The organism is Streptomyces durhamensis (assembly GCF_000725475.1).
Lineage (GTDB): Bacteria > Actinomycetota > Actinomycetes > Streptomycetales > Streptomycetaceae > Streptomyces > Streptomyces filipinensis.
The window spans coordinates 1-57671 of record NZ_JNXR01000020.1 but is presented as its reverse complement, the minus strand read 5'-3'; the positions used below and the strand labels follow the sequence as shown (position 1 = coordinate 57671).

The 57671-nt window shown below is 73.2% G+C and carries 49 protein-coding genes and 1 pseudogene (1 of these 50 running past the window's edge); 33 read left to right on the top strand and 17 right to left on the bottom strand.

The features are described from left to right. Window positions 1-51 carry the final stretch of a transglycosylase family protein gene (locus IO33_RS0128595; RefSeq protein ID WP_031170180.1) on the top strand. Its footprint begins 1113 nt before the window's first position, so the window shows 51 of its 1164 coding nt (coding positions 1114-1164); the start codon falls outside the window, past its left edge; its stop codon occupies window positions 49-51. Here IO33_RS0128595 and IO33_RS0128590 read toward each other — a convergent pair. Next, on the bottom strand, window positions 41-1222 hold the full coding sequence (locus tag IO33_RS0128590; protein WP_107069394.1) for a DMT family transporter: 1182 nt from the start codon (window positions 1220-1222) through the stop codon (window positions 41-43). The two genes, IO33_RS0128595 and IO33_RS0128590, sit on opposite strands and share 11 nt — an antisense overlap. 227 nt (window positions 1223-1449) lie before the next feature. Here IO33_RS0128590 and IO33_RS0128585 point away from each other — a divergent pair, with 227 nt between their 5' ends. The 6 genes from IO33_RS0128585 to IO33_RS0128560 all read left to right on the top strand — a co-directional run bounded on the left by IO33_RS0128585 (window position 1450) and on the right by IO33_RS0128560 (window position 10409). Further along, window positions 1450-2211: a (2Fe-2S)-binding protein gene (locus IO33_RS0128585; RefSeq protein ID WP_031170176.1), complete on the top strand. Its 762-nt coding sequence runs from the start codon at window positions 1450-1452 to the stop codon at window positions 2209-2211. A 41-nt stretch (window positions 2212-2252) separates the two neighbouring features. Further along, window positions 2253-3404 carry a glycogen synthase gene (glgA, locus tag IO33_RS0128580; protein ID WP_051927012.1) on the top strand — a complete coding sequence of 384 codons (1152 nt, stop codon included), beginning with the start codon at window positions 2253-2255 and terminating at the stop codon, window positions 3402-3404. A gap of 50 nt (window positions 3405-3454) precedes the next feature. Next, entirely contained in the window at window positions 3455-4711 is a 1257-nt protein-coding gene (glgC, locus tag IO33_RS0128575; RefSeq protein WP_078963933.1) for a glucose-1-phosphate adenylyltransferase, read from the top strand. Window positions 4712-4835: 124 nt separating this feature from the next. Beyond that, window positions 4836-7157, top strand: a complete 2322-nt coding sequence (locus IO33_RS0128570; RefSeq protein WP_031170169.1) for a GH92 family glycosyl hydrolase — start codon at window positions 4836-4838, stop codon at window positions 7155-7157. A gap of 155 nt (window positions 7158-7312) precedes the next feature. Then, the gene (locus IO33_RS0128565) at window positions 7313-8644 is read left to right on the top strand and encodes a wax ester/triacylglycerol synthase family O-acyltransferase (protein ID WP_031170167.1); all 1332 of its coding nucleotides are present in this window, start codon (window positions 7313-7315) and stop codon (window positions 8642-8644) included. Window positions 8645-8906: 262 nt separating this feature from the next. After that, window positions 8907-10409 carry an SDR family NAD(P)-dependent oxidoreductase gene (locus IO33_RS0128560; protein ID WP_031170164.1) on the top strand — a complete coding sequence of 501 codons (1503 nt, stop codon included), beginning with the start codon at window positions 8907-8909 and terminating at the stop codon, window positions 10407-10409. A gap of 224 nt (window positions 10410-10633) precedes the next feature. On the opposite strand, the gene IO33_RS0128555 is transcribed toward IO33_RS0128560, so the two are convergent. Continuing rightward, entirely contained in the window at window positions 10634-10987 is a 354-nt protein-coding gene (locus IO33_RS0128555) for a hypothetical protein (RefSeq protein WP_031170162.1), read from the bottom strand. A 493-nt stretch (window positions 10988-11480) separates the two neighbouring features. Here IO33_RS0128555 and IO33_RS49560 point away from each other — a divergent pair, with 493 nt between their 5' ends. Together IO33_RS49560 and IO33_RS0128545 are read left to right on the top strand one after the other, a co-directional pair. After that, entirely contained in the window at window positions 11481-11654 is a 174-nt protein-coding gene (locus IO33_RS49560) for a hypothetical protein (protein ID WP_107069393.1), read from the top strand. 61 nt (window positions 11655-11715) lie between these two features. Beyond that, the gene (locus IO33_RS0128545; RefSeq protein WP_031170159.1) at window positions 11716-12201 is read left to right on the top strand and encodes a GNAT family N-acetyltransferase; all 486 of its coding nucleotides are present in this window, start codon (window positions 11716-11718) and stop codon (window positions 12199-12201) included. A gap of 33 nt (window positions 12202-12234) precedes the next feature. On the opposite strand, the gene IO33_RS0128540 is transcribed toward IO33_RS0128545, so the two are convergent. Together IO33_RS0128540 and IO33_RS0128535 are read right to left on the bottom strand one after the other, a co-directional pair. Beyond that, window positions 12235-13587: an amidase gene (locus IO33_RS0128540; protein WP_031170157.1), complete on the bottom strand. Its 1353-nt coding sequence runs from the start codon at window positions 13585-13587 to the stop codon at window positions 12235-12237. 280 nt (window positions 13588-13867) lie between these two features. Continuing rightward, complete coding sequence (locus IO33_RS0128535; protein ID WP_031170154.1) at window positions 13868-14914, bottom strand: LacI family DNA-binding transcriptional regulator; 1047 nt, start codon at window positions 14912-14914, stop codon at window positions 13868-13870. Window positions 14915-15162: 248 nt separating this feature from the next. Here IO33_RS0128535 and IO33_RS0128530 point away from each other — a divergent pair, with 248 nt between their 5' ends. The 7 genes from IO33_RS0128530 to IO33_RS0128500 all read left to right on the top strand — a co-directional run bounded on the left by IO33_RS0128530 (window position 15163) and on the right by IO33_RS0128500 (window position 25224). After that, window positions 15163-16452, top strand: a complete 1290-nt coding sequence (locus IO33_RS0128530; RefSeq protein ID WP_031170151.1) for an ABC transporter substrate-binding protein — start codon at window positions 15163-15165, stop codon at window positions 16450-16452. A 6-nt stretch (window positions 16453-16458) separates the two neighbouring features. Next, window positions 16459-17379 (top strand): carbohydrate ABC transporter permease, encoded by a 921-nt coding sequence (locus tag IO33_RS0128525; protein WP_031170149.1) that lies wholly within the window; start codon window positions 16459-16461, stop codon window positions 17377-17379. After that, a complete protein-coding gene (locus tag IO33_RS0128520) occupies window positions 17376-18281 on the top strand; it encodes a carbohydrate ABC transporter permease (RefSeq protein WP_031170147.1) in 906 nt (301 codons plus the stop codon). The genes IO33_RS0128525 and IO33_RS0128520 overlap by 4 nt, the downstream gene beginning before the upstream one ends. A gap of 26 nt (window positions 18282-18307) precedes the next feature. Continuing rightward, window positions 18308-19588 (top strand): glycoside hydrolase 5 family protein, encoded by a 1281-nt coding sequence (locus tag IO33_RS0128515; protein WP_031170144.1) that lies wholly within the window; start codon window positions 18308-18310, stop codon window positions 19586-19588. Further along, window positions 19561-21606 (top strand): endo-beta-N-acetylglucosaminidase, encoded by a 2046-nt coding sequence (locus tag IO33_RS0128510; RefSeq protein WP_031170141.1) that lies wholly within the window; start codon window positions 19561-19563, stop codon window positions 21604-21606. The genes IO33_RS0128515 and IO33_RS0128510 overlap by 28 nt, the downstream gene beginning before the upstream one ends. A 45-nt stretch (window positions 21607-21651) precedes the next feature. Next, window positions 21652-24672, top strand: a complete 3021-nt coding sequence (locus IO33_RS0128505; protein WP_031170138.1) for an alpha-mannosidase — start codon at window positions 21652-21654, stop codon at window positions 24670-24672. A gap of 87 nt (window positions 24673-24759) precedes the next feature. After that, complete coding sequence (locus IO33_RS0128500; RefSeq protein WP_031170136.1) at window positions 24760-25224, top strand: DUF4231 domain-containing protein; 465 nt, start codon at window positions 24760-24762, stop codon at window positions 25222-25224. A gap of 13 nt (window positions 25225-25237) precedes the next feature. On the opposite strand, the gene IO33_RS0128495 is transcribed toward IO33_RS0128500, so the two are convergent. Continuing rightward, window positions 25238-25939 (bottom strand): FadR/GntR family transcriptional regulator, encoded by a 702-nt coding sequence (locus IO33_RS0128495; RefSeq protein ID WP_031170135.1) that lies wholly within the window; start codon window positions 25937-25939, stop codon window positions 25238-25240. Between the two features lie 163 nt (window positions 25940-26102). Here IO33_RS0128495 and IO33_RS0128490 point away from each other — a divergent pair, with 163 nt between their 5' ends. From IO33_RS0128490 to IO33_RS0128455, 8 genes are read left to right on the top strand one after another with little or no spacing between them, the layout of a single operon-like run. Beyond that, window positions 26103-27167: a sugar ABC transporter substrate-binding protein gene (locus IO33_RS0128490; RefSeq protein ID WP_031170134.1), complete on the top strand. Its 1065-nt coding sequence runs from the start codon at window positions 26103-26105 to the stop codon at window positions 27165-27167. Beyond that, entirely contained in the window at window positions 27164-28708 is a 1545-nt protein-coding gene (locus IO33_RS0128485) for a sugar ABC transporter ATP-binding protein (protein WP_031170133.1), read from the top strand. Before IO33_RS0128490 ends, IO33_RS0128485 begins: the two co-directional genes overlap by 4 nt. Next, window positions 28701-29738: an ABC transporter permease gene (locus tag IO33_RS0128480; protein ID WP_031170131.1), complete on the top strand. Its 1038-nt coding sequence runs from the start codon at window positions 28701-28703 to the stop codon at window positions 29736-29738. Before IO33_RS0128485 ends, IO33_RS0128480 begins: the two co-directional genes overlap by 8 nt. A 35-nt stretch (window positions 29739-29773) precedes the next feature. Further along, window positions 29774-31114, top strand: coding sequence for an L-fuconate dehydratase (locus IO33_RS0128475; RefSeq protein ID WP_031170129.1), 1341 nt, complete (start codon window positions 29774-29776; stop codon window positions 31112-31114). Next, window positions 31111-31866: an SDR family NAD(P)-dependent oxidoreductase gene (locus IO33_RS0128470; protein WP_031170127.1), complete on the top strand. Its 756-nt coding sequence runs from the start codon at window positions 31111-31113 to the stop codon at window positions 31864-31866. Before IO33_RS0128475 ends, IO33_RS0128470 begins: the two co-directional genes overlap by 4 nt. Continuing rightward, window positions 31863-32834 (top strand): aldo/keto reductase, encoded by a 972-nt coding sequence (locus IO33_RS0128465; RefSeq protein WP_031170125.1) that lies wholly within the window; start codon window positions 31863-31865, stop codon window positions 32832-32834. Before IO33_RS0128470 ends, IO33_RS0128465 begins: the two co-directional genes overlap by 4 nt. Next, the gene (locus IO33_RS0128460) at window positions 32831-33670 is read left to right on the top strand and encodes an amidohydrolase family protein (protein ID WP_031170123.1); all 840 of its coding nucleotides are present in this window, start codon (window positions 32831-32833) and stop codon (window positions 33668-33670) included. Before IO33_RS0128465 ends, IO33_RS0128460 begins: the two co-directional genes overlap by 4 nt. A gap of 34 nt (window positions 33671-33704) precedes the next feature. Further along, window positions 33705-34205, top strand: a complete 501-nt coding sequence (locus tag IO33_RS0128455; protein WP_051927011.1) for a cupin domain-containing protein — start codon at window positions 33705-33707, stop codon at window positions 34203-34205. A gap of 24 nt (window positions 34206-34229) precedes the next feature. Here IO33_RS0128455 and IO33_RS0128450 read toward each other — a convergent pair whose 3' ends face one another. Next, complete coding sequence (locus IO33_RS0128450) at window positions 34230-35651, bottom strand: lipase maturation factor family protein (RefSeq protein ID WP_031170119.1); 1422 nt, start codon at window positions 35649-35651, stop codon at window positions 34230-34232. A gap of 130 nt (window positions 35652-35781) precedes the next feature. Here IO33_RS0128450 and IO33_RS0128445 point away from each other — a divergent pair, with 130 nt between their 5' ends. The 3 genes from IO33_RS0128445 (at window position 35782) to IO33_RS0128435 (ending at window position 40207) form a co-directional block, all read left to right on the top strand. Further along, window positions 35782-37131 (top strand): DUF6777 domain-containing protein, encoded by a 1350-nt coding sequence (locus tag IO33_RS0128445; protein ID WP_031170117.1) that lies wholly within the window; start codon window positions 35782-35784, stop codon window positions 37129-37131. An 85-nt stretch (window positions 37132-37216) separates the two neighbouring features. Then, window positions 37217-39298: a SpoIIE family protein phosphatase gene (locus IO33_RS0128440; RefSeq protein ID WP_031170115.1), complete on the top strand. Its 2082-nt coding sequence runs from the start codon at window positions 37217-37219 to the stop codon at window positions 39296-39298. 45 nt (window positions 39299-39343) lie between these two features. After that, window positions 39344-40207 (top strand): Fpg/Nei family DNA glycosylase, encoded by an 864-nt coding sequence (locus tag IO33_RS0128435; RefSeq protein ID WP_031170113.1) that lies wholly within the window; start codon window positions 39344-39346, stop codon window positions 40205-40207. Between the two features lie 52 nt (window positions 40208-40259). Here the strand turns inward: IO33_RS0128435 and IO33_RS0128430 are convergent, their stop codons facing one another. The 3 genes from IO33_RS0128430 to IO33_RS0128420 form a co-directional block, all read right to left on the bottom strand. Next, the gene (locus IO33_RS0128430; RefSeq protein ID WP_031170111.1) at window positions 40260-40913 is read right to left on the bottom strand and encodes a zf-HC2 domain-containing protein; all 654 of its coding nucleotides are present in this window, start codon (window positions 40911-40913) and stop codon (window positions 40260-40262) included. Between the two features lie 175 nt (window positions 40914-41088). Then, window positions 41089-41604 carry a hypothetical protein gene (locus tag IO33_RS0128425; RefSeq protein WP_031170109.1) on the bottom strand — a complete coding sequence of 172 codons (516 nt, stop codon included), beginning with the start codon at window positions 41602-41604 and terminating at the stop codon, window positions 41089-41091. Window positions 41605-41754: 150 nt separating this feature from the next. After that, window positions 41755-42324 (bottom strand): sigma-70 family RNA polymerase sigma factor, encoded by a 570-nt coding sequence (locus IO33_RS0128420; RefSeq protein WP_031170107.1) that lies wholly within the window; start codon window positions 42322-42324, stop codon window positions 41755-41757. Between the two features lie 216 nt (window positions 42325-42540). On the opposite strand from IO33_RS0128420, the gene IO33_RS0128415 reads away from it, so the two are divergent. Next, entirely contained in the window at window positions 42541-43680 is a 1140-nt protein-coding gene (locus IO33_RS0128415; protein WP_031170106.1) for a CapA family protein, read from the top strand. A gap of 11 nt (window positions 43681-43691) precedes the next feature. Here IO33_RS0128415 and IO33_RS0128410 read toward each other — a convergent pair whose 3' ends face one another. Both IO33_RS0128410 and IO33_RS0128405 read right to left on the bottom strand, forming a co-directional pair. Then, window positions 43692-45113, bottom strand: coding sequence for an amino acid permease (locus IO33_RS0128410; protein ID WP_031170104.1), 1422 nt, complete (start codon window positions 45111-45113; stop codon window positions 43692-43694). A 50-nt stretch (window positions 45114-45163) separates the two neighbouring features. Beyond that, window positions 45164-46111 carry a LysR family transcriptional regulator gene (locus tag IO33_RS0128405; RefSeq protein WP_031170101.1) on the bottom strand — a complete coding sequence of 316 codons (948 nt, stop codon included), beginning with the start codon at window positions 46109-46111 and terminating at the stop codon, window positions 45164-45166. Between the two features lie 123 nt (window positions 46112-46234). On the opposite strand from IO33_RS0128405, the gene IO33_RS0128400 reads away from it, so the two are divergent. Then, the gene (locus IO33_RS0128400) at window positions 46235-47479 is read left to right on the top strand and encodes an MFS transporter (protein ID WP_031170099.1); all 1245 of its coding nucleotides are present in this window, start codon (window positions 46235-46237) and stop codon (window positions 47477-47479) included. Here IO33_RS0128400 and IO33_RS0128395 read toward each other — a convergent pair. Next, window positions 47415-47891, bottom strand: a complete 477-nt coding sequence (locus IO33_RS0128395; RefSeq protein WP_031170097.1) for a universal stress protein — start codon at window positions 47889-47891, stop codon at window positions 47415-47417. The two genes, IO33_RS0128400 and IO33_RS0128395, sit on opposite strands and share 65 nt — an antisense overlap. A 916-nt stretch (window positions 47892-48807) precedes the next feature. On the opposite strand from IO33_RS0128395, the gene lysX reads away from it, so the two are divergent. Next, window positions 48808-52089, top strand: coding sequence for a bifunctional lysylphosphatidylglycerol synthetase/lysine--tRNA ligase LysX (gene lysX, locus IO33_RS0128390; RefSeq protein WP_031170095.1), 3282 nt, complete (start codon window positions 48808-48810; stop codon window positions 52087-52089). On the opposite strand, the gene IO33_RS50565 is transcribed toward lysX, so the two are convergent. Both IO33_RS50565 and IO33_RS54150 read right to left on the bottom strand, forming a co-directional pair. Continuing rightward, window positions 52043-52834, bottom strand: a complete 792-nt coding sequence (locus tag IO33_RS50565) for an MFS transporter (RefSeq protein ID WP_031170093.1) — start codon at window positions 52832-52834, stop codon at window positions 52043-52045. The genes lysX and IO33_RS50565 overlap by 47 nt on opposite strands. A 127-nt stretch (window positions 52835-52961) precedes the next feature. After that, a pseudogene (locus tag IO33_RS54150) lies at window positions 52962-53603 on the bottom strand (MFS transporter); the annotation flags it as partial. A gap of 100 nt (window positions 53604-53703) precedes the next feature. On the opposite strand from IO33_RS54150, the gene IO33_RS0128375 reads away from it, so the two are divergent. Further along, entirely contained in the window at window positions 53704-54540 is an 837-nt protein-coding gene (locus IO33_RS0128375; RefSeq protein WP_031170090.1) for a polysaccharide deacetylase family protein, read from the top strand. Between the two features lie 33 nt (window positions 54541-54573). Here the strand turns inward: IO33_RS0128375 and IO33_RS0128370 are convergent, their stop codons facing one another. Further along, window positions 54574-55245: a class F sortase gene (locus IO33_RS0128370; RefSeq protein WP_031170088.1), complete on the bottom strand. Its 672-nt coding sequence runs from the start codon at window positions 55243-55245 to the stop codon at window positions 54574-54576. Window positions 55246-55578: 333 nt separating this feature from the next. Here IO33_RS0128370 and IO33_RS0128365 point away from each other — a divergent pair, with 333 nt between their 5' ends. Further along, a complete protein-coding gene (locus tag IO33_RS0128365) occupies window positions 55579-56364 on the top strand; it encodes a hypothetical protein (protein ID WP_031170086.1) in 786 nt (261 codons plus the stop codon). A 153-nt stretch (window positions 56365-56517) separates the two neighbouring features. On the opposite strand, the gene IO33_RS0128360 is transcribed toward IO33_RS0128365, so the two are convergent. Beyond that, complete coding sequence (locus IO33_RS0128360; RefSeq protein WP_078963932.1) at window positions 56518-57282, bottom strand: bestrophin-like domain; 765 nt, start codon at window positions 57280-57282, stop codon at window positions 56518-56520. A 31-nt stretch (window positions 57283-57313) separates the two neighbouring features. Then, complete coding sequence (locus tag IO33_RS50555) at window positions 57314-57451, bottom strand: hypothetical protein (RefSeq protein WP_157857917.1); 138 nt, start codon at window positions 57449-57451, stop codon at window positions 57314-57316. Window positions 57452-57464: 13 nt separating this feature from the next. Here IO33_RS50555 and IO33_RS51770 point away from each other — a divergent pair. Continuing rightward, window positions 57465-57671: hypothetical protein (locus IO33_RS51770; protein WP_037686213.1), on the top strand; the 207-nt coding region annotated here is incomplete at its 3' end.

Sequence of the window (57671 nt, the reverse complement as noted above, 5' to 3'; positions counted from 1 at the left end):
ACGGACATCGACCCGCTCGCCTATCTGCGGGCCGGCGGCGTCAGGATCTGACGCGCGGACGGGGCGGGCCCGGGACGGGCAGCGGCACCTGGACGCCCGCGGGCAGGGCGGTGTACGACGCGGGGAGCACACGGCCGGCCGGCGATGCGCCGCCGTCGGCACACTCCGCGCCGCCCGGTCCCGGCACGAGCAGGTCCCGCAGCGCCGGCTCGCCGAACGCCCCGCCGGCCTCCGCGAGCCCGGCCGGCTCCGGCCCGTCCGGTGGTGCCGTCCGCTGCTGCGGCACGCCGGCGCGGCCCTCCGCCACGGCGGCCGGCGCGGCGGCGTCCGCGAGGGCATCGGCGAGGGACTCCGCCAGGGCGGGAAGGGGGTCCGCGGGGGCCGGGGTCCCGGTGCGCCCGATCCGCTCGGTGGTCAGCATGATCAGACCGCCCGCGGCCACCACCCCGCAGCTCACGGCGAGCGCGGCACCCGTGACGCCGTGGCGGAACGTCTCGCCGAGCATCAGGATGCCGACGGCCGCCGCCAGCACCGGGTTGACCACGGTCAGCGTGGCCAGCGGGGCGGCGAGACCACCGCCGCGGTAGGAGGCCTGGGACAGCAGCACGCCGGCGACGGCGAACAGGCCGATCACCGTCAGGGACGGCAGGGCGGCCAGGCCCGCGCCGCGGGTCCAGTCCACGGCGACGGCCTTGGTGAACACCGACGACATGCCGAACGCGACGCCGGCGGCGGTGGCGAGCAGCACGCTGCGCACCGCAGGGTGCCGGTGCGCGGCCAGACCCGCGCACATCAGCGCCGCGACGGCGCCGCCGGTGACCAGCGCGACCGCCACCCGCTGGGCCGCGCCGAGGGAGTGGGCGTCGGAGGAACCGACCAGGGACAGCAGACCGGCGAGGCCCACCGTGGCCATGACGGCGCCGCGCCAGGCGGTCGCCCCGGCCCTGCGGCCGACGAACAGCGCCGCCATGGGCAGCGCGAAGACGATGGTCAGCGCGCCCAGCGGCTGGACGAGGCTGAGCGGGCCGCAGGCCAGTGCCACCACGTGCAGCACCCCGCCGAGTCCGTTGAGCGCCAGCGCTCCCCACCAGCCCGGCCGGCGCAGCGGCAGGTACGCGCCGGCGGGCGAGGACACCGCCACCCGCTCCTGCACGATCGCGCCGGCCGCGTAGGCGAGGGCGGACACGAACGACAGCAGCACGGACAACGCGAGGGCGCTCACGGGCGTCTCCTGTGCGGGGGGCGGGGGCCCTGAGCCCGGCGCGGCGGCCGTTCGTGTTCCATGGCCGACACTCTGCCCGCCCGCGCCCCTCCCGTCGTCGTACCTGAGCACGCAATGCGTCCTACTGCCGATGGAGTACACCCGCCACGCGATCATCCTCGGGACGGGTGTGCGAGCGGTGGACCTCTCGCTCCGGCCCGGGAACCCACCTGGTACTAGTGCTTGTCGTGGACCTCGACCCCGCTCTCGCCGCCCTCCGCCCGCTCGGCGCCTTCTTCGTCCTGCACACGGCCCCGGGCCCGGCCGAAGCCACCGGCGGACCCGGGCCCGGCCGGCTGCCGACCCTCGCGGAGGCCTACGAACGGGTGACCCGCAAGGTGCGGGGTGATGCCCTGACGGCGCGTGTGAACACGGTCGCGGACCGGCTCGCCACGCCCGAGCCGCGCGTCGCCGCCTCCCTCGCACAACAGGCGCTGGCCGCCCGGCTGTGGTCGGCGGCCCTCGGCTGCGCCGTCCTGTACGGCAGGCTGCCCGATCTCGACCCCCGCCTGCTGCGCTGGGACCCCCTGGCCGGCGCCCCCGACGACCTGTACCTGACCGAGCTGCGCGAGCGGCCCGGCGACGCCGCCTCGCTCGCCGCCGCCGTGCTGCACGGACACCTGGAACCGCTGGGGGAGGCCCTGCGGGCCCGGTACGGCCCGGCGCCCGGACTGCTGTGGGGCAACGCGGGCTCCGCGCTCGCCGGGGCGGCCCGGGAACTGGACCGCTGGGCCCGCGCGCACGGCCGTACCGACGCGGCCGCCCGGGCCCGCGCCCTGACGGACGAACTCTTCGCCCACCCCCTGCTGCGGGCCACCGGCACCCGCACCGGCACGGCCTTCCGCCGCCGCAGCTGCTGCCTGTACTACCGGGTGCCCGGCGGCGGGGTCTGCGGGGACTGCTGCTTCCCCCGGCCCCCGCGCTCTTCCCCACGGGCCGCGTCTGGGTGACCATGAAAAGGAACCTGCCGCCGAGTCCAGGGGGTTGTCGGGTGCGAGTGGGACTGCTGACCCGGGAGTACCCCCCGGACGTGTACGGCGGCGCCGGTGTCCATGTGGAGTTCCTGGCCCGGGAGTTGACAGCGCTGGTCGACCTGGAGGTGCACTGCTGGGGCGAGGGCCGCGGGGTGGGGGTCGTACGCCACCGGCCCTGGTCCGCGCTCGACGGCGCCAACGACGCGCTGCGCACCTTCTCCGTGGACCTGTCCGTCGCCGCCGCCCTCCAGGGCCGCGAACTCGTCCACTCCCACACCTGGTACGCGAACCTGGCCGGCCACTTCGCCAAGCTCCTGTACGGCGTCCCGCACGTGGTCACCGCCCACTCGCTGGAGCCGCTGCGCCCCTGGAAGGCGGAGCAACTGGGCGGCGGATACGCGCTGTCGGGCTGGGCCGAACGCACCGCGATCGAGGCCGCCGACGCGGTGATCGCCGTGTCCGGAGCCATGCGCGAGGACATCCTCGCCTGCTACCCCGCGCTCGACCCGGCCGCCGTGCACGTGGTGCACAACGGCATCGACACCCGCCTGTACCGCCCCGACCACGGCACCGACGCCCTCACCCGGCACGGCATCGACCCCGGCCGCCCCTACGTCCTGTTCGTCGGCCGGATCACCCGCCAGAAGGGGGTGCCCCAGCTGCTGCGCGCGGTACGGGACATCGACCCGGGCGCCCAGGTCGTGCTCTGCGCGGGCGCCCCCGACACCCAGGAGACCGACCGCGAGTTCCGGGAGCTGTTCGAGGAGCTGAGCCGGGTCCGCACGGGCGTGTTCTGGATCCCGCGCATGCTGCCGCGCCCGGAGGTGATCCAACTCCTCACGCGCGCCGCCGCGTTCGTCTGTCCCTCGGTGTACGAACCCCTCGGCATCGTCAACCTGGAGGCGATGGCCTGCGGCACCCCGGTCGTGGCCTCCCGGGTCGGCGGCATCCCGGAGGTCGTGGACGACGGACGGACGGGCATCCTGGTGGACGCCGGCGACGGCTTCGAGGCGGGCCTGGCCCGGGCGCTGGACACCGTCCTCGGCGACCCGGACACGGGCCGGCGGATGGGCGAGGCCGGACGGCTGCGCGCGGTGGGGGAGTTCGGCTGGGACGCGGTGGCCCGCCGCACGGCCGCGCTGTACGAGGAGATCCTCAAGCAGGCTTAGCCCCGTCCGCTCGGGGCAGCCATGGTTCTACCAGGGTGAGGGGAGCGGCCATGCGTCGATGGGGGTATCCCCGGTCGGGCGATGTCGAGACCGGGGGAGGGCCTTCGGTTCTCGGGATCGTCCTGGCGGGCGGCGAGGGGAAGCGACTGATGCCGCTGACCGCCGACCGCGCCAAACCAGCCGTCACCTTCGGCGGCACCTACCGGCTCGTCGACTTCGTCCTGTCCAACCTCGTCAACGCCGACATCCTGCGCATCTGCGTGCTGACCCAGTACAAGTCGCACTCGCTGGACCGGCACATCACGACCACCTGGCGGATGTCCAGCCTGCTCGGCAACTACGTCACCCCGGTCCCGGCCCAGCAGCGCCTCGGCCCGCGCTGGTACCTGGGCAGCGCCGACGCGATCCTGCAGTCGCTGAACCTGATCCACGACGAACAGCCCGAGTACGTGGCGGTGTTCGGCGCCGACCACGTCTACCGGATGGATCCGCGGCAGATGCTGCGGCAGCACATGGAGTCCGGCGCGGGCGTGACGGTGGCCGGTATCCGGGTGCCGCGCGCGGAGTCCTCGTCCTTCGGCGTGATCACGCCCGGTCCCGACGGCCTGGCCGTCGAGCGCTTCCTGGAGAAGCCCGCCGACCCTCCGGGCCTGCCGGACGACCCGGACACGGTCTTCGCCTCGATGGGCAACTACCTCTTCACCACCAAGACCCTCATCGAGGCGCTGCAACAGGACGCCGAGGACGGGCAGTCGGTGCACGACATGGGCGGTTCGATCCTGCCCCGGCTCACCGCCCGCGGCGAGGCCGGGCTGTACGACTTCAGCGAGAACCACGTGCCCGGCGAGACCACCGGCGACCAGGGCTACTGGCGGGACGTGGGCACCCTCGACGCCTACTACGAGGCGCACATGGACCTCATCGCCGAGCGGCCCGCGTTCAACCTGTACAACCGCCAGTGGCCCGTCTACACCCATCTCAACCAGCTCTCCCCGGCGCGTTTCAACGCGGGGGGCATCGCGAGCGAGTCCATCATCAGCGCGGGCTGCCTGATCCGCGGTCAGGTCACCCGGTCGGTCCTGTCCCCGGGGGTACGGGTCGACCCGGGCGCGGTGGTCCAGGGCTCGGTGCTGCACGACAACGTGCGCATCGGCCGGGGCGCGGTGGTGCGCGGCGCGGTGCTGGACAAGAACGTCGAGGTCCCGCCCGGCGCGACCATCGGCGTCAACCCGGAGCGGGACGCGGAGCTGTACACCGTGTCCAAGGGCGGGGTGATCGCCCTGGGGAAGGGGCAGCGGGTGCCCTGACGGACACCGCGTCACGGGCGCCGCGCCCGCGACGCGTTCGTGTGATTCCCGCCGCTTGCCCGGGTTTGAGTCGTTCGCCCTTCAGGATGCAGGCAACGACTCGAACTTCCGGAGGTCAACCGACATGAGAGGGACCCGGCGCACGCGGCTGTGCCTGGCCGGGGTGATGGCAGCGTCCGCGCTGATCGCCACCCCCGACGCACGGGCTGCCGAGCGGACCGACGGCCACCTCACCGACCTGGTCAACCCGTTCATCGGGAGCCAGGACGAGGGCAACACCTTCCCCGGCGCGGCCGTGCCCTTCGGCATGGTGCAGCTCTCCCCGGACACCGGGCACAACACCGGTTACGACTACACCCAGAACCGTATCCGCGGCTTCTCCCTGGTCCATCTCTCGGGCGTCGGCTGCCGCATCGGCGGCGACCTGCCCGTCCTGCCCACCACCGGCGACGTCACGCAGACGGACTACGCCACCTACGCGGCCGGCTTCTCGCACCAGGACGAGACCGCGAGCCCCGGCTACTACCGGGTCGGCCTGTCCTCCGGCATCCGCGCCGAGCTGACCGCGACCGAGCGCACCGGCGTGCAGCGCTACACCTTCCCCGCCACCGGCAAGGCCAACGTCCTGCTGAACGCGGCCCAGTCGCTGCACAAGGCGGTCTCCAGCAACGTCGAGATCCTCGACGACCACACCGTGCGCACCGAGATCACCGGCCACGGCTTCTGCCGGGACACCGGTCCCTACACGGTCTACACGATCACCCGCTTCAGCCGGCCCTTCACCGCCTACGGAACCTGGGACGGCAAGACCGTCACCCCGGGCTCGCGCAACGGTCACGGCGGCGCCTACGTCCGCTTCGACACCACCGAGGACCGTACCGTCGAGGCGACCACCGCCCTGTCCTACGTCGACGCGCGCGGCGCGGCCGGCAACCTGGACGCGGAGAGCGGCCGGTCCTTCGACACGGTACGCGCGCGGGCCCGGGAGGCGTGGGAGAAGCGGCTCGCCGCCGTCCGGGTGCGCGGCGGCACGGACACGCTGCGCCGGACCTTCTACTCCTCGCTGTACCGGTCCTTCCTCGCGCCGAACATCGGCAGCGACGCGGACGGCCGGTACCTCGGCTGGGACCGCCGTACCCACCGTACCGACGGGTTCACGTACTACCAGAACTGGTCGCTGTGGGACACCTATCGCACCCAGGCGCAGCTCCTCGCGCTGCTCGCGCCGCACGAGGCACGGGACATGGCCCGCTCGGTCGTCGCGGTCGCCGAGGACGGCGGCTGGCTGCCGAAGTGGGGCTACGGACCGGTCGAGACCAACGTCATGAGCGGCGACCCGGTCACCCCGTTCCTGACCACGGCCTACCAGACGGGACTGCTCAAGGGCTTCGAGGAGCGGGCCTACCGCGCGCTCAGGAAGAACGCCGACGGCGTGCCGCCCGCCGACTATCCGGGCATCGGCCGGGAGGCCAACGCCGAGTACCTCGCGCACGGCTTCGCCCCGTTCATCAAGGACCGGCCGCTGGCCAAGCTGGGCGACTCGGACTTCCACCACGGCGCCTCCGTCACCCTGGAGTACGCGCTCGCCGACGCCATGCTGGCCCAGATGGCCCGCGGGCTCGGCCACGAGGCCGACGCCGACCGGTACGCGGCCCGCGCCCAGAACTACCGGACCATCTTCGACCCGTCGACCGGCTTCTTCCGCGCCCGTGACGCCGCCGGCGCCTTCACCGGCTCGGCCGACCCGGCGCTCGGCACCGGCTTCCACGAGGGCACCGCCTGGCAGTACCAGTGGCTCGTGCCGCAGGACGTGCCCGGCATGGTGCGGCTCATCGGCGGCGAGCGCGCCGCCAACGAGCGCCTGGACACCTTCTTCGCCTACGACCGCCTGCTGGCCGACCCCGCGAAGACCGCCCGCGAGGTGTGGGTGCACGGCAACGCCTACGCGTACTACAACGCCGACAAGTACAACCCGATGAACGAGCCCGACCTCATCGCGCCCTACACCTACCTGGCCACCGGTCAGCCGTGGAAGACCACCGACGTGGTGCACGCCGCCCTGACCCTCTTCACCGACGGGCCCACCGGCATGACCGGCAACGACGACCTGGGCACGATGTCGGCCTGGAACGTGCTGTCGTCCATCGGCCTGTTCCCGATCCAGCCCGGATACGGCACCTGGGGCCTGTCGACCCCGGTCTTCGACCGCGTCGACCTCACCCTGGACCGCCGGTACTGGCCGAGCGGCGGGCTGACCGTCACCGCGCCCGGCACCACCGCCACCGACCGCTACATCCAGGCCGTCCGCGCCGACGGAACACCGCACGAGCGGACGTATCTGACGACGGGTGCGCTGCGCTCCCTGCGTTCGCTCGCGTTCACGGTCGGCCCGCGCCCGTCTGAGTGGGGTACGTCACCCGAGGCGGCGCAGCCCGTCCTGAAGTGACCTCACGTATCCCGTGGTCCCGCCCCTGTGGAAGGGGCGGGACTTAATCTGGTGTTAACTGAGCGTAGCCTGATCGTACTTGACCGTAATCGGCTGACAGGGATTGACTGCGAAGGACTGCAGATCCACCCGTCGTCGACGCGTGAGGCAAGCCCTTGACTTCCGACCTGCTCGCTCCCCTCGACCTGGCGTTCTGGAACATCGAGTCCGACCGGCACCCGATGCACCTCGGCGCGCTCGGCGTCTTCGGCGCCCACTCGCCCACCGCCGGTGCCCATGCCGCCGACCTGCTCGCCGCCCGCGCCGCCGCCGTACCCGGGCTGCGTCTGCGCATCCGCGACGTGTGGCAGCCGCTCGCCTTCGGCGGCGCCGCCCGGGAACCCGACCCGGACTTCGACCCGCTGAACCACGTACGGCTGCACGCCCCGACCGCCGACTTCCACGCCGTCGCCGGCCGGCTCATGGAGCGCCCGCTGGAGCGCGGCCGACCGCCGTGGGAGGCGCACGTCCTGCCCGGCGAGGACGGGGTGTCCTTCGCCGTCCTCTTCAAGTTCCACCACGCCCTCGCCGACGGGCTGCGCGCGCTGAAGCTCGCCGCCGGCGTCCTCGACCCGGTGGACATGCCGGAGCGGGCACCCCGCGCCATCGAGCCACCGCGCGGCCTGCTGCCCGACGTCCGCAAGCTTCCCGGGCTCGTCCCCGGGCTGGTCCGGGGCGCGCTGTCCGACGTGGGCCGGGCCCTGGACATCGGTGCCTCGCTCGCCCGGTCGACCCTCGGCATGCGGCCCGTCTCCGCGCTGACCTCGCCCCCGAGCGGCACCCGCCGCACCGCCGGAGTCGTCGTGGACATCGACGACGTGCACCGGGTGCGCAAGGCCGCCGGCGGCACCGTCAACGACGTGCTCATCGCCGTGGTCGCCGGGGCGCTGCGCCGCTGGCTGGACGAGCGCGGCGACGGCAGCAAGGGGGTGGCGCCCCGCGCGCTCATCCCCGTCTCGCGGCGCCGGCCGCGCGCCGCCCACCCACAGGGCAACCGGCTCTCCGGCTATCTGATACGGCTCCCCGTGTACGAGTCCGACCCGCTCGGCCGGCTCGACACCGTGCGCACCGCCATGCTCCGCAACAAGGACGCGGGGTCCGACCGGGGCGCCGGTGCCGTGGCGCTGCTCGCCGACCACGTCCCGGCCCTCGGCCACCGGCTCGGCGGACCGCTGGTCGGGCAGGCGGCCCGGCTGTGGTTCGACATCCTCGTCACCAGCGTGCCGCTGCCGGGGGTGGGGCTGCGGCTCGGCGGGCACGAGCTGGCCGAGGTCTACCCGCTGGCCCCGCTCGCCCCGGGCCAGGCGCTGGCGGTGGCCATCTCGACGTACCGCGGACACGTGCACTACGGGCTCGTGGCCGATGCGAAGGCCGTGCCGGACCTGGACCGGTTCGCCCACGCGGTGTCGGCCGAGGTGGAGACGCTGCTGTCGGTGTGCGAGGTCTGACCGGGCCTTCGGCCGGACGGGGGGTGCCCCGCGGGGCCGCGGGCGGGTGGCCGGGGGGCCGCCTGCCCGGCAGCCGGCGACGGACACGGGCCGGCCGCCCCCGGGCCCGACCGGGACCGTGCGGGTCCGGTGGCGGTTCGTAGTCGATCAGGGCCGGGGCGCAACGGGTTTGGCGGTGGACCCCCGCGCTCCGTAAAATTCCCCGTTCGAGGGCGGGCGCGAGTCGGAGCGCTGCGCGGGTGATCAGGGAAGCGGCAGCGCGATGACGGTGACAGAGGACGGCTCCATGGCCTCCATGGCCACGGACGAGGTGGTCTACGGGCCGGGTATCGACCCCGAGCGGCTGGCCGTCTGCCTGAGCGTGCTCACGGAACTGGACGACATCGAGGTCGACCATCCGGACGCGATCAAGGTGCGTCAGGCCACGTCGCACATCTACCGGACGGTCAAGCAGCGCCGCCGCCAGGAGCGCCGCGCCGCCAAGACCGCGCACGACCGCGCGGTCACCGAGGCCACGGCGACCGGCTCCGCCGAGCGCATCGACGACGAGACCGAGGGCATCCTGCCCTCCTCCAAGGTCGAGGAGGGCAGGATCGCGGGCATACTCCAGCGCCCCCGCTCCTGCTACACCTGCAAGCAGCGCTACGTCGAGGTCGACTACTTCTACCACCAGCTCTGCCCGCGGTGCGCCGCCGAGAACCGCGCCAAGCGGGACGCCCGCGCGGACCTCACCGGCAAGCGCGCCCTGCTCACCGGCGGCCGGGCCAAGATCGGGATGTACATCGCGCTGCGGCTGCTGCGCGACGGCGCCCACACGACGATCACCACACGCTTCCCGAAGGACGCCATCCGCCGGTTCAAGGCGATGGACGACTCGGCGGACTGGCTGCACCGGCTGGAGGTCGTCGGCATCGACCTGCGCGACCCGGCACAGGCCGTGGCCCTCGCCGAGCAGCTCACGGAGGCGGGCCCGCTCGACATCCTGATCAACAACGCGACGCAGACCGTGCGCCGCCTGCCCTCCGCGTACGCCGCCCTGGTCGAGGGCGAGAGCGCTCCGCTGCCCGCCGGTGAGCTCCCCGCCCATCACGTCATCGGCGCCTTCAACTCCGGCGCGGTCGACGGCATCGCCGCGCTGCCCGTCGGCACCAGCGGTCTGGACGCCCAGAAGGTGGCCGACCTCGCCCTCGTCGCGGGCAACGCCAGCATCGCCCGGCACATCGAAGGCACCGCCATCGACGCCGGCGGGCTCGTCCCGGACGTCGTCGACACCAACACCTGGGTGCAGACCATCGACCAGATCTCGCCGGTCGAGCTGCTGGAGACCCAGCTGTGCAACTACACGTCCCCGTTCATCCTGATCAGCGCCCTGCGCCCGGCGATGGCGGACGCCGCGAAGAAGGCCTCCAGCGGCCGTGCGTACGTCGTCAACGTCTCCGCGATGGAGGGCGTCTTCAGCCGCGGCTACAAGGGCGCCGGCCACCCGAACACCAACGCCGCGAAGGCCGCCATGAACATGGTCACGCGGACCAGCGCCCAGGAGATGTTCGACACGGACGGCATCCTCATGACCTCCGTCGACACCGGCTGGATCACCGACGAGCGCCCGCACTACGACAAGCTGCGCCTTGCCGAGGCCGGCTTCCACGCCCCGCTCGACCTGGTCGACGGCGCCGCCCGCGTCTACGACCCGATCGTGCGCGGCGAGGCGGGCGAGGACCTGTACGGCGTCTTCCTGAAGGACTACGCGCCCGGCAAGTGGTGAGCCGGTGAATCCGGTGGCCGGCGCGGACGCCCGCGTCCTAGGCTGAGGCGGTCGTGCCGGGTGCCCGGTGCGCAGGTGACGCGTTCTTCATGGTTGTGATCCATCGCAGACCCCAGCGGGACTGCCGGCCCTTCGGGGCCGACGCGCCACCGCCTTGACCTCGGGCACCCGCACGCAGGACCCGGCCGCCTGACGGGGCGTCACCGAGGTGGGCTCCCCGGTGGTCAGTCGACGGCGCCGAGCCTGGAGTTCCGGGCCGCCACCAGCTCCAGCACCGTGCGCCAGTCCTCCAGCACGCCCGCGTCGAAGCCCGCGGTGCGGCTCTCCTCGCCGGCCTGGCGCAGCCGCAGCACATCGTCCTCGGCGGCGCCGGAATCCCCGCGGAGCAGCCGGAACACCCGCTCCCCGAGCAGGGAGCGCACCGCCTCGGCCGCGCCCACGTCCTGGACCAGCCCCGCCACCTGGAGTTCCTTGTCGGCGGGGCGGCTGCGGCGCAGCAGCGCGGCGGTCCTCAGCGCCTGCTGGTGCCCGCCTGTGTACAGCAGATCCATCAGCTCCTCGACGCTGCGCAGCTCCATGCGTCAGTCCTTCCGCGAGACAGCCGTTGCCGCTCATCAGCAGATCATGGCGAGCTTGCGGCCCGGCCAACGGCACTTGAACTGCACCGCGTCCCGGCCGGGCGGCGAGTCGGCTCGAAGGAGTGTTCGCATGCGTGAGCCGAGTGGGTGATTCATCCTGCCGGCCGCGTGATGCGCTTAGTGCCAAATAGCGGCATATTGGGCGTCATTGAGGGGGCAATCGGCGCCCGATAGTTACACCTTGTTTGCACTCCCTATCGAGCGGCAGGCCGCTCATTTGGTTAATCTGATGGGGACGGACAGCAGTACGGGGTCCCACCCACACCCATCGTCCGTCCCGGGGTGAGCCGCTCGACAACGGCCTGCTCTGCACGACGTACCGGCGCCACCGCGTCCGAACTGGCCTTCCATCCAGACCCGAGCGGGCGTCGAGTGCCGAAGCACAGGTTGTCCGGCAGGCCCTCGAGGGTGACCGACACATAAGGAGTGCGCGGTGACACCGGAGAAGACGAATCGCGAGCAGCGCCCCAAGGAACGCACGGAGCGCGCGGCCCGGCGGCCCGGCGAGCTCGGCAGCCTCGACGTGTGGGCCCGTTCGGCCCCCATCCGCCTCGCGGGCTACGAGGACGACCTCGCCGAACCCCACATCCTGCCCAGCGTGGACTGACCCCCGGACCGGACCCTCGCGATCGCCGCACGCATGGGCGTGACCTGACAGACTCACGCCCATGCTGATCAGAGAAGCCGCGGCCGAGGACTGGCCGCGGATCTGGCCCTTCTGGCACCGGATCGTCGCCGCCGCCGAAACCTACGCCTGGGACCCGGAGACCTCCGAGGAGGACGCGCGCGCCCTCTGGATGCACCCGGCCAAACGCGTCTACGTCGCCGAGGACGCGACCGGCACCGCGGTCGGCTCGGCCTACCTCACCCCGAACTACGGCGGCCCCGCCGCCCACGTGGCCAACGCCGGCTTCATGGTCGACCCCGACCGCACGGGCGAGGGCGTCGGGCGTGCCCTCGCCGAGTACGTCCTGGCGGAGGCCAGGGCCCACGGCTACCGTGCGATGGTCTTCAACGCCGTCGTCGAGACGAACCCCGCGGTCGCCCTGTGGACCTCCCTCGGTTTCACCGTCCTCGGCACGGTCCCGGAGGCCTTCGACCATCCCCGGCACGGCAGGGTGGGGCTGCACATCATGTACCGGGCGCTCGCATAGGAACCGGGGCGGGCGGGACGGCCGGGCGGTGCGCTACCGCTGGTCCGGCGCCGGTGCCGTCCGTCGCCAGGGGAGCCGCCGCTCCAGTTCCTCCGCCAGCTCCAGCAGGACGGCCTCCGCACCCGGGCGGGCCACGAGCTGGACGGCGCAGGGGGCGCCCGAGGGCAGCGTGCCGGACGGGACCGACATCGCGGGCCAGCCGGTCAGGTTCCAGGGCGGGGTGAACGGGGAGTACGCCGTGTTGGCCAGGACGTTGTGCAGCCAGCCGCGTTCGTGCCACGGGCCGGCCTGCGGGGAGCGCCGGGCCAGGGACGGGGTGAGCAGGACGTCGTACTCGGTGAAGAAGGGCGTCAGCCGGGCGCGCAGCCGCTCCCGGCCGTCCCCCGTGCGCACCGAGCGGACGAACCGCCGGCCCAGCGCCGCGTGCACCCGGGTCCGCCGGGCCAGCCGGGTCCGGTCCAGGCCCTCGGCGTCCATCGCGGTGCCGGCCGTCCAGTGCCGCAGCGCGGTCACGCCCAGCGAGAGCGGATAGGGCGGCTCGGCCCGCCGCACGTAGTGCCCGGCCCGTGCCAGCACCCCGGCCGCCTCCCGGACCGCTCCGGTGTACGGCCTGCTCACGGTGACGCCGGCGAGCGGGCTGCGCAGGGCCACGGCGATCCGCCGGGTCCCGGGCTCCCGCGTGCGGGCGATCCCCGTGTCCGCCAGGACGTCCAGCATCAGCCGCAGGTCCTCGACCGTGGTGGCGAGCGGACCGTTCTCCGCCATGCCGAACCAGTCGCCGTTGCCGATCCCCGCCGGCACCACACCGTGCCCGGGTTTCAGCGTGACCAGTCCGCAGTTCGCGGCCGGGATGCGCAGGGAGCCCATCCCGTCGTTGCCGAGCGCGAGGGGGACGAGGCCCGCGGCCACCGCGGCCGCGCTGCCGCCGGAGGAGCCGCCCGCCGTACGGGAGGGGTCCCACGGGTTGCGGGCGGTGCCGTACGGCCCCTCCGTCGTCCCGAAGACACACAGCTCGGGCACGTTCGTCAGGCCCACCACCACCGCGCCGGCCGCCCGCAGCCGGGCCACCGTGACATGGTCGTCGGCGGCCGGGGCGTCGCAGGTGGCGGCGGAACCGTCGCGGTGGGACTCGCCGCGCACCGCGAGGTTGTCCTTCACGGCCACCGGTACGCCCGCGAGCGGCAGTTCGGCCAGATCGGCCCGGGAGGCCACCTCGTCGGCCTCGGCGAGCGCCGCCTCGGCCCGCACCTTGCGGAACGCCTCGATCCGCCCGTCGAGCCGGTCGATCCGAGCGAGGTGCTCGGCCACCACCTCGCGGGGCGTCACCCGCTTCTCGCGTACGGCGGCGGCTATCGCGGCGGCGGTCCGCCCGGCCCAGTCACCCACGGGCACTCCTTCGTCGGTCGTCGACTACTCGCTGGTACGAATCAAGGCGCAGGGAGAACTGTGCACGGCCGGGCCGCCCACGTCGAGAGGCTGTTCCCGTCCACCCGGGCCGTCCGATCGATACGCGACGACTTCAGCACCCCTCTACTGGCCGCGGACGGCCCGGCTCGACGACGACCTGCGGTTCACCGTCCGCCCCCACGACGCCGTCTGCGTCCACTCCCTCGCCGCCCCGCGCGGAATCCGGGCTGTACCGGTCGGTGCCGCCGGCGGTGGGCCGTCACGCCTTCCGGGCCGGCGCCGTGCTGCCCCGCACCGTCAGGCGCGGTACCGGTACGCGCACGGCCCGCGCCGCACCCCCGTCCAGCAGGGCCGTCAGCTCGCGCGCCGCCGTGCGCCCGAACTCCGCGCTGTCACGGGAGAGGGCGGAGAGCCAGGGTTTGACCATGCGGCACAGGGCCGAGTCCTCCCAGGAGACGACGGAGACGTCCTCCGGTACCGCGTACCCGAGTTCGGTCGTCGCCGACACCCCGGCCACCGCCATCACATCGTTGTCGTAGATCAACGCCGTCGGGGGAGCTGACGCCTTCAGGACCCGGCGGGTCACCGCGGCGCCCTCCGCGTCGGAGTAGTCGGTGGTGACCGAGCGGACCTCGGTCAGTCCGCGCCGCTCGGCCTCCGCCTTCAGCGTCCGGATCCGGCGCTGGGTGTGCGCGAGGCCGGGCAGTCCGGCGATGTGGACGATCCGGCGGTGGCCGAGCGCCGTCAGCTCGTCGACCACGGAGGCCATCGCGCCCGCGTCGTCCGCCCAGACGGTGGACAGCCCGGGGTGGCGCTCGTCGCATGCGCCGCCGATCACCACGGCGGGCAGGCCGAGTTCGTCGAGCAGGTCGGGACGCGGGTCGTCGGCGCGGGGGTCGACGACGAGGACGCCGTCCACCCGGTGCTCGGCCCACCAGCGGCGGTACACCGCGCACTCGTCGGCCACGTCCTCCGCCACCTGGAACAGCAGACCCAGGTGGCGCTCGGCGAGCACCTCCTGGATGCCGGAGACGAGCTGCAGGAAGAAGGAGTCGACGCCCAGCGTGTCCGCGGGGCGGGCCAGTACGAAGCCGACCGTGGCCGCGCCCTCGCCGGACAGGGCGCGGGCCGCCGCACTGGGCCGCCAGCCCAGCTGCTCGGCGACCCGGCGGACCCGGGCCCGGGTGACCTCGGAGACGCCGGGGCGGCCGTTGAGCGCGAAGGACACCGCGCTCTCGGAGACCCCGGCCCGCCGGGCGATGTCCTTCATCGTGGGCCGGCGTGCGGGGGACCGCTTGGTCGGCACGTCTCTCCCCCTCCCTGCAGGCGCTCATTCCTGACGGTGCTCGCTAATGCGCTTGAGTGTCAAGACCCTAAAGCGCATTAGCGAATGGCGGAAAGTGCCCTGCCGTTCGTCGTCGAACTTCTCCGACCTGCACTAATGAACTCCCTTTTTCTTTAGTTCGGATGGCTGCATTGACTTTCTCCGAACGGCGCGGGCAAGGTCTCTGGCGCCACCCCGACTGCCCGACACCGCAAGGGAGCCGTGTCACCGTGCCCCTCTCCCGCAGAGCCCTCGCCGCCGCTTCCCTCGCCCTCGTCCTGCCGCTGAGCGCCTGCGGCTCCGGCGACGGCAGCGGCAGCGGCTCGACCGACGCCTCCGGCAAGGTCGAGGGCGACATCACCTTCCAGACCTGGAACCTGCGCGCCAACTTCACGCCGTACTTCGAGGGCCTCATAGCCGACTTCGAGAAGAAGTACCCCGGCACCCATGTGAAGTGGGTCGACCAGCCCGCCGAGGGCTACCCCGACAAGCTCAGCGCCGACGCCGGCGGCGGCACCCTGGCCGACGTCGTCAACGTCTCCCCGGACCTGGTCGCCCCGCTCGCGAAGGCCGGGCTCGCCCTGGACCTCGACAAGGCGGCCGGCACGTACAGGTCCGAGTACCTGGCCGGGGCCTGGGCCAGCCACCAGGTGCCGGGCATGAGCGGCACGTACGCCTTCCCCTGGTATCTGAACACCGGCCCGCTCTTCTACAACAAGGCACTGTTCACCCAGGCCGGACTCGACCCCGACCAGCCGCCGAAGACGTACGACGAACTCTTCGCCGACGCCCTGCGGATGGCGCAGAAGAGCGGCGGCAAGGTCGCGACCCTCGCCAACGTGCCCACCATCGAGGACTTCGGGCGCTACGGCGTGACACTGATGAACAAGCAGGGCACCGCGTTCGCCTTCAACGACGCCAAGGGCGTCGAACTCCTCACCCGGTACAAGAAGTTGTATGACGCCAAGGCCCTCGACCCGCAGGCGCTCACCGCGACCCCGGAGTCCTCCGGCAAGAAGTTCCTGACCGGGGCCGTCGCCATGAACCCCGGCAGCGCCCTCGACCTCGGCAACTTCAAGAAGAACGCGCCCGGCCTCTACCGGAACATCGGCATCACCGACCAGATCACCAGCACCGGGCACGTCAACATGTACGTGATGGGCGTGATGGTCAACTCCCGCACCCGGCACACCCCGGCCGCCGTCGCCTTCGCGCACTTCGTCACCGACGCGCGGAACCAGATGTCCTTCGCCAGGAAGGTCGCCATCTTCCCGAGCACCGCAGGCTCCCTGAACGACCCGTACTTCACCAAGGAGGACGGCACCGACGAGACCCGGGTGCGCATCGCCGCCGCCAAGTCCCTCAAGAGCGCGGTCAACTACACACCCGTCCTGTTCAGCGACCAGATGAAGACCGCGCTGCGCAACGAGGTGGCCAAGGCGCTGCAGGGCAGGGAGACCCCACGGCAGGCCCTCGACAACGCTGTCAGCGCCGCCGACCGGCTGCTGCGGCAGAGCTGACCGGTCATGGCCGCACCCACCGCACCCACCGGTGGACAGCACCCGGTGCCGACCAGGATCCGGCGCCAGCTGCCGACGAGCCCCTGGCTGTTCGCCGCACCCGGGCTGCTCGTCACCGGTGCCTTCGTGCTCTACCCCTTCGTCTCCACGCTGGTGAACTCCCTCACCGACCGCCGCACCCTGCTCCCGGGGCACTTCGTGGGCCTCGCCAACTTCCGCGAGCTGCTCCACGACGACATGTTCTGGACCGGCCTGCGCAACAGCACCCTGTACGTCGTCGGGGTCGTACCGGCCCTCGTGGTCCTGCCGCTGCTGCTCGCGCTGCTGGTGCAGAAGAACATCCCCGGCATCACGTTCTTCCGCTCCGCCTTCTACACCCCGGTCGTCGCGTCGGTCGTGGTGGTCGGACTGATCTGGGTGTGGCTGCTGGACGAACGCGGCCTGGTCAACTCGCTGCTGGAGACCATCGGGATCGGCAGGGTCGGCTTCCTCAGCGACCAGTGGCTGCTCCTGCTGAGCGCGATGGCCGTCACGGTGTGGAAGGGCCTCGGCTACTACATGGTCATCTACCTGGCGGCGCTGGCGAACGTGCCGCGCGAACTGCACGAGGCCGCCGCCGTCGACGGCGCGGGACCGGTGCGCCGCTTCCTCTCGGTCACCGTGCCCGCCGTGCGCTCCACCATGGTGCTGGTCGCCGCGCTCTCCTCGGTCGCCGCCTTCAAGGTGTTCTCCGAGGTGTACCTGATGGCCGGTCCGAGCGGCGGCCCGGCCGGCGAGGACACCACCCTCGTCATGCTCGTCCAGCGCACCGGCACCGGCCTGACCGGCCGCGTCGGCTACGCCTCCGCGCTCTCGGTCGTCGTGTTCGCCGTCACCGTCGCGCTGATGCTGCTCGTGCTGCGCGCCGACCGCGGGGAGGAGCCGTGAGTGTCCTGGAGAAGGTGCGGCCCGAGCGCGGTGTCGCGCCGGAGCGGGAGCCGCGCGTCACCGACCAGCTCGGGCGCCGTGTCCGCGCCGGCGAACTGCTCTGGCGCTACCTGCTGCTGCTCGCCGTCCTCGCGCTGACCGTCGGCCCGTTCCTGTGGCAGCTGTCCACGTCCCTCAAGGGCCCGACGGAGGACATCTACAGCTCACCGCCGAGCTTCCTGCCCGGCCGTCCCACCCTGCACAACTACACCCGCGTCGCCGGCACCATCCCCGTCTGGGACTACGCCCTGAACTCCCTGAAGGTCGCCACCGCCAGCGTCGTCACCAACTGCGTCGGCTCGGCGCTCGCCGGATACGCCCTGGCCCGGTTGCGCTTTCGGGGCCGGCGCGTGACCACGCTGGTGTTCGTGCTCGCGATGCTCGTGCCCGTCGAGGGCATCCTCATCGCCCAGTTCACGACCATGCGCGAACTCGGCCTGAACAACACACTGATCGGTGTCGTGCTGCCCGGCGCGGTCGGCGCGATGAACGTGCTGCTGATGCGCAACGCCTTCCGCGCGCTGCCGTACGAGATCGAGGAGGCGGCCTACGTCGACGGCGCAGACGTCTGGCAGCGGTTCCTGCGCGTGGCCCTGCCCTCGGTGCGGGGGACCGTGGCCGTCGTCGCGATCTTCGCCTTCATGGGTGCCTGGGACGACTTCCTGTGGCCGTTGATCGTGCTCAGCGACCCGTCCAGGTTCACCCTGACCATCGGCCTCAACTATCTGCACGGCACCTTCGCCAACGACGAGCGCCTCGTCGCCGCCGGCACCGTCATCGCCGTCGCCCCCCTCATCGCCCTGTTCGCCTGTCTCCAGCGGTACTTCTTCCGAGGCGTGGGCGAGGGCGCCGTCAAGGGCTGACCATCCGTACGCCACAAGGACCCCCCATGTCTCCTGCCGTCCGCTTCGGCGTCAACTACACCCCCAGCGAAGGGTGGTTCCACCACTGGCTCGACTTCGACCTCGACTCCGTACGCGCCGACCTCGACGCGGTCGCCGCGCTCGGCCTGGACCACATCCGCGTCTTCCCGCTGTGGCCCTACTTCCAGCCCAACCGCACGCTGATCCGCCCGCGCGCCGTCGAGCAGCTCGTGGCCCTCGCCGACGCGGCGGCCGAACGCGGCCTGGACGTCAACGTCGACGGCCTGCAGGGCCACTTGAGCAGCTTCGACTTCCTGCCCGCCTGGACCCGCACCTGGCACCGGCGCAACCTCTTCACCGACCCGGATGTGGTCGAGGGCCAGGCCGCCTATCTGCGCACACTCGCCGCCGCGCTCGCCGACAGGCCCAACTTCATCGGTATGACCGTCGGCAACGAGGTCAACCAGTTCGCCGCCGGCCCCCACCCCGACCCGGACCGCGTCACCCCCGGCGAGGCCGAGCGGTGGCTGGTCCGGCTGCTGGCCGCCTGCACCGAGGGCGCCCCGGGCCGGCTCCACCTGCACGCCTCCTACGACGCCGCCTGGTACCAGGACGACCAGCCCTTCACCCCCGGCCACTCCGCCCGGCTCGGCGACCTCACGGCCGTGCACTCCTGGGTGTTCAACGGCACCGCCCAGCGGCACGGCCGCGCCTCCGTGCCGGCCGAGCACCACGCCGCCTACCTCGTCGAGCTGAGCAAGGCCTGGGCGCCGGCCCCCGACCGGCCGGTGTGGCTGCAGGAGGTCGGCGCGCCGGCACCGCTCGTACCCGCCGAGCACGCCGCCGCCTTCGCCGAGGCCACCGTCGCCCATGCCCTCGACTGCCCCGGCCTGTGGGGCGTCACCTGGTGGTGCTCCTCCGACGTCGCGCGCGGCCTCGCCGACTTCCCCGAACTCGAGTACGGGCTCGGCCTGTTCACCAGCGACCGCCGGCCCAAGGACCTCGCGCGGGTGCTGGCCGGGGCGGCGCGCCGGCCGCACCCCGCCCCCGCCGCGCGCACGACGGCCCTCGTCGTCCCCGACGATCCGGGCCACCGCTCCCGCTGCGCCCCGGGCGGAGTCGTCTTCGACGCTTTCTTCCGGCTCGTCGCCGACGGCGCCCGTCCCACCACCGTCCTCGACACCCGCGCGGAGGACAAGGACCACCTCGCCGCGCGCGGCATCACCGAAGTCGTCACCCCCGACCAGGTACTCCCCACCCCACCCGGAGGCACCCGCTCGTGCACCCCACCAGACGCACGGTCCTGATCGCCGCCACCGCGGCGGCCCTGCTCCCCGCCGCCCCGGCCCTGGCGGCCGACCGCCCGAAAGCCGCCGCCACCCCGCCGTACGCCTCCTACTGGTACCCGGACTCCCTGCCCTCCGGCAGCCCCGGCCCCGGCATCACCTGGCGCAGCCTGAAGAGCTGGCGCGCGGCCGACGACCCCGACCTCGCCTTCAACGCCGCGTCCGTGCCGCTCGCCGCCCGCTTCACCCCGACCCCGGCGAACCCCACCGCCCGCTCCGGCCAGGCCCGCGTCCAGGCCCTGGTCTCCTTCGGACCCACATCGGGCAACCCCTCCCAGGGCTCGGCCACCGCCGACGCGTACGCCCTCACCCACTGGGCCTACCTGGACGAGCTGGTCTTCTGGGGCGGCTCGGCCGGCGAGGGCCTGATCCTCGCCCCCAACGCGCCGATCGTGGACGCGGCCCACCGGCACGGCGTCCCGGTGCTGGGCAACATCTTCCTGCCGCCGGTGGCGTACGGCGGACAGCTGCCGTGGACCCGGGACCTCGTGCAGAACGACGCCTCGGGGCACTACCCGCTCGCCGCGCAACTCGTGGCGGTCGCGGCGGCCCACGGCTTCGACGGCTGGTTCGTGAACGCCGAGACGGGCGGCGGGAACAGCGCGCTCGGCCAGGCCATGCTCGGCTTCGTCCAGGAGCTGAAGACGCTCGCGCGGGCCAAGGGGCAGCGGGTGACCTGGTACGACGCGATGACCGTGAACGGCACGGTCAGCTGGCAGGGCGCGCTGAACAGCCAGAACCAGGCCTTCTTCCAGGCCGCCGACGACATGTTCGTGGACTTCCGCTGGAGCGCCGCCACGCTCGCCGCCTCCGGTACGCGGGCCGGACGGCTGGGCCGCAGCCGGTACGAGCTGTGGGCCGGGGTCGACGTGGAGTCGAACGGGTCCGGTACGTCCGTGGACTGGGACGCGATCGTGCCGGCCGGCCGGCCGCACGCCACCTCGATCGGTTTCTACCGGCCGGAGTGGACCCGCAACCACCTGCCCGCCGACCAGCGTGCGCCCGAGGACTTCCACGCCGCCGACGACCGGTTCTGGACCGGGCGCTCCCTGGATCCGTCCCGGCCGGACGCGAGTGATCCCTGGCGGGCGCCCGCGCTGTCCGTCGCCGACCGCTCGACGGTGGCCTCGCTGCCGTTCGCGACCGTGTTCAACACCGGGCACGGGCTGCGCTGGTACGAGGACGGGGCCGTCGCCTCGGACACGGCCTGGAACCACCTCGGGCTCCAGGACCGGCTGCCGTCGCGGCGGTGGGTGGTGCGCACGGCGGGGGAGCGTCCTGCGGTGTCCTTCGACTTCACCGACGCCTGGCGGGGCGGCAGCAGTGTGCTGGTGGCCGGTGCACCGGATCAGCCCGTGGTGGTCGACCTGTACGCCACCCGGCTGCCGATCGGCGCGGACACGGTGGCCGAGCTGACGTTCCGGACGGACAGCGGCGCGGTGGACGTCGAACTGGCCGTGGCGACGGCCGAGCCGGGCGGCGCCGGCCGGACCCCGCCGTACCGCTATCTGCCCGTGCACCCGGTGACCCGGCGTGCCCGCGGGAAGCACGGGCGCGTGACGTCGGTCAACGGCTGGCACACCGTGACACTCCCGCTCACCGGGCTGACCGGCACCGTGCGCGCCGTCGGGGTCCGGCTCACCGCCACCGGCGGCCCGGTGCGCTGGCGCCTGGGCGCCCTCGCCGTCCGGGACGCCGTCACCACCCCCGCCGCGCCCACGGGCGCCCGCGTCACCGCCGCGAGCGACGGCGGCCTCCGCCTGGCCTGGAACGCAGCCCCCGGCGCCGTCCGCCACTACGAGCTGCACCGCCTCCTGCCCGACGGCACCCGCCGGTTCCTCGGCGGCACCTGCCAGCGCGCCTTCTTCCTCACCGGTCTGCGACCCGCACCGGGGGAGGGCGCGGCACGGTTCGAACTGCGTGCCGTGGGGGAGCTCTACAACGCCTCGACGCCCGTGACCGTCACCCACACCTGGTGACCACCCGGAACCGCAAGCACCCGTGATCCGCAGGGAGCATCTCGCATGCATGACGACCGCACTCTGGTGGAAGCCCGCCTCCGTCGTGTCCTCGACGAACGCATCCGACCCGCCGTGTACCCCGAGTCCGTGCCGCTGCGGGTCGCGGTCTGGCACGCGCCCGGCGAGCCGGTACCGGTCGCGGAGGGACTCGCCGCCGAGCCGGAGCCCGTCGAGGCCGGCGCCCGCTGGGGTGCTCCCTGGGGCACCAGCTGGTTCCGGGTGACCGGGACCGTGCCCGAGGCCTGGGCCGGGAGGACCGTCGAGGCCCTGCTGGACCTGGGCTTCGACGAGAACATGCCCGGCTTCCAGTGCGAGGGCCTGGTCTACCGGCCCGACGGCACCCCGGTGAAGGGCCTGAACCCGCGCAACCAGTGGGTGCGGATCGGCGCGCCCGTCGAGGGCGGCGAGGAGGTGCGCCTGCACATCGAGGCCGCCTCCAACCCGGTCATCCTCGACTACCACCCCTTCGTGCCCACCCGGCTCGGCGACCGGGAGACGGCCGGCGACCAGCCGCAGTACACGCTCACCCGCATGGACCTCGCCGTCTTCGACGAGTCGGTGTGGCGGCTCGTGCTGGACCTGGAGGTGCTCGGCGAGCTGATGGCCGAGCTGCCCGTGGACTCCGCGCGGCGGTACGACATCCTGCGCGCGGTCGAGCGGGCCCTGGACGCCGTCGACCTCCAGGACGTGAACGGCACGGCCGACCGGGCGAGGGAGCGGCTCACCGGGGTGCTGTCGGCCCCCGCCGTGCCGTCCGCGCACCGGATCAGCGCCGTCGGGCACGCGCACATCGACTCGGCGTGGCTGTGGCCGCTGCGCGAGACGGTCCGCAAGGTGGCCCGTACGACCGCCAACATGACCGCGCTGATCGAGGACGAGCCGGAGTTCGTCTTCGCCATGTCCCAGGCTCAGCAGTGGGCGTGGGTGAAGGAGCACCGGCCCGAGGTGTGGGCGCGGGTGAAGAAGGCAGTGGCCGAGGGGCGGTTCGTGCCGGCCGGCGGGATGTGGGTGGAGTCGGACACCAACATGCCGGGCTCGGAGGCGATGGCCCGGCAGTTCGTGCACGGCAAGCGGTTCTTCCTCGACGAGTTCGGCATCGAGAACGAGGAGGCCTGGCTGCCGGACACCTTCGGGTTCGCCGCCGGACTCCCGCAGATCATCAAGGCGGCCGGATCCCGGTGGCTGCTGACCCAGAAGATCTCGTGGTCGCGGACGAACGCGTTCCCGCACCACACCTTCTGGTGGGAGGGCATCGACGGCACCAGGATCTTCACCCACTTCCCGCCCGTGGACACCTACAACTGCTCCATGAAGGGCGGCGAGATCGCCCACGCGGCACGGAACTTCAAGGACAAGGGCCGGGCCCGGCACTCGCTCGCGCCCACCGGCTGGGGCGACGGGGGCGGCGGCACGACCCGTGAGATGGTCGCCAAGGCGGCCCGGCTGCGCGACCTCGAAGGCTCGGCCACGGTCGTCTGGGAGACACCCCGCGCCTTCTTCGAGCAGGCCGAGGCCGAGTACCGGGAACCGCCGGTCTGGGTCGGCGAGCTGTACCTCGAACTGCACCGCGCCACCCTGACCAGCCAGGCGAAGACCAAGCAGGGCAACCGGCGCAGCGAACACCTGCTGCGGGAGGCCGAGCTGTGGGCGGCCACCGCGGCCGTACGCACCGGATACCCCTACCCCTACGAGGAACTGGACCGGATCTGGAAGACGGTCCTGCTGCACCAGTTCCACGACATCCTGCCCGGCTCCTCCATCGCCTGGGTGCACCGGGAGGCGCGGGAGACCTACGAGCGGATCGCCCGCGAACTGAACGGCGTCATCGCCGCCGCCCAGCGCGCACTGGCCGGCGAAGGGGACCAGGACCTGGTCTTCAACGCGGCCCCGCACAGCCGTGACGGCGTTCCCGCCGGGGGCGCCGCGGCATGCCGGCCGCCGCGCGGCACGAGCCTGGCGGCGCGGGCCGACGGCGGACACGTCCTGGACAACGGCCTGCTCCGGGTCCGGATCGACGCCCGGGGCCTGATCGTCTCCGCCTACGACATCGCCGCCGACCGCGAGACCGTCGCCCCCGGCAGGGCCGCCGGCCTCCTCCAGCTCCACCAGGACTTCCCGAACATGTGGGACGCCTGGGACGTGGACGAGTTCTACCGCAACACGGTCACGGACCTGACGGACGCGGACGAGGTGCGCGCCGGTGCGGACGGGATGTCGGTGCGCACCGTCCGTTCCTTCGGCGGCTCACGGGTCACCCAGGTGCTGTCGCTGCCGCCCGGCGAGCGTCGGCTGGTGATCGACACCGAGGTCGACTGGCACGAGACGGAGAAGTTCCTGAAACTGGCCTTCCCGCTCGACCTGCATGCCGAACGGTACGCGTCCGAGACCCAGTTCGGGCATGTCTTCCGCCCCACGCACACCAACACTTCCTGGGAGGCGGCCAAGTTCGAGGCGTGCAACCACCGCTTCGTCCACCTGGCGGAACCCGGCTGGGGCGTGGCGGTCGTCAACGACTCGACGTACGGCCACGACGTGACCCGCGCGGTGCGCACCGAAGGCGACCGCGGTACGACGACCACGCTCCGCGTCTCCCTCCTGCGCGCCCCGCGCTTCCCCGACCCCGAGACCGACCAGGGTGTCCACCGCTTCCGGCACGCCCTGGTCCCGGGCGCCTCGATCGCCGACGCGGTCCGCGAGGGCTGGCGGATCAACCTGCCGGAACGCCGCCTGACCGGCGCCCGCGAGGTCACCCCGCTGGTCACGGTCGACCACGACGCCGTCGTGGTCACGGCGGTGAAGCTCGCCGACGACGGCAGCGGTGACGTGGTGGTCCGCTTCCACGAGGCGCACGGCGGCCGGGCCCGTGCCACCCTCACGGCAGGTTTCGAGGTCGCGGACGTCACCGTGACGGACCTGCTGGAGCGGCCGGGCGGCGACACCGAGCCACCGGTGCGCGACGGCGGGCGGATCACCGTACGGCTGCGGCCGTTCGAGCTGGTGACCCTGAGGTTGCGCAGGGCGTGAACCCGCCGTGGGCAGGGGCGTCCGGCGCGGCGCCCCTGCCACCGGCGGGGCTTTCCCCGGCGCGGGTACAGCCGTGATGATGTGCCGATGAGACGAAGAAGGGCCGCCGACAACTCCTGGGCCGCGGAGCCGGATCCGCTGCTGGCTCTCGTCCGCAGGGAGCTGGGGTTCTACGCGCGGACCTGTGACCGGGCCAGGCGGCTGCACCGCGTCACCGAGTTCGGCGCTCTGCTCACCACGTCGGTGACGGTCGTTGCCGCCGGTCTGCACGCTCCGGCCTGGCTGACCGCGCTGACCGCGGGCGGCGCCGTCTTCTTCACCGGCCTGCGTCAGCTCTACGGCGCCGGCTCGCGCTGGGTGCTGGCCGCGCAGGCGCGGGAGTCGTTGCGCCGGGCACTCGACCGCTACCTGCTCCTGCCCGAGAGCGAACGGGACGCGGCGGCCCGGCAGGCACTGCAGACGGTGGTCGAGGAGGTCGGGGCGAACGAGCTGCGCGCCTGGTCCGACGCGCAGAGCGGACGCCCGGAACCGCCCCTGCCCTCGGGATCCTGACCGAGCGGGCCGGTCAGGGCCCCAGCTGCGTCCTGAGCCACTCCTCCACCTCGCCCACGTGGGCCGCTGCCGCCGCCCTGGCCGCCTCCGGGTCGCGGGCGGCGAGGGCGCGGTGGATGGCGGCGTGTTCGCGGCGGGTGCGGGCGAAGGCGCCCTCCTCCTGGTAGCCGCGCCAGACGCGGGCGCGGAAGGTGCGCGAGGACAGGCCCTCCAGGATCGCGGCCATGGTCTCGTTGCCGGCGGCGGCGGCGACCTCGCGGTGGAAGGCGAGGTCGTGGGCGAGGATCTCCTCGGGATCGTCGGTGGCGTTCATCGCCGCCACGTGCTTCTCCACGGCGGCCAGTCGGTCCTCGGTGATGCGCGCGGCGGCCAGCGCGGTCGCCGTCGACTCCAGGATCCTGCGCACTTCCAGGAGCTCCACCAGGCGCGGTCCGCGCGACAGGTCCGCGACCACCCCGAAGGTCTCCAGCAGGTCGCCGGCCTCCAGCGCGGTGACGTAGATGCCGGAGCCGTGCCGGGCCTCCAGGACGCCCATCACGGTCAGCGCGCGGATCGCCTCCCGCATCGAGCTGCGGGAGATGCCCAGCCGGGCCGCGAGGTCCCGCTCGGTGGGCAGCCGCTGGCCCGGCTCCAGCCGGCCCTCGGCGATCATCGCCTTGATCTCCTCGATGGCGCGCTGGGTCACCGTGCCCTTCTGCGGGGCTGCCTCGTCCACGCCGCTCCTTCAGTCGCCGGATGCGTCGCAGTGTATCCACGGAAGTGGTCCGACCACTATCGGAGAGTTCCGGGAATTTCTGCGTCACGAGGGTGTCGTCCCGCCCAAGTGGTCTGATAAGTATGCGGCGTCTGCTCGAACACCCTCGACGAGGAGCCACGAGATGCCCGCCAGCACGGTCAGGAAGCGCAGCAGGTCCCGGATCATCGGCGCGGCGGCCCTGGCCGCCGGCGCCTCGCTCGTGCTCGCCGCCTGCGGCAGCACCAAGGACACCGCGGGCGCCGGCAGCGGGGGCACCGGCAAGGTCGGCGTGGTCCTGCCGCTGCTCACCTCGCCGTTCTGGCAGTCGTACAACGACTACGTGCCCAAGATGGCCAAGTCCGAGGGCGTCGAGGTGCTGAAGACGGTCAACTCCAACAGCGACCCGTCCCAGCAGATCACCGACATCGGCAACGAACTCACCCAGGGCGTCCGCGGGCTGGTCGTCGCCCCGCTGGACAGCGCCGCCGTCCAGGCCGGACTCGACCAGGCCGAACGCAAGGGCGTCCCGGTCGTCGCCGTGGACGTCGCGCCCGACAAGGGCAAGGTCGCCATGGTCGTGCGCGCCGACAACGTCGCCTACGGCGAGAAGGCCTGCGACTACCTCGGACGGCATGTGAGCAGCGGCAAGGTCGTGCAGGTCATGGGCGACCTCGCCTCCGTCAACGGCCGCGACCGCTCCGCGGCCTTCCGGTCCTGCGTGCGGAAGAAGTACCCGAAGCTCAAGGTGCTGGAGATCCCCGCCAAGTGGGAGTCCGACACCGCCGCCGCCAGGCTCGACACCCTGCTGAACGCCGACCCCGACATCAAGGGCATCTACCTGCAGGCCGGGGGCGTCTATCTCGCACCGGCCCTGCAGACCCTGAAGTCCAAGAACATGCTGAAACCGGCCGGACAGAAGGGCCACATCGCCATCGTCTCCAACGACGGCATCCCGCAGGAGTTCGACGCCATCCGCAAGGGCCAGATCGACGCCACCGTCTCACAGCCCGCCGACGCCTACGCCAAGTACGGCCTGTACTACATCAAGGCGGCGATGGCCGGGAAGACCTTCAAGCCCGGGCCCACCGACCACGGCTCCACGATCGTGAGGCTGCCCGGCGGCATCCTGGAGGACCAGCTGCCCGCGCCGCTGGTCACCAAGGCGAACGTCGACGACCCCGGGCTGTGGGGCAACACGGTCGGATGAGTACCCCACTCGTTCAAGCCGAGGCCGTCGTCAAACGGTACGGCCCCACCGTCGCCCTCGCCGACGGCCGGCTCACCGTCCGGCCGGGCGAGTCCCACGCGCTGGTCGGCCGCAACGGCGCCGGCAAGTCCACCCTGGTCGCCGTCCTCACCGGCCTCCAGGCCCCGGACGCGGGCACCGTCCGCTTCGACGGCGAGCCGGCGCCGCCGCTCGCCGACCGGAACGCCTGGCGCCGCAAGGTGGCCTGCGTCTACCAGAAGCCCACGGTCGTCCCGGAGCTCACGGTCGCCGAGAACCTGTTCCTCAACCGGCAGCCGGCCGGCCGCGGCGTCATCCGCTGGCGCCGGCTGCGCCGTGAGGCCGCCGAGCTCCTCGCCACCTGGGACGTGCGCGTCGATCCCGGGGCACGCACCGCCGACCTCCGGGTCGAGGACCGCCAGCTGGTCGAGATCGCACGGGCGCTGAGCCTCGGCGCCCGGTTCATCGTGCTGGACGAACCCACCGCCCAGCTCGACAACCGCGAGATCGAGCGGCTCTTCACCCGCATGCGCTCCCTGCAGGACTCCGGCGTCACCTTCCTGTTCATCTCCCACCACCTCCAGGAGGTGTACGAGGTCTGCCAGACGGTCACCGTGCTGCGCGACGCCCGCTGGATCACCACCGCCCCCGTCGCCGACCTGCCGAAGGCCGCGCTGGTGGAAGCCATGGCCGGGGAGTCCGTCGCCGAACGGCCCCGCCCCGGCAGAGCGGTCGACACCGCTGCCCCCGTGCTGCTGGAGGCGCGCGGGCTCACCTCACCGGCGTACCGGAGCGTGGACCTCACCGTCCGCCGCGGCGAGGTGGTCGGACTCGCCGGCTCCAGCGGCAGCGGCAAGACCGAACTGGCCGAGACCTTCGCCGGGCTGCACACCCCGACCGAAGGCACCGCTCGACTGGACGGCGAGAGGCTGCCGTTCGGGGACGTACGGGCCGCGCTGCGGGCCGGGGTCGGCTGTGTCCCGCGCGACCGGCACGAGCAGGGACTGGTGTCCGGCATGAGCATCGGCGACAACGCCACGCTGAGCGTGCTGGACCGGCTCGGCCGGGCCGGGTTCGTCACCACCGACGCACGGCGCCGCTTCGCCGCCGAGCTGATCGACCGCCTCGACATCCACACCGAAGGCCCCGACCAGCCCGTGTCCGACCTGTCCGGCGGCAATGCCCAGAAGGTGGTCATGGCCCGCGCCCTCGCCTCCGGCCCCCGCCTGCTGGTACTGATCAACCCCACCGCCGGCGTCGACGTGAAGTCCAAGGAGTCGCTGCTCGCCCGCATGGACAGCGCCCGCGACGACGGCACCGCCGTCCTCGTCGTCTCCGACGAACTCGACGACCTGCGCCGCTGCGACCGCGTCCTCGTCCTCTTCCACGGCCGTGTCGTCGCCGAGCACCCGGCGGGCTGGCGCGACCACGAACTGATCGCCTCCATCGAAGGAGTTGACCATGGCCACCGCATCGCCCCGGGGAACACCCCCGGCCCCTCCGCAGGGGGACCCGGTGACTGAGACGAAGGCCGCGGCCACCCCGACCACCCCGCCCGCTCGGGATGCGCGCGCCGCCGGCGGCTCCAGGGCGCTCCTGCTGCGCCGGGCCCGAGAACTCGCCCTGGTCCCCGCCCTGCTGCTGCTCATGGTGCTCGGTGCCGTGGTCAACGACTCGTTCCTCACCGAACGGAACCAGATCTCGATCCTCGGCGCCTCCGCCGCGCTCGCGATGGTCGTGCTCGCCGAGTCCCTCGTGCTGATCACCGGCAAGTTCGACCTGTCCCTGGAGTCGGTCGTCGGCATCGCACCGGCCGTCGGCGCCCTGCTGGTGCTGCCCGCGAGCCAGTCCGGCTGGGACACCGGCCTCCCGGCCGGCGTCGCCCTGCTCGCGGTCCCCGTGGCCGGGGCGGCCGTCGGAGCCTTCAACGGCGTCCTCGTCGTGAAGTTCCGGCTCAACGCGTTCATCGTCACGCTCGCCATGCTCATCGTGCTGCGCGGTCTGCTCGTCGGCGCCACCAAGGGCAAGACCCTGTTCGGCATGCCCGACAGCTTCTACTCCCTGGCGACCACCACCTTCCTCGGCGTCCCGCTGTCCGTGTGGCTCGCCGCGGCCGCCTTCGCGGTCGCCGGGTCCGTGCTGAAGTACCACCGCACAGGTCGCGCCCTCTACGCGATCGGCGGCAACCCGGACGCCGCCCGCGCGGCCGGGATCCGCGTGGACCGGGTGACGCTCGGCGTGTACGTCGTCGCCGGTGTGCTCGCCTCGGTCGGAGGCCTGCTGCAGACCGGGTACGTCGGCGCGATCAGCGCCAACCAGGGCCAGAACATGATCTTCACCGTGTTCGCGGCCGCGGTGATCGGCGGCATCAGCCTGGACGGCGGCAGGGGCACCATGTTCGGCGCGCTGACCGGCGTCGTCCTCCTGGGCGTCGTACAGAACCTGCTCACCCTCGCCCAGGTCCCCTCGTTCTGGATCCAGGCCATCTACGGCGGGATCATCCTCCTCGCCCTCGTGATCGCCCGCGTGACGACCGGCCGCGCTGAGGACTGACGCCCTGTCACCGACAGCCGACGGAAAGGACTTCCGTGTCCCAGGCCCCCGCCCGCGTCACCGCGGTCGACACCCACGACATCCGTTTCCCCACCTCGCGCGAGCTGGACGGCTCCGACGCGATGAACCCGGACCCCGACTACTCGGCGGCCTACGTCGTGCTGCGCACCGACGCCGCCGACGGGCACGAGGGACACGGGTTCGTCTTCACCATCGGGCGGGGCAACGACGTCCAGGTCGCCGCGATCGACGCGCTGCGGGACCATGTGCTCGGCCGTGACGTGGCCCGGCTGTGCGCCGACCCGGGCTCGCTCCTGCGAGATCTGATCGGCGACAGCCAGCTGCGCTGGCTCGGCCCCGAGAAGGGCGTGATGCACATGGCGATCGGGGCCGTCGTCAACGCCGTCTGGGACCTCGCCGCCCGGCGGGCAGGCAAGCCGCTGTGGCGGCTGCTCGCCGACGCCGAACCCGCGTGGCTGGTCGGACAGATCGACTTCCGCTACATCGCGGACGCGCTCACCCCCGCCGAGGCCCTCGACCTCCTCGGACGCGGCCGGGAAGGCAGCGAGACGCGGCGGGCCCGGCTGCTGGAGCGCGGCTACCCCGCCTACACCACCTCCCCGGGCTGGCTCGGCTACGACGACGCCAAGCTGAGCCGGCTCGCCGCACAGGCCGTCACCGACGGCTTCACACAGATCAAGCTGAAGGTCGGGGCCGACCTCGACGACGACATCCGGCGCTGCCGGGTCGCCCGCGCGGCCGTCGGACCGGACATCCGGCTCGCCGTGGACGCCAACCAGCGCTGGAACGTCGACGAGGCGATCCGCTGGACCAGGGCACTCGCCGAGTTCGGCCCGTACTGGATCGAGGAGCCCACCAGCCCCGACGACGTGCTCGGCCACGCCGCGATCCGCCGCGCCGTGGCCCCCGTGAAGGTCGCCACCGGCGAACACGTGCACAACCGGATCGTCTTCAAGCAGCTGCTCCAGGCGGGCGCCCTCGACATCGTCCAGATCGACGCGGCCCGCGTCGCCGGCGTCAACGAGAACCTCGCCATCCTGCTGCTCGCCGCCAAGTTCGGCGTGCCGGTCTGCCCGCACGCGGGCGGGGTCGGCCTGTGCGAACTCGTTCAGCACCTGTCGATGTTCGACTACCTGGCGGTCTCGGGCACCACCGAGGACCGGGTCATCGAGTACGTCGACCACCTCCACGAGCACTTCGTCACCCCCGTCGTCGTCCGCGACGGCCACTACAGCGCACCCACCGCGCCCGGATTCTCCGCCGCCCTGCGCCCGGAGTCCCTCGCGCGCTACACGTTCCCCGGCGGCACCTACTGGGCCGCCGACCCCGACACCCGGAAGGGACAGGCCGCATGAGCGACTTCGAGGGCCTGAGGGCATTGGTCACCGGCGGAGCGTCCGGCATCGGCCGGGCCACCGCCGACCTCCTCGCCGCGCGCGGCGCCCGGGTCGCCGTCCTCGACCGGGACACGACGGGTGTCGACAGGCCGCTGACCGCCCACCGCGCCGACGTCACCGACGACGCCTCGGTCCGCGCCGCCGTGGACCGGGCCGCCGAATGCCTCGGCGGCCTGGACATCCTGGTCAACAACGCCGGGATCGGCGCCCAGGGCACGATCGAGGACAACGACGACACCGAGTGGCAACGCGTCTTCGACGTCAACGTCCTCGGCATGGTCCGCACCGCCCGCGCCGCCCTCCCGCACCTGCGCCGCTCGGACCATGCGGCGATCGTCAACACCTGCTCCGTCGCCGCCACCGCCGGACTGCCCCGGCGCGCCCTCTACAGCGCCACCAAGGGCGCCGTGTACTCCCTGACCCTCGCCATGGCCGCCGACCACGTCCGCGAGGGCATCCGCGTCAACTGCGTCAACCCCGGTACGGCGGACACCCCGTGGATCGGCCGGCTGCTGGAGGCGGCCCCCGACCCGGCCGCCGAACGCGCCGCCCTCCAGGCCCGCCAGCCCACCGGCCGCCTCGTCACCGCCGCCGAAGTGGCGGGCGCCGTCGCCTACCTGGCCAGCCCCCTGTCGGGCGCCACCACCGGCACCGCCCTCGCCGTCGACGGTGGCATGCAGGGCCTCCGGCTGCGACCGGTGGGCCGGTGAGGCGGCTCGGCCGCAGCGGCGTAGAGGTCACCCCGCTCGGCTTCGGCGCCGCGGCGCTAGGCAACCTCTACACCCCGCTGGACGACGAACAGGCCCACGACGCCGTACGCGCCGCCTGGCAGCGCGGCATCCGGTACTTCGACACGGCTCCGCACTACGGCCTCGGCCTGTCCGAACGCCGGCTCGGCGCGGCCCTGCGCGGGTACGACCGCGCCGGCTACACGGTCTCCACCAAGGTCGGCCGCCGCCTCGACCCCGCCGACGGCACCGGCGACGACCTGGCCCACGGCTTCGCCGTACCCGCCACCCACCGCCGCGTCCGGGACTTCAGCGCCGACGGCGTCCGCCGCACCCTGGAGGCCTCCCTCACCCGCCTCGGCCTGGACCGGGTCGACGTCGTCTACCTGCACGACCCCGACGACCACACCGAGCAGGCCTTCCGCGAGGGCTACCCGGCCCTGGAGCGGCTGCGCGCCGAAGGCGTCGTCGGCGCGATCGGCGCGGGCATGAACCAGGCCGGGACGCTCACCCGGTTCGTCCGCGACACCGACGTCGACGTGGTCCTGTGCGCGGGCCGCTACACCCTGCTCGACCAGAGCGCCGGAACCGCTCTGCTGCCCACGGCCGCCGAGCACGGTGTGGCGGTGGTCCTCGGCGGCGTCTTCAACTCGGGCCTGCTGGCGGACCCGGCCCCCGGGGCGACGTACGACTACATGCGGGCGCCACGGGAGTTGCTGGTCCGCGCCCTGCGCATGAAGGCGGTCGCCGAGCGGCACGGCACCACCCTGCGCGCCGCCGCGCTGGCCTTCGCCTGCGCCCACCCGGCCGTCGCCTGCGTGCTGCCCGGGCCCCGTTCCGCGCCCGAAGTCCATGACTGCGCCGACCAGTTCGCGGCCAAGGTCCCGCCCGAGTTCTGGCAGGAGCTGCGGGAGTCCGGCCTGCTGCCCTTTGTCCGGGAGCTGCCATGAGCGTCGACGCCCACCACCATGTCTGGGACCTGTCCGTGCGCGACCAGGACTGGATCAAAGGGCCCGGCCTCGAGCCGTTGCGCCGCACCTTCACGCTCGCCGACCTGGAGCCCGAGGCCCGCGCGGCCGGAGTGGACCGTACCGTCCTGGTGCAGACGGTCACCGTCGCGGAGGAGACCCCGGAGTTCCTCGCCCTGGCGGCCGGACAGGAGCTGATCGCCGGCGTGGTGGGCTGGACCGACCTCACCCGCGCGGACGTCGCCGACGAGCTCGCCCGCCTGCGCGAGCTCCCCGGCGGAACCTTCCTGAAGGGCGTCCGGCACCAGGTCCAGGGCGAACCGGACCCCGAGTGGCTGCTGCGCGAGGACGTACGGCGCGGGCTCGCGGCCGTGGCGGCGGCGGGGCTGGTGTACGACCTGGTCGTCCTGCCCCACCAGCTCCCGGCCTGCGCCGGGGTGGCCGCATCGCTGCCCCAACTGGTGTTCGCCCTGGACCACTTGGGCAAACCACCGATCGCCGCGGGGGACCGCGAACCCTGGGCGTCGGCCCTGCGCGCGCTCGCCGCCCTGCCCAACACCGTCGCCAAACTCTCCGGCCTCGTCACCGAGGCCGACCCCGCCGGCTGGACGACGGCCGACCTGCGGCCGTACACGGACACGGCCCTGGAGGCCTTCGGCCCGGACCGTCTGATGTTCGGCTCCGACTGGCCGGTGTGCACGCTGGCGGCCACCTACGCCGACGTGCACGCCGTCGCTGCCGAGTTGACCGCCGGCCTCGGCGAGGCGGAACGCAGGGCCCTCTTCGGCGGCACCGCCACCGCCGTCTACGGCCTGTGACCGGCTGTCGGTCCGGTGGGTGACAATGACCGGCATGACCGATCATCAGACCCCCACGCCGGCCCGTGCGTTGCTGCGCCGCCCGGAGGATGGCGAACTCATCGACGTCGCCGGTGTCGCGCACTTCTTCCGGCTCACCGGCGAGCACACGGGCGGGCACTTCGCCTTCGAGGAGTTCACCCTCGCGCCCGGCACGGTCGGCGCCCGGCCACATGTGCACGACGGACACGACGAGTACTTCTACGTCCTTGAAGGCGAGTTGACGCTCCACACCGGCGACGGCGAGCTGACGGCCGGCCCCGGACACCTGCTCGCCGCCACCCGCGGCACCCCGCACGGCTTCCGCAACGCCGGCCCGGTCCCGGCACGCGCCCTGTGCCTCTACACCCCGGCCGGCTACGAGGACTACTTCCGTGACGTGCACGCCGCCGTGAGCGCCGGGGCCGAGGCGACCGACGAGCTGCTGGCCGAGTTCCGCAGCCGCTACCGCACACGGTCCCACCCGGCCCCCGCCGTAACGCCACCGGCCCCGTAGACCGTCCCCGGCGGCCCCACCCGCTCACGACTGCCGGGCCACCGCCGCCAGCCGCGTCGGGGGCAGATACTCGCGCACGTACGTCCGCTCCCAGCACGCACCCGACTCCCGCAGCTCGCGCCAGCTGGTGTAGCGGTAGCGGAAGAGGCGGGCCCGGACGTAGCGGGGCGGGGTGTGGGGCGGGAAGGGGGAGCGGCGCAGCAGGCGCAGGGTGTCGCGGTCGTTCTCCAGCAGGCGTTCCACCAGACCGCCGAACCAGTCGCCGGCATAGCCCGGGGACAGCGCCGCGAACCACATCAGCCAGTCCAGGCGCAGATGGTAGGGGGCGAACTGACGCGGCCAGTGCCGGGTGTCACCGGGCTTGCCCCGGAACTCGTACTCCCGCCAGTCCGAGTCCTCGCGCGGTACGGCGTCCAGCGTGCCCTCGACCACCACCTCGTAGCGGATCCGGCTGACGCTGCCGAACGCGCCGTAGGTGTTCACCAGGTGCAGCGGATCGAAGGAGCGGTTCATGACCTGGCGGCGGGAGATCATGTTGACCACCGGGTGGTAGCTCAGGAAGACCAGCAGCGCGGCGACCGCGAGCACCAGGACCTCGTACCACAGCGGTGCCGGCGGCACGGACGGCGCGGACGCGGGGATCCGGAGCGCGGACAGGGCCAGCACGATGGTGATCCAGTTCAGCCAGGAGAAGTTGCCCGACAGCACCAGCCACAGCTGGGTGACGATCATCAGGGCGGCGGCGGCCGAGGCGATCGGCTGCGGGGTGAACAACAGCACCGGTACGACCAGTTGGGTGACGTGGTTCGCGGCCACCTCCACCCGGTGCAGCGGCTTCGGCAGATGGTGGAAGAACCAGCTCAGCGGGCCCGGCATGGGCTGGGTCTCGTGGTGGTAGTCCAGGCAGGTCAGCTTCCGCCAGCACGCGTCGCCGCGCATCTTGATCAGCCCGGCGCCGAACTCCACCCGGAACAGGATCCAGCGCAGCAGGAACAGCACCACGACCGGCGGCGCCACCTCGTCGTTGCCGAGGAACGCGGCCAGGAAGCCCGTCTCCAGCAGCAGCGACTCCCAGCCGAACGCGTACCAGGTCTGCCCGACGTTGACGACCGACAGGTACAGCGCCCACGGCACCAGCCACAGCAGGATCCCGGCCCAGAGGGGCAGCAGCGAGTCCGCGCCGGCGAGCAGGGCCGCCGACACCGCGCAGCCGGCCCAGGCGCAGCCGGCGAAGAAGCGGTCGGAATAGTGCAGCTGGAACAGGCTCGGGGCCCGGGTGAAGGGGATCCGCGCCACGAACCGGGGGATCGGCAGCATGCCGCGTTCCCCCAGCAGGGCGCGGAACTGCAGTGCCGCCGTCAGGAAGCCGACCAGGTACAGGGCGGCCAGAGCCCGCTGGAGGACCAGTCGGCTCAGCCAGTAATCGGCAGCGGTGAACCAGTTCACGACGGTGCGCGCCCTTCGTCCCGGCTACAGCACGGGTGTCGTCCTCATCATGACCTTCCCCGAGTTGCCAGGCCGACGGGCGCGATGCACACAATGAGGGGAAGTCACCCACAGTGATGCGGAGTGTACGGTGCGGATATCCACCGGATCCATCGTCGCGGCCTGCGCCCTCTCGGCGATGCTCCTCGTCGCCGGCTGCGTGCACCCCGGTGTCAAGGCGGCCCGGATGGGCGGGGACGTCTACCTCGTGCCCGCGGCGGCCCAGGGCCCCGACCCCTTCACCGGTTCCACGGTGACCGGGACCGGCGAGCCGGCGGCACCCGATGCGCGCGGCGCCGCTCCCACCGCGACCGGGACCCCGGGCGTCAGCTCCACCGGGCCGCCCCCGGCCACCTCCTCCGGGCCGGCGCTGCCCGCCGCACTGGTCGCCGCGCCCCTGAGCGCGGTACGCGTCCTGTCCGGCGCCACTCCCGGCCTCTACGGCGGCACCGCGGGCGTCGCCGGCTGTGACGTCCAGCGGCAGATCGCCTACCTGACGGCGGACCGGGACCGGGGGGAGGCCTTCGCCCGCGCGGCCGGTGTCCCCGCGAGCGGCATTCCCGGCTATCTGCACGGCCTGACCCCGGTCGTGCTGCGCGCCGACACCCGGGTCACCAGCCACGGCTACCGCGCCGGGAAGGCGGTGGGGCACCAGGCCGTGCTGCAGGCCGGTACCGCCGTCCTCGTCGACGACCGGGGCGTGCCCCGGGTGCGCTGCGCCTGCGGCAATCCGCTGGGATGGCCCGCGCCGGCCCGCGGTGGCTTCGGTGCCCGCGGCAGCGCCTGGTCCGGCTACCGGCCCGGCCAGGTGATCGCGGTGACCCCGGCGCCCCGGGCCGTCACCAGCATCACCATCGTCAACGCCGGCGCCCGCACCTGGATCCGACGCAGGATCGGCCATGACGTACGCGACGACCAGGTCGTACCCGCGCCCGCCGGGGCCGCCACCGCACCCGGCGACATCCCCGCCCCGACGGCCACCACGGCCGCCGCCACCCCACCCCCGTACGACGCCCGGCCCCGTCCGGCGGTGAGCGGGCCCGGAACCCCGCCGGGTGCGGCCGGCAGGCCGCCGGCGGCGCTCCTCCCGACGGCCCTGGATCCGTTCGCCGGGCGGACCACCACGGAGCCCGCCACGTCCGTCCCGCTGACCCCGCCCTTCCTCGGTCCCGCTCCGGCCCCGCCCGACGCCCACCCCGACCCCGGGCCCGACGCCGGCCCGCTCGACGATTTCGGCCTGCCCGCCGCCTCCCCACCCGCCGGGCCCGCGGACCTGCCCGCCGTCTCCCACCCGCCGGACCCCGCGGACCTGCCCGCCGCCCCCGGCCTGTCCGACGGCGGACCGGGCCCGGACGCCCCGTCCAGCTCCCGGCCGGCCGCGGTGTCCGGGACGACGCACGGCGCCACCCGCGGCACCCGTACGGATCTCCCCGGCGGCTGAGCCCGCCCCCCACCCGCCGCTGCACTCCCCGAAACCCTTGGACGATCAGGTCGAAGAATCGCACGAATCCTGGCAAGGTGGGCCCATGGCAGAGCGGGGAGCGAGTGCCGTGTCACTGTCCGGGGACTGGCCCGCCCACCCGGATCCGATCCTGGCGCTCAACCGCATGGGCACGTTCGACTGGGACCTGGACACGGGTCTGCTCCACATGGACGCCCAGGCGTACCAGGTGTTCGACCTGCTGCCCGAGGAGTACGACGGGCGCCCCGAGTCACTGGTCCTGCGGGTGCCGCCGCCCGAGGCGGCCCGGCTGGACGCGGCGGTGGCGCGGGCCATCAAGGACGGCAGCGAGAACTACGGGGCCTACTTCCGCATCCGCCGCCGCGACGGCACCCCGCGCTGGACCCACACCCAGGGCTACATCCGCCGCGACGCCACCGGCCGCCCGCGCCGGGTCGTCGGCATCGTCCGCGACGCCACCGAGGAGCTCGCCGAGAGCGCGGAACGCAGCCTGCGGGCCGCCCAGGACGAGGCGTTCCGCCAGCAGACGAACGTCGTCCAGGCCGTCTCCGCCGCCCTCGCCCACGCCCGCAGCGTCCACGACGTCATCGATGCCCTCAAGAACACCCACGGCATCCGCCACCTCGGCGCGGCCAGCCTGGTGATGGGACTGGTGGAGGCCGGCCGGATCCGGCTCGTCGCCGAGGGACCCGCCGGTGCCTCCGTCCCCGGCACCCAGATCACGCGGATCGACGAGCCGTACCCGATGAGCGAGGTCGTCCGCACACTCGTGCCGCGGTTCATCGAGTCCCCGGAGGAGTTCGCCCAGGGCTACCCGATCCTGTGGCCGCACCTCACCGACCTGCACATCACCTCGGCGGCCTATCTGCCGCTGATCGCCCAGGCCCGGCCGATCGGCGCGATGGGGCTGCTCTACAACGACCGGCGCGGCTTCTCCACCGAGGAACGCGCCGTCCTGGTCGCGCTCGGCTCCAGCATCGCGCAGAGCCTGCAGCGGGCCATGCTCTACGAGCAGGAGAAGGACGTCGCCGAGGGCCTCCAGCAGGCCATGCTGCCCCGCACCATCCCCAGCGTCCGCGGCGCCGACATAGCCGTGCGCTACCGCGCGGGCGCCGCCGCGGGCACCTTCGGCCGGGACATCGGCGGCGACTGGTACGACCTGATCCCGCTGCCCGGCGGCCGGGTGGGCGCGGTCATCGGCGACGTCCAGGGCCACGACACGCACGCCGCGGCCGTCATGGGCCAGCTGCGGATCGTGCTGCGGGCCTACGCCGCCGAGGGACACCCGCCGGCCACCGTGATGGCCCGTGCCTCGGTCTTCCTCCACGAGCTCGACACCGACCGCTTCGCCACCTGTCTGTACGCCGAGGCGGACCTGTCCACCGGCGTCATGCAGGCGGTCCGCGCCGGGCACATCGACCCGCTGATCCGGCAGGTCGACGGGACCTGCAGCCGGATCCCGGTCGAGGGCGGGCTGCCGCTCGGTCTGTCCGCCGAGTTCGGCCGCCTCGAGTACCCCGTCTCCACCCTCGAACTCGACCCCGGTCACACCCTGCTGCTGTGCACCGACGGGCTCATCGAACAGCCCGGCACCGACCTCGACGACGGCATGCGCCGCCTGACGGAGCTCGTCACGCACGGCCCCGGGGACGTGCGGGAGCTCGCCGACCGGCTGATCCAGCTGGCCGAGGAGCGGGGCGGCGACGACGACGTGGCGCTGCTCCTGCTGCGCCGGCGCGTTCCGGAGGCCCCGCGGGCCGGCGGCCGGCTCCAGCAGCACGTGGCCCCCGGCGACCCGGAGGCCCTCACCCAGGCCCGGCACCTGATCCGGGCCGCGGTCCGGTCCTGGGGCTACCGCGAACACGCCGACGAGATCGAGCTGGTCGCCGACGAGCTGATCACCAACGCGCTGATGCACACCGAAGGCTCCGCGATCGTGACCCTGCGGGCCCTCGGTGACGGCGACCGCAGGCTGCGGATCGAGGTCGAGGACTCCTCCAGCGCCCTGCCACGGCGTCGTGAGGCCGGGGAGGACGGCGTCTCCGGCCGGGGCCTGCTGCTCGTGGACATGCTCGCCGACGCCTGGGGCGTGGAGGCGCGCGGCGGCGGCAAGGCGGTGTGGTGCGAGTTCCGCCAGGGCGTCTGACGCGGCTCGCCTGGCACGGCCGGAGCCGGATGGCACTCTGGACGTATGCCGGAACTGCCCGAGGTAGAAGCGCTCAAGGACTTCCTCACCGAGCACCTGGTCGGCCGCCGGGTGGTGCGGGTGCTGCCGGTCGCGGTCAGCGTCCTGAAGACGTACGACCCTCCCGTCACCGCCTTCGAGGGCGGCGAGGTGACGGCCGTGCGCCGGCACGGCAAGTTCCTGGACCTGGCGGCGGACAGCGGGCTGCACCTGGTGACCCATCTGGCCCGGGCCGGCTGGCTGCAGTGGAAGGACCGGCTGCCCGACGGCCCGCCCAAGCCGGGCAAGGGACCGCTCGCGCTGCGCGTGGCGCTGGAGACCGGCGAGGGCTTCGACCTCACCGAGGCCGGCACCCAAAAACGCCTCGCGGTGTACGTCGTCCGTGATCCGCGGCAGGTCGAGGGCATCGCCCGCCTCGGCCCGGACCCGCTCGCCGCCGACTTCACCGAGGACCGCTTCGCCGCCCTGCTGAGGGACGAGAGACGCCAGCTGAAGGGCGCCCTGCGCGACCAGTCCCTGATCGCGGGCGTGGGCAACGCCTACAGTGACGAGATCCTGCACGCCGCGAAGATGTCCCCGTTCAAGCTCGCCGCCTCCCTGACCCCCGAGGAGACCCGCCGGCTGTACGGGGCGCTGCGCGGCACGCTCACCGAGGCGGTCGACCGCTCCCGGGGCGTGGCCGCCGGACGGCTGAAGGCCGAGAAGAAGGGCGGACTGCGCGTCCACGGCCGCACCGGCGAGGCGTGCCCGGTGTGCGGCGACACCATCCGCGAGGTCTCCTTCAGCGACTCCTCGCTGCAGTACTGCCCCACCTGCCAGACGGGCGGCAAGCCCCTGGCGGACCGCAGACTGTCCCGGCTGCTGAAGTGAGCGCCGGTGCGTGCCGGACCCCGCGACGCCGGGATGATCCCGACGACACCCCTCAGGGCGCCTCGACCGACACCAGGCGCTGTCCGTCCTCGGTGCGCACGTCGTAGCGGGCGATCTGGTCGGGGTGCATCGTGGAGGACCCCAGCGCGGTGAAGGTGCCGATGTCGTGGCCCGGCTCCATCCAGGTGCCGGCGACCTGCTCGGTGCCGTCGCGGCCCACGACGACGAGCCGGCAGGCGTGGGGCCCGGTGCCGTCCTTCACCCGCAGCTGCAGCCGGCTGCCCGTGTCCCCGTCGTCGGCCGTGACCTCGGCCCACACCCCGGTTCTCGGGTCGGTGGCCGCGGTGACGTGGGCGGCCGGCTCCGCGTGGCCGGCGAGGGCCACGACCCCGGGACCGGCGACCGCCAGCACCACGGAGGCCGCCAGGCCGTACAGAAAGCGCCGGCGGCGCGCCCGCTGCCGGTGCGCGATCTCGCCGAGCAACCGGTCCAGCAGCCGGGGACCGGGCTGGGCCATGGGGTGCACAAAGCGCGGCGTGGCCCGCCGGTACAGCATCAACTGCCGTGTGGCGGGGCCGAATTCGGTCACCTGGGCCGCGCACTGTGAGCACTCCATGAGGTGGTCCTCGAAGCGGAAGGCCTCCGCCTCGTCCAGCACGCCGAGCGCGTACGCGCCGACGTCGCGATGCCTTTCCAGGGACCTCATGCCGAATCCTCGTGCCGATGGGTGCGGGTGGGGTTACTCCGTGCACCCATCCGTACGCAGCCGACAGCCGAATCACTCAAGCCACCCACAGAATCACGGACAGGAGATTCGGAGCCGGGCGGCCCGCGGATTGGTCCGATCGCGGAAAACTTCGGAACGGCTTCGGAAGGGGTGGTCAGAACAGATGGATCGCGAGGTGCCCGAGGGGCAGCCCGAGCCGCCAGGCCGGTGTCCACACCTTCGGCCCGTCGTCCTCGCCGACCAGCGCCCCGCCGCCCGGCACCGCGTCCAGGTCGGGTGCGAGCAGCTCGGTCTCCTCCAGCCAGCGCCAGGCGTCCGCCGCGAGGGCCAGGTCCGGCGACCGGGTGCCGGCCCCGACGGCCCGGTCGGTCAGCTCGGCCATGCGCTCGCGCACCCAGTCCCGCCACGGCTGGTCGTAGGCGGTCAGCGAGAGCCAGTTCTCCAGCTGGGAGATCACCCGGATGCCGGACAGCTCCCCGTCGGTGTCGGACAGGAAGACGGTCAGCGCCAGCGCGTCCCGGCCGGCCCGGAACTCGAAGGACGTCGGCGGCATCAGATCGCCGGTGCGCAGCAGCTCGTCGGCGATGTACTCGGCGTACAACCAGGCCATGGGGACGGCCAGTTCACCACCGTCGGTGCCGTCCGTGCTCTCGTGCCCTCTGTGCAGCATCCCTTCCTGCCCTTCCTCCGGTGCGTGCGCGTCGCCCGGGCCCCGTCGGGCCGTAGCCCCGCCCCGCGCGGAACGCGGTTGAGGACAGCCCATTGCCCGAACGGGGGCCACAGCAAGGCGCTTTGCGAGAGCTTTGCCCTATTGCCGGTTTCAGTGCAGGTCGGCCGCATAACCCGGAAGGACCCGGCGCAGCGCTCGGAGCGCGTAGTGCGCGCGTGACTTCACGGTACCGGGTGGCACGCCCAGGGTCTGCGCCGCCTCCGCCACACTGGCACCGAGGAAGTACACGAGTACCAGAACGTCACGGTGCTCCGGCGTGAGTGTCTTCACAGCCTGGCGGACATCGAGCGCCGCGGCGGCCCGCTCGGCGTGGTCGGCGGTCACCCGGGCGTTCTCGGGGACCTCGTCGCCGGTTTCCGCGGGCCGGGCCCGCCGGGCCCGCCGGGCGTCGATCGCGAGCCGCCGGGCGACCGTCAGCAGCCACGGCCGTACGGATGCGAAGTCCGTGGCGTGCAGCGCCTCCGGATGCTGCCAGGCACGCAGGAGGGTCTCCTGGACGAGGTCCTCGGCGCGCTGCCGGTCCCCGTCGCAGAGCCTGAGCAGCAGGGTGAACAGCGGTCCGCCGTGCTCGCGCTGGAGCGCGGCCAGTTCGTGCTCGGCGGTCGTCGCCCGGCGGGCCGGGGCGGCTGCCCCGTGGGTGAGTGTGGTTCCGGCCGTCATGGCCGTATGGCAGCGCAGGGCGCGGCCCGGGGGCAGGGTGTGCGCACGGCTCTGCGGCGGACGGTCGATCGCGTCGGCGAACGGTCGGACGAGCGGCCCGGCACAGCACCGAACGGGCTAATGACGGTGCTCGGGCCGTTTATCCGGCGGGTCAGATTCGTACCCATATGCCCGGAATGTCATTGTCGGTAAATACGACATACCTGGGATGAGCTGATGTTCGGACGCAGACAACAGATGGCCCTGGCGATCACCGCTGTGCTGGCGGTCGCGGCCGCCTGCCAGAACCAGGAACGCCAGGAGGCCGCCGGCGCCTCCGGGGCCGCCGCCGGCTTCACCCTCGTCGCCTCCGGGGACGTCCTGCCGCACACGTCGGTCATCGACCGGGCGGCCCACGACTCCGGCGACGAGGGCTTCGACTTCCGGCCCATGCTCTCCGGCGTCGAACCGGTCGTCTCCCGCGCGGACCTGGCGCTGTGTCACATGGAGACCGTCTACGGTGCCGAGGGCGAGTACTCCGGCTACCCCGCCTTCAGGACCCCGCCGCAGATCGCCCAGGGCCTCACCGCGACCGGCTACGACGGCTGCTCGACCGCCTCCAACCACTCCCTGGACGACGGCGCCGAGGGCATCCGCCGCACCCTGGACGCCATGGACGAGGCCGGCCTCAGGCACGCCGGCACCGCCCGCAGCGAGGCCGAGGCCCGCTCGGTCACCCTCTTCAAGGCCGGCCCCGCCAAGGTCGCGCACCTGGCCTACACCTTCGGGACCAACGGCATCCCGCTGCCCGCGGGCCGGTCCTGGGCCGTGAACCTCATCGACGAGCGGCGGATGATCGCCGACGCGCGCGCCGCCCGGCAGGCCGGCGCCGACGTGGTCGTGGTCTCCGTGCACTGGGGCACCGAGTGGCAGGAGGCGCCGGACCGGCTGCAGCTCACCCTCGCCCGCCGGCTCACCGCCTCCGCCACCGGCGGCCGTCCGGACATCGACCTGATCCTCGGCACCCACGCCCACGTCCCACAGGCGTACGAGAAGGTCAACGGCACCTGGGTGATCTACGGCATGGGCCATCAGATCGCCGGCGAGATGCTCAACGGCAGGGGCGTCCGGGACCCGCGCGGCAACGAGTCCACGATCGGCCGTTTCACCTTCGCCCCGCCCGCGCGCGAGGGCGCCCGCTGGCAGGTCACCAAGGCCGAGTTCATCCCGCAGCTGTACGACCTCGTCACCGGCCGCGTGCTCGACCTCAACCGGGCCGTCGCCGACGGCACCGAGCCGGCCGCGGTGCGCGACCGCATCCGCAGCGTGGTGCTCAGCCGCGGGGCCGCCAAGGATGGCCTGGTCATGGGGGAGTGACCGGCCCCCGCTCAGTCGGCGGACCGCCGCGCCAGCGCCGAACGCCGGTAGGAGTAGCCGAAGTAGATCGCGCAGCCGATCACGAACCACACCGCGAACCGCACCCAGGTCTGCCACTGCAGGAAGGTGATCAGCCAGATCGAGAACACCACACCCAGCGCGGGCACCACCGGCATCCCCGGCGTACGGAAGGTGCGCGGCAGCTCCGGCTGCCGGTAGCGCAGCACGATCACCGCCGTGCACACCACCACGAACGCCAGCAGGATGCCGATGTTGGTCAGCTCGGCCGCCTCGGCGATCGGGACGAACCCGGCGATGACGCCCGACGCCACGCCGACGATCCAGGTCACCCGGGTGGGCACGTGCCGCGTCGGGTGTGTCTTGGCGAACCACCGGGGCAGCAGCCCGTCCCGTGACATCGCGAACCACACCCGGGTCACGCCCAGCATGAACGTGAACATCACGGTGAGGATGCCGATGATCGCGCCCACCGCGATCACGTCCGCGAGCCCGCTCAGGCCCACCGCCTTGAACGCCGAGGAGAAGCCGCTCTCCGGGTCGATGTGCCGGTAGTTCTGCATGCCGGTCAGCACCAGACAGGCCGCCACGTACAGCACCATCGAGATCGCCAGCGAGTACAGGATCGCCTTCGGCATGTGCCGCTGCGCGTCCTTGGACTCCTCGGCGGCCGTCGACATCGCGTCGTAGCCGAACACCGCGAAGAACACGGTCGCCGCACCGGTGAACGCCCCGCTGATGCCGAACGGGAAGAACGGGTGGTAGTTCGCCGAGTTGATGTGGAACACGCCCACCCCGATCACCAGCAGCACCACCAGCACCTTCAGTGCGACCACGAACGTCTCGAAGCGGGCCGCGCTGCGGATGCCCAGGTTCAGCAGCCAGGCGATCAGGAGGCACAGCACGACCGCGAACAGGTCGATCCGGTGCCCGGACCCGGTGCCGGGCGCGCCCAGCATCCACTGCGGCAGCTTCGCGCCCATCGCCTCGACCAGGAAGCCGAAGTAGCCGGAGATGCCGATCGCGACCACCGCCACGATCGCGGTGTACTCCAGCAGCAGGTCCCAGCCGATGAACCAGCCCGCGAACTCGCCGAGCACCGCGTAGCCGTAGGTGTACGCCGAACCCGCCTTGGGGATCAGCCCCGCGAACTCGGCGTACGACAGCGCCGCACAGGCGCTCGCCACACCGGCGATCAGGAACGACACCAGCACCGCGGGCCCGGCCGTGCCGTGGGCCACCGTGCCGGCCAGCGTGAAGATGCCGGCGCCGATGATGCCGCCCACCCCGATGGCGGTGAGCTGCCACAGTCCGAGCGAACGGTCCAGCCGGGGGCCCTCGCCGACTTCGGTCTCCTCGATGTGTTCGATGGGTTTGCGCCGGAGAATCCCCTCACCCGCACGGAGCCTGGCCATGTGCCTCACCTCTTCGCCGACGGCAACGGCTGACGGCCGATCATGATGTCTCAGGGGCGCCCCGCAGGGAAGACGCCACGCACGGCCCAGGCCGGTGTCCAGGTACGCGACGCGGGCCGGTCCGGCCGCCGGGCGGCGAGATGGGCGCGCAGCGCGGCCAGCCCGGGGTGGGTGTTGGCCGCGTCCCAGACCAGGGAGTGCGGGTACACCGGTGTCGGGTCGACGAGCGGGATGCGCCGCAGATCGTGCCCGGCGGGCCACACCAGCCGGATCCGCTCGGCGACGAACGTGGCGAGCGAGGCGGACCCCGCGACCGTGTCGAGCAGCGTCTCCCCGCCGAAGTCGGGGCCGACCGAGTCGATGGTCAGTCCGAACTCCGCGGCGAGGGCCGTGTAGTAGGCGTGCCACTCGGTGCCCCCCACCAGCCCCGGCATCCAGATCCGGTGCCCGGCCAGCTGCGCGGGCGTCACCGAACGGGCCCCGGCCAGCGGGTGCCGCGGTCCGGTGAGCAGCTGCACCGGCTCGTCCAGCACCCGCACGGCCCGCAGCCCCTCGGGCAGCCGTGTGGTGACCGCGCGGAACGTCGCGTCGATCGTGCCCGCGCGTACGGCGGCCACGGCCGAACCGGCGTCGAAGAGCGTGACGACGTCGAGGGCCGTGCCGGGCTGCGCCTCGTGGAAGTCGCGCAGCAGGGCCGCCGGGGCCAGCTTGGCCCCGAGCACGTCGATGCGCAGCGCCCGCCGCCCCGGCCGCACCGACGCCAGCGCCCGCTCCTCGGCCAGCAGCAGCTCCCGGGCGTGCGGCAGGAACGCCTGCCCGTCGATGGTCGGCTCCGCCCCGCGCGCGGTCCGGGTGAACAACCGCACTCCGAGGCCCTTCTCCAGGGCGGCGATCCGCTTGGAGACGGCCTGCTGGGTGATGCCGAGGGCGACCGAGGCCTCCTGGAACTGCCCGGTGTCCACCACGGACACGAAGGTGCGCACGGCCTTGAGGTCCACATCAGCCACCCTACCTGTACAACCGTTGGTTGTGACTGCTGTCCTCCCGGTTGTTTGCCCCGGTCCCGGCCCGCTGGATTTCATGTCCCGGGTCGGCAGAGGGCCGGGACGGGGAGGCTGTGCATGAAGCTCGGGCGGCAGTTCGGATGGCTGTGGGCCGCGTACTCCGTCAGCACCTTGGGCACCTGGCTCGCCTTCGACGCCTTCGCACTGATCGCCGTCCTCGTCCTGCACGCCGGATCCGCACAGGTGGCGCTGCTCGCCGCCACCGGCACGGCCGTCGGCGCGGTGGCCGCCGTACCGCTCGGGCCCTGGGTGGAGTTCCGCCGCAAGCGGCCGGTGATGATCGCGGCCGACCTGGTGCGCTGCGCCGCGCTGCTGACGCTGCCGGCCGCCTACGGGCTCGGGGTGCTGGGCTTCGGCCAGCTGCTGGCCGTCTCCGTGGTGGTCGCGGCGGCCGACATCACCTTCACCGCCGCCTCCGGCGCCCACCTCAAGGCGCTCGTGCCGCTGGCGGGGCTGCTCACCGCCACCAGCCGGTTCGAGTCCACGACCTGGACCGCCACCGTGCTCGGGCCGCCGCTCGGCGGCGCCGCGGCCGGCCTGCTCGGCCCGCTGACGACGGTGGCCGCCGACGCCGTCAGCTATCTGCTGTCCGCCCTCGGCATCCGCGCGATCGGAACGGACGAGGCCCGCCCCGAGCGCCGTCCCGACGTGTTCCGCGCCCGGGACGTGCTCGAAGGCTGGCGGCACATCCTCAGCAGCCCCGACCTGCGCCCGCTGTTCCTCAACGTGCTCGTCGTCAACGCCCTGATCATGGCCGGCCAGCCGGTGCTCTCGGTCCTCATGCTCGGCCCGCTCGGCTTCGCGCCGTGGCAGTACGGCCTCGCCTTCGCCGTGCCCTGCCTCGGCGGACTGCTCGGCTCCCGGCTGGCCCGCCCGCTGGCCACCCGGTACGGCCGCCGCCGGGTGCTGCTCGCGTCGGGCGTGCTGCGCGCCTGCTGGTCGGTCGGGCTGGCCTTCGTCGGCCCCGGCGTCCCCGGCCTGCTCGTGGTGATGGTGGTCGAGGCCGGTCTGATCACCAGCGCGGGCGTGTTCAGCCCGCTCTACGCCGCCGAGCGCCTGGAGCTGACCCCGGCCGACCGGGTGGCCCGTACCCTCGCCGCGTGGTCGGTCACCAGCAAGGCCACCACGGCCGCGGTGACCGCCCTGTGGGGCCTGCTGGCCACCCTCACCGGCCCGCGCACCGCGCTCGCCGTGGCCGGGGTGCTGCTGCTGGCGACCCCGCCGCTGCTGCGGCGCCCTACGGTACGACCGTCACCGGCCAGCGCCCCGCCTTCACCAGCCGCACCGCCACGGAGCCGATGAGCCGGTGCCCGGCCTGTTCCGAGGCGCCCACGACCACCGCGTCCGCCCTCAGTTCGTCGGCCGCCTTCACCAGCCCGCTGTAGGGGTCGCCGCGGAAGGTGTGGAACTCCCAACGCACCTCGAATATCCCCTTGACCCGCTCGGCCGCCTCCCGGATCTGCTGGATCAGGTCCTCGGCGATCTCGTCGGTCGTCTCCGCCACCGGAGCCCCGAACGCCGCTCCGGCCGCCAGCACCGGCTGCACGTACACCACGGCCAGCAGCGCGTGCTGGCGCCGGGCGAGCCCGCCCGCGTACGCCGCGGCGCGCAGTGAGGAGTCGGAACCGTCTACCCCGACCACGATGACCTTCGGGCCGTCCGTGCCCCGCTCGAACCGGTGCGCGGGCGTGTGCTGCTCGTGCTGTTCCGTCACGACGTGAGGCTATCGGAATCCCCGGTTCCCGCAGCGCCGCGGGGCCCTTCGCACCGGGCGGCCGACGGCCCGACCGGACCACCACCGCCGTGACCGGCTCCGCCCCGACGGGCGGGGGTATCCGCCATCTGCGGCGCCCTGACGGGAATGACCGGCACGATCGCCACCTGGGTCGTCGCACGACTCGGGGAGCTCGGGCGGGCACCGCCTTGGCCAAGGGGACGTCGGCCGGCGCGGCGCCCGGCATCGACGCGACGACGACCGCTTCGGCGCTGCCCGTTGCCCGCTGCTCGCGGCGCCGAAGCGGTCGGGAGGTTCGGGACCGTGGCGCCGAGGCCGTGTGGCGCGGATCCGGGAGCGGTGCGCCCAGGCCCCACGGCAGCTCCGCCGGCGTACCCGCACGAGCCCACAGTGTCCGCCTCCGTCTCGGCCTCAGCCTCCGGCTCCGCGCCCGGCTTGACCTCCGGCCTCGCTCCCGGCCCCGCCCCGGCCTCCGGCCCTCCGGGCCTCCGGTCCCCGATCCTCGGCCCCGCGCCCTCGCGCCCGGCCTCCGGTTCCCGGCTCGGCCCCCGGCCCGGCTGCGCGCCCGGCTTGGCCTCCGGCCTCGCCCCGGCCCTCCGGCCTCCGGTCCCCGATCCCCGGTCCCGCCCTCGCGACCGGCCTCCGGTCCCCGGCTCGGCCCCGCGCTCGGCCCCCGGCCCGGCTCCGCGCTCGGCTCCGCGCCCGGCTTGGCCTCCGGCCCTCCCGTCCCCGGCTCGGCTCCCGGCCCGTCCCCGGCTCGGCTCCCGGCCCGGCCTCCGGCCCCGCGGCTCGGCCCCCGGCCCGGCCTCGCCCCCGGCCCGGCCTCGCCCCCGGCCCGGCTTCCGGCGCGCGGCTCGACGGGCGAGCCGCGCGCCCCCTTCCTACAGTCGGAACCATGACCGCCAGCGCGGAGCCCGTCGCACGGAAGGACCCTACGGCCCCGATACGCCCGCCCGTCGGCGGGCGCCTCGGCTGGGTGCCCGAGGCCTTCGGGACGCTCTTCGCCGCACTCGCCCTGCTGTGCGCCGTGCTCGCGCTCGTCGAACCGCTGCGCCGGCTGCTCCGTCCGGTCGCGCACGCCATCGACCTGCTGCTGGTGCCCGTCAGCGCCAATCTCGCCTACGCCGTCTTCCTGTTCCTGCTCGCCGGTGCCACCGCCGCCCGTAAGAAGGTCGCCTGGTGGCTGGTCGTCGTCTATCTCGGCCTGCTCGTCCTCACCGACGCGCTCGGCGTGGCCCTCGGCATGTACGCCGAATCACTGCCGTCCCTGGTGCTGTGCGCCCTGCTGCTGCTCCTGCTCCTCGTGGCCCGCAGGGAGTTCTACGCCGCCTCGCGCCGCGCCGCCCTGTGGCGTGCCCTCGGGGTGCTGCTGGCCGGGCTCGCCGTGGCGATCCTGCTCGGCTGGGGCCTGGTCCTGCTGTTCCCCGGCACGCTGCCGGCGAGCCAGCACCTGGCCTGGGCCGCCGACCGGGTGTGCGGCGGGCTGGTCTCGAACAGCTCCTTCGCCGGCCACCCGCCCCGCGCGGTCACCTTCGTGCTCGGCCTGCTCGGCGCCCTCGCCCTGCTCAACGCCGCCGCCACGCTCTTCCGGTCCCAGCGCCTGGAAGCCGCCCTGCACGACGACGAGGAAGCCCGCATCCGCGCCCTCCTCGCGGCCTACGGCGACCGGGACTCCCTCGGCTATTTCGCCACCCGCCGCGACAAGGCCGTCGTCTTCTCGGCCAGCGGCAAGGCCGCCGTCACCTACCGCGTCGAGGCCGGCGTCTGCCTCGCCAGCGGCGACCCGGTCGGCGACGTCGAGGCCTGGCCGCACGCCATCGCCGCCTGGCTGGACGTGGCCCGCCGCTACGCCTGGGCGCCCGCCGTGATGGGTGCCTCCGAGGACGGCGCCCGTGCCTACGCCCGCGCCGGACTCGGCGCGCTCCAGCTCGGTGACGAGGCGATCGTGCACGTGGCCGCCTTCGACCTGGACGGCCGCGACATGCGGGTGACCCGGCAGGCCGCGCACCGGGTCCGCCGCACCGGCGCCACCTGCCGCATCCGCCGCCACGCCACCCTCACCGACCGCGAGATGGAGGAGATCGTCGACAAGGCCGACGCCTGGCGCGACACCGAGACCGAACGCGGCTTCTCCATGGCCCTGGACCGGCTCGGCGACCCCGCCGACGGCGACTGCCTGCTGGTGGAGGCCCTCGGCGAGGACGGCCGGCTCCTCGCCCTGCTCTCCTTCGTGCCCTGGGGCCGCGACGGCATCTCCCTGGACCTGATGCGCCGTGACCGCGCGGCCCCCAACGGCGTCATGGAGTTCATGGTCGCCGAACTGTGCGCCGCCGCCCCCAAGCTGCGCGTCCGCCGGATCTCCCTGAACTTCGCCGTCTTCCGGTCCGTCTTCGAGGAGGGCGCCCGCATCGGCGCCGGACCCGTCCTCAGGCTCTGGCGCCGCCTGCTGCTGTTCTTCTCCCGCTGGTGGCAGCTGGAGGCCCTGTACCGCTCCAACGCCAAGTACCACCCCGAGTGGTATCCGCGGTTCATCTGCTACGGCGAGACCACCTCCCTCGCCCGCATCGGCCTCGCCTCCGGGATCGCCGAAGGCTTCGTCTCCGTACCGTCGTTGCGCAAACTCTGGGGAAAGGGGCACCCGAAGACCGGGCAGCGGCCCGCCACCACGCACGGGCTGCCGCCCCTGACGGCGCTCGGCCTCGACGGAGGGGACCAGGCCGGGCCCGTCGCCCCGGACGCGGGCCTGCCCGACCAGGTCCGCGTCCGGCACCGCACACTCGACCGGCTGCGCGCCGACGGCACCGACCCCTACCCGGTCGGCGTCCCCGCCCCCACCCACGCCCTCGCCGACGCGCCCCCCGGCGAGGACGTCACCGTGGCCGGACGGCTCATGCTGGTCCGCGACTTCGGCGGCATCGTCTTCGCCGTGCTGCGCGACTGGTCCGGTGACCACCAGATCGCCCTCACCCGCGACGGATCCGGCACCACCGCCCTCGACCGCTTCACGGCGGACACCGACATCGGCGACCACATCACCGCCGCCGGCCGCGCCGGCCTCAGCGACAAGGGCGAACCCACCGTCTTCGTCACCTCCTGGCAGCTGACCGCCAAGTGCCTGCGTCCGCTGCCCGACAAACGCCGCGGCCTCACCGATCCCGAGGCCCGGGTCCGCCGCCGCTACCTCGACCTCGCGACCAGCCCCGCCGCCCGCACCGTGATCCGCGCCCGCTCCGCCGCCGTACAGGCCCTGCGCCAGGGCCTGCTGGACCGCGGCTACGTCGAGGTCGAGACCCCGATGCTGCAGCAGATCCACGGCGGCGCCAACGCCCGCCCCTTCACCACCCACATCAACGCCTACGACCTGGACCTCTACCTGCGCATCGCCCCGGAGCTGTATCTGAAGCGGCTGTGCGTCGGCGGCCTGGAGAAGGTCTTCGAACTCGGCCGCACCTTCCGCAACGAGGGCGTCTCCTACAAGCACAACCCCGAGTTCACGATGCTGGAGGCCTACCAGGCCTACGCCGACTACGACGTCATGCTCGACCTCACCCGCGAGCTGATCCAGGGCGCGGCGACCGCCGCCTTCGGCGCCCCGGTGGCCCGCAAGGACGGGCAGGAGTACGACATCTCCGGGCGCTGGCCGGTCAAGACCGTCTACGGCGCGCTGTCCGAGGCGCTGGGGGAGGAGATCGGCCCCGGCTCGGAACTGCTGCGCCTGCACCGGCTGTGCGACCGGACGGGGGTGCCGTACACCGCCGACGACGGGCCCGGGGACGTCGTCCTGGAGATGTACGAGCGCCTCGTCGAGGAACGCACGCGGTTCCCCACCTTCTACAAGGACTTCCCGACCGACGTCTCCCCGCTGACCCGGCAGCACCGCGCCGACCCGCGGCTCGCCGAACGCTGGGACCTCGTCGCCTTCGGCACCGAACTCGGCACGGCGTACTCCGAGTTGACCGACCCCGTCGAACAGCGCCGGCGGCTCACGGAACAGTCGCTGCTGGCCGCCGGCGGCGACCCGGAGGCCATGGAGCTGGACGAGGACTTCCTGCAGGCCCTGGAGTACGGCATGCCCCCGACCGGCGGCCTCGGTATCGGGGTCGACCGGCTGGTGATGTTCCTGACCGGCCTCACGATCCGGGAGACCCTGCCGTTCCCGCTGGTGCGCCGCCGCTGACGCCCGGGTCCGGGCCGGTCACCCGCGCGCCGCGCCGCGGCAGGGTCAGCAGGGCGATCGCCGCGGCGGTCAGACAGAGCGCCGTACCGAGTCCGAAGCAGTCACGGAACGCGCCGGCGACGCGGGCCTGGTACTCCTTCAGGCGGGAGAAGGGGACCGCCGCCCCCCACCGCTGCTGGGCGACCGTGACGATCCCGACGAACAGCGACACGCCAAGACCGGCGCCGAGCTGCCGTGAGGAGTTCAGGCCGCGGGGCAGCGCACCGCTCCCGGACCGCGCGAAGCCCACGGGCAGCGCCAGCACACCGCAGCCGAAGGCGATCAGCAGCAGCGGCAGCAGCACGTCCGCGAACCGGAAACCCGTCCCCGGCAGACCGAGCAGGACGAACCCGGCGGCCGCCACGGCGCACGCCCCGGCCACCGCGGCGCCGAGCCCGAGCCGGGCCGCGAGGCCGGGCAGCACCAGACAGCCCAGCACCACCCCGGCGACGGCGGGCAGCAGGGCCCAGCCGACCTGCATCGGAGAGAGACCGCCGACCGTCTGCAGGGCGAAGGTGAGGACGAGGACGACACCGGACAGGCCCGCCGCCAGCAGCGCCACCACCGTGTAGGCGCCCCACGCGGCCCGCTCCCGGTGCAGTCGTGACAGCAGCTCCGGCACGCCCTCGCCGCGGCCGAACCAGCCCAGCACGGACGGCACCAGCGCACCGGCCACGGCGATGACGGTGACCGTGGTCGCGGACACGCTCCGGTCCCCGAGCCAGTCGGCGAACCAGGCCAGGAAGCCCAGCGGAACGACCGCCAGCGCGGCGCCCCCCCACCCGGCGCCGGGCAGCGGGCTCGGGCACGGACTCGTCCAGTGCCAGCGGGACCAGCAGCAGGAGCAGCACCCCGGCGGCGGCCTGCACCCAGAAGATCGTCTTCTCGGTCTCCGAGACGTCCAGCAGCAGGGTGCACGGCAGCAGCGCCGCCGGGGTGGCGCAGGCCACGACCGCGAAGTGCACGTCGAGCGCCCGGTCCCGGGCCGGGCCCGCGGGATGCGTCGCGTCGATCAGCGCCAGCGCACCCGCCGTCATCGCCGCCGCCGCGATCCCCTGCACCGCCCGCGAGGCCATCAGCACCCAGGCGGCGGAGAACACCGCCGGGGCCGCCGCGGCGACGCTCGACAGCGCGAGCCCGCCCATCAGCACCCGCCGCTGCCCGAACGCCCTGCCGAGGGCTCCCGCGAGCACCGGCAGCGCGGCGAAGCACACGCTGTAGGCGGACAGCAGCCAGGTCAGTCCGGCGGTGGCGAGTCCCCAGTCGCGCGCGACCGACGGCAGCGCCACCGCGAAGGCCGTCGTGTCGAAGACGACCAGGAACTGGGCGACGGCCAGCAGCACCACCGCGCATGCGCCGCGCGGTATGCCGCCCGGCCCTGTGTTCGTACCCCCGTGTGCGGCCAACTCGGCTCGACCCCCGTATCCGTCCCGGCAGTTGCTGCGGACCGACTGCTTATCAGAAGCGCGGCCCATCGGGCCACCACCGCACCCGGCTCCGCCGTCCGGGTGTATTCCCGCCACCGCGCCGGTCCTGTTGCGGTGCGCCCGAGCGCGGCGGGGCGACTGATGAGTCATGCAGAATGATCAGTTCTTCACGCGGCGCCGGATGCTCCTCGCCGGCGCCGCCGCGCTGGGGGCCGCGGGTACCGCCGGAGCCTTCCTGGCGAGCGGCGCCGGGGAGACCACGGAGACCGCCCCCGCTCCTGTCGCCGGCCCGCAGGCCCGTCAGGCGCTCAAGCCGTCCGCCTTCCGGCTGGAGCCGCTCACCGGCGACGGACCGCCACGCGCCGCGCCGCGCAGACTGAAGACGCGCAAGGAGCCCATCCTGCGGATCTCCGGCCGCGGCCGGAACATGATGCTGACCTTCGACGACGGCCCCAACCCGCACTACACACCGCACATCCTGGACACCCTCGCCGAGTACGACGTGCGGGCGATGTTCTTCGTGTGCGGCGAGTGCGTCGTCGAGTACCGGGAACTCGTGGCCCGGATGGCCGAGGAGGGCCATGTCGTCGGCAACCACACCTGGACGCATCCGCTGCTGACGACGCTCAACCGCAAGGAGATCCGCTCCGAGATGGAGCGCACGAGCGACATCATCGAGGACACCTACGGCGAGCGACCGCAGTGGTTCCGCGCACCCTACGGCGCCTGGAACCGGGCCGCGTTCCAGCTGGGCGCCGAGATGGGCATGGAACCGATGGCCTGGACGGTCGACACCACCGACTGGGACACGCCCGGTACCGACGTCATCATCGACCGGGTGGAGCACGGCGCCGCCCCCGGCGTCGTGGTGCTCTCCCACGACGCCGGGGGCGATCGTTCGCAGACCGTCCACGCGATCCGCGAATGGCTGCCCCATCTCCTCGACTCCGGCTATCACCTGACCGTGCCGCGCAGACGCGTGTGAGCCCCGGACCTGCGTCCGCCCGGCCGCGGTGGTTCAGTTCACCGCGACCAGGCGGGCGAAGACGACGACATTTCCGTCGTAACCGTTCTGCTTGGAAAAGTCGCCGCCGCAGGTGATGACCCGCAATTCCGGTGCGCCCTTCGCCCCGTACACCCGCTCGCCGGGAAAACCGGCTTTCGAGAAGACCTCGACCCCGTACGTCTCGAACACCGCGGTCTTTCCGTCATTGCGCAGGACCTCGATGCGGTTTCCCTTTTTCAGGGCCCCGAGTCCGTAGAACACGGCGGGACCCTGTTTGTTGTCGACGTGCCCGACGATGACGGCGGTGCCGTTCTCGCCGGGGGAGACCGCACCGGTGAACCAGCCCGCCAGGTTGGGGTCCTCGGGCGGCGGCGCGCCGACCCAGCCGTCGGTGTTCAGGCCGACGGGCGTGACCGGAGCGTCCACCTGGATCGCGGGAATCCGGACCCGGTCCACGGCGGAGAAGGCGAGCGGCGCCGGACCGGCGGTGAAGGTGCCGAGGTTGGTCCGGCTGTCCGGGGCCGCCGCCGAAGCGGGCTGCGGCGGACCAACGTCGAACTCCCCCGACCCGTTCCGGATGAGTGCGAGGCCGGTCAGCAGAAGAAGCGCTATCACGCCCCACGGGGCGCGCCTCTTCCGCAGCTCCTCCGCTTCGGCAAGCTCGGCCAGCTCGGACGCAGACATTCGCCATCCCCTCTCGACGCGGTCGTCGCCACGTCCCTCACGCATGGGAAAACGCTAAATCCCGCGCAGGCGCCGGGCGACGAGGCAAGTGGCGAACGGGTGGCCGGCAGGCCTTGTGGTGCGCCATCCGAGTTGCCGTTCCCAGGAATTTTCTGACGGTCCGTGACCTGCAGGAATATCAGATTGTGTGCTTTTGCTTCGGCGTGTCGTCTCACCAGGACGGACCATTCTCGACATGCGGGCGTGTTCCGCGCGCTTGAGGGTCGTCCCGGGAGGTGTTTTCTCGCCGATCCACCGGGGACGGGACCCGGGGCGCCTCCCGCGGAGGATCACATGCGAAACCAACGTGCCCTGGCGGCGGCATGCACCGCGGTCGCCATGCTCGGGCTCGCCGCCCCTGTGGCCGTCGCGGACGGCATGGGCAACGGCGGCGGCCCGTCCACCCCCGGCGTGGGCGTGAACCCAGGCGTGGGCGTGGCCCCCGGTGTGGGCGTGGCCCCCGGCGTCGGTGTGGCGCCCGGTGTGGGTGTGGCGCCCGGCGGGGGCTTCGACCCGAACAGCGGGTTCAGCGGAAACTTCAACATCAACGGTCACTTCAACAACAACGGGCGCCGCGACGGCCGCGGCCGCGGGGACGACTTCGGCCGGGGCGACGAAGGCCGGGGCGACGAAGGCCGGCGCGACGAGTTCGGCCGGGGCAACGGCGGGCGGGGTGACGACTTCCGAGGCCCGCGGGACATCTTCGCCGTGCCCAACATGGTGCCGAGCGGCGGCCGGCTCACCATCACCGCGGACGGCTGCCGGGGCGGCACCGCGACCTCCCGCGTCTTCCCTCCCACCCAGCTCAACCCGTTCCGCGACGACACCTCGCGCGGCACCACCTGGATCGACCACGACGCCCGCCCCGGCCGCTACTCCATCACCGTCCGCTGCGACGGCAGAACCCTGACCCGGCCGGACGCGTTCACCGTGATCGGCGGCGTCCAGGGCGGTCTGGGCGGCAGCATCTCCAGTGGTGCCACGCCGGCCGACGTGGCCATCGGCAGCGGCCTCGTGGCCTCCGCGGCCCTCGGGGGCGGCACGTTCCTGTTCCGCCGGCGGCTTGTGGGGAGGGTCTGAGGCCCGGTCGTCCGACCCGCGGGTTCGGCCCGTCGCACGGCGCACGTCGCACGGCGAGCGCCCCGGCCCCTCAGGGGAGCCGGGGCGAGGTCGGGCTCGGCAGTCCGCCGATGCCGGGTACCGCTGCCTCGGCAGACGTCGCCTGCCGGGGCACTAGCCGGTGATACCCGGGAACAGGTTCATGAAGGGCTCCGCGGTCACCGCGATGCCCCGGCTATAGGGGGCGTCGAAGTCCCAGATCAGGAACAGCATGAACGCGATGGTCGCGGAGAACAGCCCGGCCAGCACCAACTCGCGTCGGGTGCGCCGGATCTGCAGCGCGAAGACCATGCCGATGGTGATCAGCGCCCCGGTGAGCAGCCCCCACCACACCACTGGCGGCATGGTGGCCCCGGTGGAGTCGGCGCGGGCGTTGCGCGCCTGGTCGGCGGCGGTGATCTGGTCCAGCAACGGCTGGTAGGCCTGCGCCTCGAAGTCGTTCTTCGGCTGGTAGTCGGTGACGTCCTGGCGGACCCTCTGCAGCAGTTCGGTGCCGCGGTCGCTGACGCGCTCGTCGTGGGCCATCGTCTTCCACTCGTGGTGCACGACGTAGCCGACATAGGTGTTGACATCGTCCCGGATCCGGTCACGGACCTCCGGCGGATAGACCCGGACCCGCTCCGAGATCTCGTGCAGCGCCTGGGCCTCGGACTGCACATAGTCCTGGGCCGAGCTGCGGGCCTCCCACACGCCCGCGATGGCCAGGCCGAGGACGATGGCGTAGACCACGCCGATCCACATCGTCATGTACTCGATGACGTCCGGGGTCTCGTTGGGGTCCTCGTCCTCGGGTGCCCGCTTGTGCCGCAGGACGGTGATGACGATCACCACGGCACAGGCCGCCAGCATCGCGAGGACGAGAACAAGCCAATCCGACAACAGGTGCCTCCAGAAGTGAGCGGCCGGCGCGTCAGCGCGGGCGCAGGGCCGCGACGGCGACGATCGCCGGAACGGTGATGAGCAGGACATAGGTGACCGGTGAGGTGTGGCCGGGCGCGGTGTGCCCAGTGGGGTGCGGGTGGTACGCCGGATAGCTGACGGGCGTCACCAGCGGCCGCGAGGTGGGCGTCGGGGCCGGCCTGGGCCGGGGAGCCGGCGCCGGGGCGGGCGTCGGTGGGGGGGTCGGCCGGGGTGCCGGCGGAGCCGGGGCGGGGCTGGCCGGCGGCTTCGGTTTCGGCGTCGGGCTGGGCTTCGGCGCGGGGCGCGGGGCCGGCTTCGGCTTCGGCCTGGGCGGTGCCGGCGTGGGCGACGGGGGGGGGTCTTGGGGT

What these genes read in the sequence shown, in the direction of transcription:
- IO33_RS0128410 (WP_031170104.1), bottom strand. Translation starts at nt 45,113, where the DNA reads ATGGCCAGGCTCCGTGCGGGTGAGGGGATTCTCCGGCGCAAACCCATC.
- IO33_RS0128545 (WP_031170159.1), top strand. Translation starts at nt 11,716, where the DNA reads ATGCTGATCAGAGAAGCCGCGGCCGAGGACTGGCCGCGGATCTGGCCC.
- IO33_RS0128430 (WP_031170111.1), bottom strand. Translation starts at nt 40,913, where the DNA reads ATGAGGTCCCTGGAAAGGCATCGCGACGTCGGCGCGTACGCGCTCGGC.
- IO33_RS0128525 (WP_031170149.1), top strand. Translation starts at nt 16,459, where the DNA reads ATGGCCGCACCCACCGCACCCACCGGTGGACAGCACCCGGTGCCGACC.
- IO33_RS0128400 (WP_031170099.1), top strand. Translation starts at nt 46,235, where the DNA reads ATGAAGCTCGGGCGGCAGTTCGGATGGCTGTGGGCCGCGTACTCCGTC.
- IO33_RS0128490 (WP_031170134.1), top strand. Translation starts at nt 26,103, where the DNA reads ATGCCCGCCAGCACGGTCAGGAAGCGCAGCAGGTCCCGGATCATCGGC.
- IO33_RS0128440 (WP_031170115.1), top strand. Translation starts at nt 37,217, where the DNA reads ATGGCAGAGCGGGGAGCGAGTGCCGTGTCACTGTCCGGGGACTGGCCC.
- IO33_RS0128425 (WP_031170109.1), bottom strand. Translation starts at nt 41,604, where the DNA reads ATGCTGCACAGAGGGCACGAGAGCACGGACGGCACCGACGGTGGTGAA.
- lysX (WP_031170095.1), top strand. Translation starts at nt 48,808, where the DNA reads ATGACCGCCAGCGCGGAGCCCGTCGCACGGAAGGACCCTACGGCCCCG.
- IO33_RS0128455 (WP_051927011.1), top strand. Translation starts at nt 33,705, where the DNA reads ATGACCGATCATCAGACCCCCACGCCGGCCCGTGCGTTGCTGCGCCGC.
- IO33_RS0128485 (WP_031170133.1), top strand. Translation starts at nt 27,164, where the DNA reads ATGAGTACCCCACTCGTTCAAGCCGAGGCCGTCGTCAAACGGTACGGC.
- IO33_RS0128505 (WP_031170138.1), top strand. Translation starts at nt 21,652, where the DNA reads ATGCATGACGACCGCACTCTGGTGGAAGCCCGCCTCCGTCGTGTCCTC.
- IO33_RS0128370 (WP_031170088.1), bottom strand. Translation starts at nt 55,245, where the DNA reads ATGTCTGCGTCCGAGCTGGCCGAGCTTGCCGAAGCGGAGGAGCTGCGG.
- IO33_RS0128560 (WP_031170164.1), top strand. Translation starts at nt 8,907, where the DNA reads ATGACGGTGACAGAGGACGGCTCCATGGCCTCCATGGCCACGGACGAG.
- IO33_RS0128515 (WP_031170144.1), top strand. Translation starts at nt 18,308, where the DNA reads ATGTCTCCTGCCGTCCGCTTCGGCGTCAACTACACCCCCAGCGAAGGG.
- glgC (WP_078963933.1), top strand. Translation starts at nt 3,455, where the DNA reads ATGCGTCGATGGGGGTATCCCCGGTCGGGCGATGTCGAGACCGGGGGA.
- IO33_RS0128375 (WP_031170090.1), top strand. Translation starts at nt 53,704, where the DNA reads ATGCAGAATGATCAGTTCTTCACGCGGCGCCGGATGCTCCTCGCCGGC.
- IO33_RS0128420 (WP_031170107.1), bottom strand. Translation starts at nt 42,324, where the DNA reads ATGACGGCCGGAACCACACTCACCCACGGGGCAGCCGCCCCGGCCCGC.
- IO33_RS0128460 (WP_031170123.1), top strand. Translation starts at nt 32,831, where the DNA reads ATGAGCGTCGACGCCCACCACCATGTCTGGGACCTGTCCGTGCGCGAC.
- IO33_RS0128415 (WP_031170106.1), top strand. Translation starts at nt 42,541, where the DNA reads ATGTTCGGACGCAGACAACAGATGGCCCTGGCGATCACCGCTGTGCTG.
- IO33_RS0128500 (WP_031170136.1), top strand. Translation starts at nt 24,760, where the DNA reads ATGAGACGAAGAAGGGCCGCCGACAACTCCTGGGCCGCGGAGCCGGAT.
- IO33_RS0128470 (WP_031170127.1), top strand. Translation starts at nt 31,111, where the DNA reads ATGAGCGACTTCGAGGGCCTGAGGGCATTGGTCACCGGCGGAGCGTCC.
- IO33_RS0128365 (WP_031170086.1), top strand. Translation starts at nt 55,579, where the DNA reads ATGCGAAACCAACGTGCCCTGGCGGCGGCATGCACCGCGGTCGCCATG.
- IO33_RS0128435 (WP_031170113.1), top strand. Translation starts at nt 39,344, where the DNA reads ATGCCGGAACTGCCCGAGGTAGAAGCGCTCAAGGACTTCCTCACCGAG.
- IO33_RS0128555 (WP_031170162.1), bottom strand. Translation starts at nt 10,987, where the DNA reads ATGGAGCTGCGCAGCGTCGAGGAGCTGATGGATCTGCTGTACACAGGC.
- IO33_RS0128570 (WP_031170169.1), top strand. Translation starts at nt 4,836, where the DNA reads ATGAGAGGGACCCGGCGCACGCGGCTGTGCCTGGCCGGGGTGATGGCA.